Source organism: Phyllobacterium sp. 21LDTY02-6, assembly GCF_023554255.2.
Lineage (GTDB): Bacteria > Pseudomonadota > Alphaproteobacteria > Rhizobiales > Rhizobiaceae > Phyllobacterium.
In genome coordinates this window covers 602,502-657,888 of sequence record NZ_JAMJWD020000002.1, presented here as the reverse complement: position 1 = coordinate 657,888, position 55,387 = coordinate 602,502, and the positions used below count along the sequence as shown (strand labels likewise).

The window sequence follows — 55,387 nt, the reverse complement described above, 5'->3', positions numbered from 1 at the left end:
CCCTATTGGGCCTTTGCCTGGGCCGGTGGCCAGGCTGTTGCGCGCTATGTGATCGATCATCCGGGTACCGTCGCGGACCTCGTCGTCCTCGATTTCGCCTCGGGATCGGGTCTCGTCGGCATCGCTGCCGCCATGGCGGGAGCTGCGAAGACGATTTCCTGCGAGATAGATCGCTTCGCCGGCCAGGCCATCGGCATCAATGCAGCGATCAACGAGGTCGGCCTCGAACTCTGCTCCGAGGATCTGATCGGCCAGGATCATGGCTGGGATGTCATCCTGGCGGGCGACGTATTCTACGAGAAGCCGCTGGCCGACAGGCTCACTCCCTGGTTCGACCGGCTGGCATCGCGTGGCGCGGTGGTGCTGGTGGGCGATCCGGGGCGCTCCTACCTGCCGAAAACGAACCTCGAGGCCCTCGCTACCTACACCGTCGCCGTTACGCGAGCGCTGGAAGATTCGGAGGTGAAGAAGACCACCGTCTGGGCGTTCAGGCCGACCGTCGCCTAGTTGGTGCAATCAGCGCACGACGCGGATGGACGCGCCGCTCGAAAGGTGCGGCAGCAGGCGGTTCATGTCGCGGCGGCTCAGCGCGATGCAGCCCTCGGTCGGCCCGTAGCCCGGCCTTGCCAGATGCAGGAAGATTGCGCTGCCGCGCGAACGCTTGCGCGGGCTGATGTTCCAGTCGAGGACGATGCAGATGTCGTAGAGATCGTCGGCGCGCCACATGGTCTCGTGGCTGACCTTGTAGGGGATGCGCACCAGCCTGTTGTAGTTGCGGTCGCCGCTGACCTCGCACCAGCCATCATTGCGCTTGAGCGGGCGCAAGCGCAGGCCCGTCGCCGCAGCGACCTTCTTGTCCGGGCGCTTGAAACCGTGAAGCAGGCGCATCGTCGACAGCGGCGTAGCCCCGTCTCCCTCGCGCTTCGAAGCGCTGATACCGCCGCGCCCGAGGGCGCAACGCAACACGAGTCCACCCGCGATAAGCTGGCCCTGCGAAGGGTTGCCGGGGCGCCGGCGTACCACGATCGTTGTCAATTTCCGTCCACGCATGCTTGCCTCACAAAACGCATTTTTATGCCAGACTGATGCGCCACATAAGCAATATCAAGTCGATGCCCTTTCTTTCCTGTCCAATTCGACTTAAATTCCAACGGCTTGTTTCCACTTGGCGGAGTTCAAATGACAGCACGTACCATTCTTATCGTTGATGACGATGCCGATCTGCGGTCGATCCTTGTTGAACAGCTGGGCCTCTATGAAGAGTTTCAGATCATCGAAGAAGACAATGCGACCAAGGGCATCCAGGCAGCCAGGAATGGCATCGTCGATCTCCTGATCATGGATGTCGGCCTTCCCGATATGGACGGGCGCGAAGCTGTAAAGGTTCTGCGCAAGGGCGGCTTCAAGGCGCCGGTCATCATGCTGACGGGCCACGACACCGATTCCGACACGATTCTCGGGCTCGAATCCGGCGCCAATGATTATGTGACGAAACCATTCCGGTTCGCCGTCCTGCTGGCGCGTATCAGGGCGCAGCTGCGCCAGCACGAGCAGAGCGAGGACGCGACCTTCGTCGTCGGCCCCTATACGTTCAAGCCGGGACAGAAGATGCTGATCGATGCCAAGGGCGGCAAGATCAGGCTGACCGAGAAGGAAGTCGCGATCATAAAATATCTCTATCGCGCGGGCGGCAAGGTCATCACCCGTGACGTGCTGCTGGAAGAGGTCTGGGGCTATAATTCCGGCGTCACCACCCATACGCTGGAAACGCATGTTTATCGTCTTCGACAGAAAATCGAGCAGGATCCCTCGAATTCGACCATACTGGTCACGGAAAGCGGGGGATACAAGCTCATTCCTTGATGTTGCGGCGGCCAATCTAGGTATATGTCTGTTCTTGCATGGCAATCGAAGATGATATTCGCATTCTGGAGACAGTGGGGCTGTTCGAGACGTTTACGCGCGATCAGCTGCGTCTGCTCGCCTTCGGCACCGAGCGTCTCGTCTTGCGTGAAGGCCGTGAACTCTACCGCGAGGGTCAATCGGCCGACTGCGCCTATGTGATCGATCGCGGCAGTATCTCGCTTTTTCGCGAAGGGTCTTCGGGCCGCGTGATCCTGAAAACGGTCGGACCCGGCGCGGTGCTCGGCGAGATGGCCATCATTGCCCAGACGAAGCGGCTGACCAGCGCCATGGCGGACGCGGAAACCGAGGTAATCCGGCTCAATCGCTCGCTTTTCCGCAGGATATTGGAAGAATATCCCGATCTTGCCGTGTCTCTCTATGAGAAAATCTCACTGGATCTCCAGGAACTGATCGATTCCATCGCCCGCTACGACAACTTGTTCAGCGAAAGCTAGGCTCTCAGTCCAGATCGAACCGCGCGATCACCGGGACATGGTCGGATGGACGCTCCCAGCCCCGCGCTTCCTTCAGCACGGTGATATCGCGCAGGTCGCCTTCCAGGTCGGGCGAGCCCCAGATGTGGTCCAGCCTGCGGCCGCGATCCGCCGCTCTCCAATCCGCGGCGCGATAGCTCCACCACGTATAAATCTTCTCGCTCGGCGGAATGTGATGGCGCATGAGATCGCTCCAGCCGCCGCTTCGGCGCAAATTCTCGAGCCCCTCGGTCTCGACGGGCGTATGGCTGACGACTTTCAGCAATTGCTTGTGCGACCAGACATCCGTCTCCAGCGGAGCGATGTTGAGATCGCCGACCAGCAACGAAGCCGATCCTTCACCGAATTCGGCGCGCATGGCCTTCATCTCGTCGATGAAACCCAGCTTATGGGCGAATTTCGGATTGATCTCGGGATCAGGCTCGTCGCCGCCCGCCGGGACATAGAAATTATGGATGCGTATCCGCTTGCCGCCAGCCTCGACGACGGTGCTGAGATGCCTGCAATCGGCAATGTTGCAGAAGCCGACGCGGGCGGGCTCGGTCAATGGCCGGCGGGAAAGCGTGGCAACACCATGATAGCCCTTCTGGCCGCTGATCTCGATATGGGCATATCCCGCTTCGTGGAAAGCCTCGCGCGGGAACAGATCGTCCGGGCACTTGGTCTCCTGCAGGCACAATATGTCGGGCTGGTGATCCTGCAGGAATTGCAGGACCAAGGGCAGGCGCAGGCGCACCGAATTGATGTTCCAGGTAGCAACGGAAAAGGGCATGAAAAGCGGCTCTTGGGGTGGGACGTGCGGCCGACACTAAACCATGTGCGGCCGTATGAAAACCGCACATGCCATTGTCAAACAGCCGCATGCCCGCAAGCTGTTATTTCCGCTTCATCGCGATGCGCGTGTAGTCGATGGCGAACATGTCCTTGGCGAAGCGCACGCCGGTGCGGACATTGGTGATCATCACCGTCGTATCGCGGCCCTGCGCATCGGTGATCGTCCATTGGCGCAACTCATAGCTGCGCGGGTCGAACATCATCGTGATGGTTGAGTTGCCGAAGATCGATTTGTCGCCGAGGACGATAGTCGTCATGTCCGGCTCTTCCTTGACCGATTTGACCGTATTGCCGGTCAGGTTGATCTGGTCGCTGAGGAGCAGCTTCAGTGGCGTCTTCGACAGCGGGATGACGTCCCACGTGTCGAGCTTGCGATTGTTGATTACGACCGATTCGCCATCAGAGATGACTCGGATCGGCGACGGCTTCTTGTAGTTGAAGCGGATCTTGCCCGGACGCTCTATATAGAACGTACCTTCCGTCTGCTCTCCCCGCGGTCCGAACTGGACGAAATCGCCCGTCAGCGTCTTCACGCTGGAAAACTGATTGGCGATCTGCTGCGCCGCGGCGGGAACAGCCGGCGCGTTCTGTGCGCCAGCGGCGGTGACCAGGAGCCCCATGCCGACGATGGACGCCACGGCCAGGTGGCGAACAAGGCCCCGCGCGGCACGTAACAATCTCTTCGTTCTCATCATGGTTCTGTCTCCTGTACTTGTGCTGACGCTAGCTGGTCAGTTTGTCTTGACTATGGCCAAGAAACGGCAGGTTACGGCATCGGTTCCGCCGCACCCGTAACGTAACGGCCGTCTCGCCGGTCACGCCGTTTCCGCAGGCCCGAACAGCGTGCCATGCAAGGCCCCGCGGTTACGTAACGTCAATAGTCGTCATCCTGTGTCGGCACGAGAATCTCCCGTTTGCCGGCATGGTTGGCGGGACCTACAAGGCCCTCCTCCTCCATGCGCTCGATGATCGACGCGGCCCGATTGTAACCGATCCCCAGACGGCGCTGTATATAGCTCGTCGAGGCCTTCTTGTCCCTCAGGACCACTGCGACGGCCTGGTCGTAGGGGTCGTCCGAATCCTCCAGATTGGAGGTGCCGGCGGGCCCGTTGCCGCCATCCTCGTCCTCGTCTTCCTCGGTGATGGCGTCGAGATATTCCGGCACGCCCTGCAGCTTCAGATGCTGGACGATCTTTTCAACCTCGTCATCGCCGACGAAGGGACCGTGCACGCGCTGGATACGGCCGCCACCGGCCATGTAGAGCATATCGCCCATGCCGAGCAACTGCTCGCCGCCCTGCTCGCCGAGAATGGTGCGCGAGTCGATCTTCGACGTGACCTGGAACGAGATACGCGTCGGGAAATTGGCCTTGATCGTACCGGTGATGACATCGACCGAAGGACGCTGCGTCGCCATGATGACATGAATGCCCGCGGCACGAGCCATCTGGGCCAGGCGCTGGACGGCACCTTCGATGTCCTTGCCCGCCACCATCATGAGGTCGGCCATCTCGTCGATGATCACGACGATATAGGGCATGGGCTTCAGATCGAGCTCCTCCGTCTCGTAGACCGCCTCGCCCGTGGCACGATCAAAACCGGTCTGCACCGTGCGTGCGATTCGCTCGCCCTTCTTCTGCGCCTGCTCCACCCTCTGGTTGAAACCATCAATGTTGCGCACGCCGACCTTGGACATCTTGCGGTAGCGGTCCTCCATCTCCTTGACGGTCCATTTCAGCGCGACGACCGCCTTCTTCGGGTCCGTCACCACCGGCGTGAGCAAATGGGGGATGCCGTCATAAATAGACAGTTCGAGCATCTTCGGATCGATCATGATCAATCGGCACTGTTCCGGCGTCATCCGGTAGAGCAGCGACAGGATCATGGTGTTGATGGCGACGGACTTGCCGGAACCGGTCGTGCCGGCCACGAGAAGGTGGGGCATCTTGGCAAGATCGGCGATCACGGACTCGCCATTGATCGTCTTGCCCAGCGCCAGCGCCAGCTTCGTCTTCGTCTGCTCGAAGTCGCGGCTGGCGAGCAGCTCGCGCAGATAGACCATCTCGCGCGTCTGGTTCGGCAGTTCGATGCCGATGGCATTGCGTCCAGGCACGACGGCGACACGCGCGGCGATGGCGCTCATGGAACGCGCAATATCGTCGGCCAGCGTGATGACGCGCGACGACTTGATTCCAGGCGCCGGCTCAAGCTCGTAAAGGGTCACGACGGGGCCAGGCCGCACGTGAATGATCTCGCCGCGCACGCCGAAATCCTCGAGCACGCCTTCGAGAAGCCGGGCGTTCTGCTCCAGCGCCTCCTTCGAAAGGCTTGGATTGCGCACCACATTCTTCGGCTCGCTGAGGAAATGCAGCGAGGGCATTTCGAAACCTTCCGGCTTGATCAGCGATGTCTGCGCCTCGCGCTGTATGCGCACGCCGGTCTTCGGCGCGGGCGCAGGCGTGGCGATGCGAGCAGTGCCGGCGAATTTGGGCGCAGGACGGAGAGGCGGTTGCTGCGCACCCCAGTCATCCATTTCCCCATCGTCGCTGAAGGCCACCGGATCGAAGCGTTCATCGTCGAAATCATCATTGCCGATGTCGATCGGCGGCGCAGCATCGCGCGCCGTGTCATCATAGAAGCCCGGCTCGCGCCGTTCGGCCGCGCCGCGACCTCGAACCGGTGCCTCGGCGAAGACCTCGTCGGCGCGCATCGCCGGGCGGGCGGCGGCATAAAGGCTGGCGCTGCGGCCGAAGATGCGGCGGAAAAATGCGCGGATGCTGTAGAACCAGTGGGCGAGCGCGCCAATGGCAAGAAAACCGCCGCCTTCGCTTTCCTCATCCTCGTCGTCCTCGTCGAAATCATCGTCGGGAACGACCTGCTTGCTGGTTTTCTTGGCAATGACCGGCTCGCTGCCGCGATAGGTCAGGCCGCTGGCAAAGCCGAAGACCCACAACGCCGGCACTGCCAGCACCGCGACGAGAATCATGGCAAGCCCGCCGCGCGGGAACGATCCCGTGAACAGGGCCGGGATCTTCAAGACGATATCACCGAGCACGCCGCCCAGGCCGATGGGCATGGGCCAGCTTTGAGGAATGGTGAAGCAACCCGCCATGGCAGCCGCCAGAAGCGAGGCGAAGAACCAGGCGACGGCACGGCGCGGCATACGGTCGACGCCGCGGCCGGTCAGGAACAGCAGCCCCCAGATGACGGCGGGCACCAGCGCGGCGACCGTCGACAGGCCGAAGAACTGCATGCCGAGATCGGCAAAGACTGCACCGGGATAGCCCAGCGCATTGCGTGTGGGATTGGACGTGGCATGGCTGAAGCTGGGATCGAGCACGTTCCAGGTCGCCAGGCTGCCGATGGCGAAAGCGACGAAGCACAGGATGGCAATGCCAACGAGAATATTGATCTGCCTGCGGAACAGGTGCGAGAACCCACCACGTTCGTCATTGATGGCATAAGAGGCTGAATATCCCTGACGCATGAAATCCGGTCCCACCTGAAAGCATCGACGCGGCAAGACGAGCCGCAATGTTTGATTCTAACGTTACGGCGCGATGGTTAAGGGGGCATTAACCATGGAACGGAAGCCGCGGACTTCGAGCGGCCGGACAACAAAAAGGGCCCGACGAGCGGGCCCTTTCTGCAGAATGATCGCCAGGATCAGCTGTGATACGCGGCTTCGCCATGTGATGTGAGGTCGAGGCCGATGGATTCGCTTTCGGCGCTTGGACGCAGGCCCACCAACACGTCAACCACCTTGTAGAGGATGAACGAGCCGATACCGCTCCACAGGATGGTCACGCCAACGCTCTTGGCCTGCACCCAGACCTGGCCGCCCATGGTCACGCCATCGGCAAAGCCGGTGCCGCCGAGGGCCGCGCTGGTGAAGATGCCGGTGCCGATGGCACCGATGATGCCGCCAATGCCGTGCACGCCGAAGACGTCGAGACTGTCATCATAGCCGAGCTTCGGCTTTACCACCGCCACCATATAGTAGCAGATCGCGCTTGCGATGGCGCCGAGCACGATGGCGCCGATCGGACCCACAGTACCGGCAGCAGGCGTGACGGCAACGAGGCCGGCAACGACGCCGGACGCCGCGCCGAGCATGGATGCCGTCTTGCGCGCCAGCGCTTCGATGATCACCCAGGCGAGGATCGCACCGGCCGTGGCCGTGAACGTGTTGATCATGGCAAGGGCGGCAGTGCCGTTGGCCTCGAGAGCCGAGCCCGCATTGAAGCCGAACCAGCCGACCCAGAGGATCGAGGCGCCGATCATGGTGAGCGGCATGGAATGCGGCGCCATCATGTCACGGCCGAGACCGGCACGCTTGCCGATGACGAGTGCGCCGACGAGGCCGGCCACGCCCGCATTGATGTGAACGACGGTGCCGCCGGCGAAATCAAGCGCGCCCCAGTTGAAGATGAGACCATTTGCATCCCAGACCATGTGGGCGATCGGGAAATAGACGAGCGAAACCCAAAGGGCGACGAACAGCATCACCGCGGAGAATTTGATACGCTCCGCGAAGGCGCCGACGATGAGCGCCGGCGTGATGCAGGCAAAGGTCATCTGGAAGCAGATGAAGACCAGTTCCGGGATGACAACGCCATCCGAGAACGTAGCGGCCGTCGAATCCGGCGTCACGCCCGACAGGAACACTTTGCCGAGCCCGCCCCAGAAGGCTCCGGTGCCGCCACCGAAGGCGAAGGAATAGCCCCAGAGGACCCAGATCACCATGACCAGGGCGCTGATGCCCGTGCACTGCATGAGCACGGAGAGAACGTTCTTCGCCCGCACCAGGCCGCCATAGAACAGAGCGAGGCCGGGAAGGATCATGAACAGGACGAGGATGGTCGCGACCAACATCCAGGCGGTATCGCCCTTGTTGGCCGTGGCGGCCACGGCAGCGGCAGCATCCGGAGCAGCCGGCGCCGCCTCCTGGGCAATGGCCGCAAGCGAGCCGAACGCGGCGACGGCCAGCGACCCCAGGAGGGTGCTGCGCGCCGCAGATGTCAAACTGGTGGGAATTTTCATTATGCTCTCCTTGAACCCCAAAATGTCTTACAGCGCTTCGGTATCGGTCTCGCCCGTGCGGATACGGACGGCTTGCTCGATGCTGAGAACGAAAATCTTGCCATCGCCGATCTGGCCGGTCTTGGCAGCTGTGGTGATGGCCTCGATGGCGGTGTCGACGAGGTCCGATGCGACCGCGACTTCCACCTTCAGCTTCGGCAGGAAGCTGACTGCGTATTCCGCCCCGCGATATATTTCGGTATGTCCCTTTTGCCGGCCGTAACCCTTCACTTCGGTCACGGTCAGGCCCTGGATGCCGACAGCGGTGAGTGCTTCGCGCACTTCATCCAGCTTGAACGGCTTGATGATGGCCATCACAATTTTCATCTATCTACCCCTGCGCTTTTCGCGGTGATCGCCCGGTGGAATTACCGGACTGCAGCCGACCGCTTGGAAACATCGCCTCGGCTCGCGCCATCGGTGACTATCAGGGATGATTCAAGTTTTGTGCCAGATTCGAATGACCCGGCTAACAGATTGAAACAAAAGAGTGATTTTTTGCGAGAGATGACCTCGCGCACAGAGCCAGTGCACACTGCCTAAAAAATGGGCGAGTTATGGTCGTGGTTTAAGATTTAACCTTGCCGATGCACACGAATTAGGCCTTCCTGTGCCGTGGAGGCGATCAGGGTGCCGTCGCGGCCATAAAGGGCGCCGCGGTTGAAGCCTCGTGCGCCGGAAGTGCTCGGGCTGTCGGCCGTATAGAGCATCCAGTCATCGAACCGGAACGGGCGATGGAACCACATTGCATGATCGAGGCTGGCGACCTGCAGGTCGCGGTCGAATATGGTCCTGCCATGGGCATAAAGCGAGGTATCGAGCAATGTCATGTCGGACAGATAGGCCAGCACGGCCGCCTGGATCGCCCGGTCCTCGGGCACCGGTCCCGTCGCTCGAATCCAGACATTCTGCTCCGGCGGAAGCTTCTCGCGCGATATGTAATGGGTCAACGACAGCGGCTTGATCTCGATCGGCCTGTCCTGCTCCCAATATTGCCGGATGATCTTCGGCGCGTTTTCCAGATATTGCTGCTTCAGGTCCTTGTCGCTTATCAGGCTTTCAGGACCCGGCACATTGAGCGGCTTCGGCTTCTGGTGCTCCAGCCCGTCTTCATCGACCTGGAACGAGGCTTCGAGCGAAAAGATGGCATGGCCGTGCTGGATCGCCACCACGCGGCGGGTGGTGAAACTCGAACCATCCCGGATCCTGTCGACTTCGTAGATGATCGGCACCTTCGGGTCGCCGGCGCGCATGAAATAGCCATGCAGGGAATGGACATGGCGCGCCGGGTCGACCGTCCGCTGCGCCGCGACCAGCGCCTGCCCGATCACTTGTCCGCCGAAGACCCTTTGCCAGCCGACCTGCGGGCTGCGACCTCGAAACAGGTTGTGTTCAAGCGTTTCAAGGTCGAGTATGGACAAAAGCTCTTTCATGGCGTCGGACATGATGGCGCGTCTCCTCTGCGGCGTTCCAACGCTTGCAACAGGAACAGCCGCACAAGTCAAGCGCCATATGGAAGCCAGACCCGGAGACGATAATGGTCAAGAAAAACGCAACAGAGCCGCAGATTTTGGACGTTGTCATCGCGGGTGCCGGCTATGTCGGCATGGCCACGGCCGTCGCCCTGAAATCATCGGCGCCGCACCTCGCCGTCACGGTAATCGACGCTGCTCCAAGCGGCGTCTGGCGCAACGAGACCCGGGCTTCGGCAATCGCCGCTGCCGCTTCGCGCATGCTGCAGCAACTCGGATGCTGGGATGAGATCCTGCCCGAGGCGCAGCCGATCACCGAAATGATCATTACCGATTCGCGCACCTCCGATCCCGTGCGGCCGGTGTTCCTGACCTTTGACGGCGAGATCGATGCCGGAGAACCCTTCGCGCACATGGTCGAGAACCGCGTGCTGAACGAAGCCCTGCGGAAACGCGCCGAGGTTCTGGGCGTGCGCCTGATCGAGGGCGTGCCGGTCCATGGTTTCGAGGAAACGGCGGAAGCGCTCACCGTGCGTTACGGCGACGGCGCGACGCTGTCGGCCCGCCTGCTGGTCGCGGCCGATGGCGTGCGGTCGCGGCTGCGCGACATGGCCGGCATAAAGACCGTCAACTGGGAATATGGCCAGTCCGGCATCGTATGCACCGTATCCCATGAGCGCCCGCACAATGGCCGGGCCGAGGAGCATTTCCTCCCGGCGGGGCCTTTCGCGATCCTTCCCCTCAAGGGAAATCGCTCTTCGCTGGTATGGACCGAGCGCACCGAGGACGCGCGACGCCTTGTCGAGGAGGACGAGTTTCTCTTCGAGTCGGAACTCGAGCAGCGCTTTGGCCTGAAGCTTGGCGAATTGCGCGTGGTCGGCGGCCGCAAGGCGTTCCCACTGGCACTGACTCTGGCGCGCGATTTCGTCAAGCCGCGCTTTGCCCTCGCCGGAGATGCCGCCCATGGCATTCATCCCATCGCCGGACAGGGTCTCAATCTTGGCTTCAAGGATGCGGCGGCGCTTGCCGAGACGATCGTGGAAGCAGACCGTCTCGGCCTGGACATCGGTTCGATGGCGGTGCTGGAAGGATATCAAAGCTGGCGGCGCTTCGACACGGTGCAGATGGGCGTCACCACGGACGTCCTGAACCGGCTGTTTTCGAACGACCACACGCCGGTGCGCGCCCTGCGCGACTTCGGGCTCGGGCTGGTCGAGCGCATGCCGCGCATCAAGAGCTTCTTCATACGCCAGGCCGCCGGCCTTTCGGCCGGCGCGCCCAGGCTGCTTCAGGGCAAGCCTATCTGAGCGCCTTCAGAGCGGACGGGGATAGGCGCGGTAGATCGCATTGATCTCCGATATCACCTGGTCCGACAGGGTCAGATCGGCCGCCGCGATGTCGGTCTTCAACTGTTCCATCGTCGTCGCGCCGATGATGACAGCGGTCATGAACGGACGCGACAGGGCAAAGGCGATCGCCATCTGGGCGATATCGAGGCCATGCCTGGCCGCCAGATCGATATAGGCCTGCACGGCCGGCGCCGAATAATCATTGTTACGCCACAACCCGCCGGGCTGTACCGTGGCGCGGGTGCCAGGAGGGACCTGGCCACCGAGATATTTCCCCGTCAGCACACCGGATGCCAGCGATGAATAGGCCAGCAACCCCACGTCCTCGTGATGGCTGAGCTCCGCCAGGTCGAGATCGAACACCCTCTGGATGAGGCTGTATTCGTTCTGCACCGATGCAACCCGTGGCAGGCCGCCCTGCTCGGCCAGATTCAGCCACTGGCCGATACCCCATGCGGTCTCGTTCGAGAGGCCGACATGGCGAATCTTGCCCTCCCGGACCATGTCGTCCAGGCCTTGCAGCGTATCGGCGATATTGTCCAGCACATCGGCCGTATCCTGATTTTCCGGCGCGTATTTCCATGCGGTGCCGAAATGATAGTGGCCGCGCGAGGCATAATGGACCTGATACAGGTCGATATAATCCGTCTGCAGCCGCTTCAGGCTGCCTTCGACGGCTTCGCGCACCGATTGCCGGTCCGGCCGCCTTCCCTCCCTGATCCAGTTCGTGCCGCCGCCGGAGATCTTCGAGGCGAGAATGAACTTGTCGCGCTTGCCGGTCTTCTTGAACCAGCTGCCGATATAGGTCTCCGTCTTGCCATAGGTGTCGGGGCTGGACGGAATCGCATAGACCTCGGCCGTATCCATGAAGTTGATGCCGGCATCCAGCGCGTAATCGATCTGCTCATGCGCGTCGGCTTCGGTGTTCTGCACACCCCATGTCATGGTGCCCAGGCAAATTTCCGTAACCTCAAGGCCGGTGCGGCCCAATTTTCTCTGTTTCAAGGGGATTTTCCTGTTCTGGTCAGGTGACGTCGAGGCCGAGCCTTTGCTTGAACCTCTTCAGTCGCTGATTGGAGTCGGGCGAAACTGTAACTGCGGCTGCAGCTTCGCCTATCATATCGATCAGATCGGACTTTTCCATATCGTTTAGCCGTCGCCGCAGGAATGGTGCGGTTTTATCGATAACCGTCGGCGCATTGTCAATCTGCTCGCGAGCCAAGCAATGCGACAAGAATATGCATTTGAACAATCTCGCATTAAAAATGCTAATCTCTGAAATGACGGCGGATACTCCGGCAGTCACACATTTTTCGTCAGGACGATCTATCGTCCGCCGAACAATCCCACACGGAAGGAGACGGACCCATGGATAGACAGGCAACGGCAATCTGGAAAGGCGCGCTCAAGGACGGCAAGGGCACGCTGGACACGCAGAGCGGCGCTCTGAAAGGTCTGCCCTACAATTTCAAGGCGCGGTTCGAGGATGAAAGCGGCACCTCCGGCACCAATCCCGAGGAATTGCTGGCTGCCGCCCATGCCGGCTGCTTCGCCATGCAGCTCTCGCACTTTCTCGCAGAAAACGGCACGCCGGCCGAAAATCTCGACGCGAAGGCCGTCGTTTCCGTCAATCCAGCCGCTGGCGGCGGATTCGAGATCACCAGGAGCGCCCTGACGCTGGTCGGCACCGTACCCGGCATCGACAGCGAGACCTTCACGAAACTGGCAAATCAGGCAAAGGCAAGCTGCCCGCTGTCAAAGGCATTGGGCGCCATCGAGGTAACGCTCGACGCCCGCCTCGCCTAGCGGGGCTTTCGCACAACCCTGCGCAGAAATTCATTCACCCAGGCAGCGCCTGGGTGAAGTCCGCGACGGCAGGCGGCGGGGTCAGACCCGGCGCTCCACCATCATCTTCTTGATCTCGGCAATAGCCTTCGCAGGGTTCAGGCCCTTCGGGCAGGTCTGCGCGCAATTCATGATCGTGTGGCAGCGGTAAAGCCGGAACGGATCCTCGAGATTGTCGAGGCGCTCGCCCGTGGCTTCGTCACGCGAGTCGATGAGCCAGCGATAGGCCTGCAAGAGAACGGCCGGGCCGAGATAACGCTCGCCATTCCACCAATAGCTTGGGCAGGAAGTCGAGCAGCAGGCACAAAGAATACATTCATAGAGACCGTCGAGCTTGGCCCTGTCCTCATGGCTCTGCAGCCATTCCTTGGCGGGCTCGGGCGAAACGGTCTTGAGCCACGGTTCGATCGAACGATGCTGGGCATAGAAAGTTGACAGGTCCGGCACCAGGTCCTTCACCACCGGCAGGTGGGGAAGCGGATAGATTTTCACCGCGCCCTTGATCTCATCCATGCCTTTCGTGCAGGCAAGCGTATTCGTCCCGTCGATATTCATCGCGCAGGAGCCGCAAATGCCTTCGCGGCACGACCGGCGCAGCGTCAGCGTCGGATCGATCTTGTTCTTGATCCATAGCAGACCGTCGAGAACCATCGGTCCGCAATCGTCGAGATCGACATAATAGGTGTCGATACGCGGATTCTCCCCGTCATCGGGAGACCAGCGATAGATGCGGTATTCGCGCAGATTGTTTGCGCCTGCCGGACGGTCCCAGGTCTTGCCTGGCCGCATTTTTGAGTTTTTCGGAAGTGCGAGTTCAACCATGGTGCTCTGGTTCCTGGATCAATAGACGCGCGCTTTCGGCGCGATCTTGGCAAGGCTGATACCGCCATCCTCTTCCTTGACCAGTGGGTCAAGGTGGACGGGGCGATAGCCGAGCGAGACGCTGCCCTCGGGGCTGAGCCAGGCAAGGCTGTGCTTGCGCCAGTTCACGTCGTCGCGATTGGGGAAATCCTCGTGGGCATGGGCGCCGCGGCTCTCCTTGCGTGCTTCGGCGGCCACGACCGTCGTCAACGCATTGGCCATCAGATTCTCCAGCTCCAATGTCTCCACCAGGTCCGAATTCCAGATCATCGAGCGGTCCGTCACCTTGACGTCCGGGAGTTCGCCCCAGATCCGGTGCATCCGCTCGACACCCGAGCGCAGCGATTCCGACGTGCGGAACACGGCGGCATCCTCCTGCATGGTCCTTTGCATCTTCTCGCGCAGCGCCGCTGTGGGCGTACCGCCCGAAGCGTGGCGGAGGCGGTCGAAGCGGTCCATGATCTTCGTCACGGACGCCTCGTTGATATCCGGCACCTTGCTGTTGCGATCGATCACCTGGCCCGCACGAATGGCAGCGGCGCGGCCAAAGACGACGAGATCGATGAGCGAATTGGAACCGAGGCGGTTCGCGCCATGGACGGAGGCGCAGCCCGCTTCGCCGACGGCCATGAGGCCGGGCTGGATGCGGTCGGGATCATCCGCCGTCGGGTTCAGCGCTTCGCCCCAGTAATTGGTGGGAATGCCGCCCATATTGTAATGGACAGTCGGAAGCACCGGGATCGGTTCCTTGGTCAGATCGACACCCGCGAAGATCTTCGCGGATTCGGAAATTCCGGGCAGGCGCTCATGCAGGACCGCCGGATCAAGGTGATCCAGATGCAGGAATATGTGGTCCTTGTTCTTGCCAACGCCGCGTCCCTCGCGGATTTCAAGCGTCATGCAGCGTGAAACGACGTCGCGGGAGGCCAGATCCTTCGCCGAAGGAGCATAACGCTCCATGAAGCGCTCGCCCTCCGAATTGACCAGATAGCCACCCTCGCCGCGTGCGCCTTCGGTGATGAGGCAGCCGGCTCCATAGATGCCGGTCGGATGGAACTGTACGAACTCCATGTCCTGCAGCGGCAGGCCGGCGCGAGCCACCATGCCACCGCCGTCGCCGGTGCATGTATGCGCGGACGTCGCCGAGAAATAAGAGCGGCCATAGCCGCCTGTAGCCATGACGACCATCTTCGCGGCAAAGCGGTGGATGGTGCCATCGTCGAGGTTCCAGGCGACGACGCCGGTAATCGTGCCGTCCTCGTCCTGGATCAGGTCGAGCGCGAAATATTCGATGAAGAACTGCGCATTGTTGCGCAGGCTCTGGCCGTAAAGCGTGTGAAGAATGGCATGTCCGGTCCGGTCTGCCGCGGCGCATGTACGCTGCACGGGCGGACCGTCGCCATAGTTCATCATGTGTCCGCCGAAGGGACGCTGATAGATCTTGCCCGCTTCGGTGCGCGAGAACGGCACGCCGTAATGCTCCAGCTCATAGACTGCTGCGGGAGCTTCGCGCGCCAGATATTCCATGGCGTCGGTATCGCCGAGCCAGTCGGAACCCTTGACCGTGTCATACATATGCCACTGCCAGGAATCAGGACCCATATTGCTGAGCGACGCCGCAATGCCGCCCTGCGCGGCGACCGTGTGCGAACGGGTGGGAAACACCTTGGTGATGCAGGCCGTCTTCAAGCCCTGCTCAGCCATGCCGAGCGTGGCGCGGAGGCCAGCTCCGCCGGCACCGACGACAACGACGTCGAACTTGTGGTCGATGAAAGTATAGGCCTTGCCGGCCTTGCTGTCTGTACTTGCCATAATGGCCTTAGCCTCCGAAGCTCAGCTTGAGGATCGCGAATATGCTCACGACCCCGACTGCCAGAGCGAAAAAGGTGTTCAGCATGAGCAACACCACCTTGGTGCCCTCCGCATGAACATAATCCTCGATGATGACCTGCATACCCAGGCGCATGTGGTAGAGCGCAGAGAGAAGAACAAGGAGTAGGGCCAATGCGGTGAAGGGATGTCCGAGGGCCGCTCGCGTTTCCTCATAGCTGGCGCCATGCAGCGAAAGGATCAGCCCTATGAAGAACAGGATCAGCGGAATGTTGGAAACGGCAGTCAGGCGCTGGCGCCAGAAATGCTCCGTCCCCTCCTTGGCGGAACCAAGCCCGCGAACCCTGCCAAGCGGCGTGCGCATATCGCTCATCGCTCAATATCCTTTCAAGCTATTGTGAACGCCACGACCCAGACGAGCACGGTCAGCGCAACCGACAATACCAGCGTGGCCCAGGCCATCCTTGTCGTGGTTTCCTTTTCGAGCCCCCGGCCCGTATCCCAGATCAGGTGGCGAATCCCGCCGATCATGTGATGTATGAGAGCCCAGGTATAACCCAGCAGCACGAGGAGGCCGATCCAGGACGAATAGACGCTGCTGACGATGTCGAACTGCCTTTCGCTGGTCGCCGTTGCGATCAACCACCAGGCGACGAGCAGCGTGCCGACGTAAAGAGCCGATCCGGTGATGCGGTGGACGATGGACATGACCATCGTTGGAATTGGCTTGTATATTTGCAGATGCGGCGACAATGGCCGGTTGGAATGCAAATTGGTCTTGCTCATAGCGTCCCCAATGATGTGCGCGGCGCCTTATGATGGTCCCGGAGGACGGGCAGGCAGACAGGCCTTCGAGGTAATTTAGAAGCGTTTTAATGCGCTTTTTGCACTGCGTCAAAGGCCCTTTGCTCACCCTCATGCGGCGAATTGGCCGCAATAGCAAGTGCTTCCGCTTTATCAAGGGAATTCAATCGTTTAAACGTCGGAAATGGCCGCTGGCGAGCAATAAAAATTGATCGCCGGCGTGGGCAAAAATAGTTGAGTGAGTCTGTCCGGATTGCGCAGCGCAAAGATGGGCCGCCCCATGGCGCGCCCCGATATGCGACCGATCCGGTCGCTTCCCGGGCACGCTGCAGAAGCGCCTATTGATTGCCGAAGCGGATGATGAAGCTCGTCCAGTCGGCGGGCGCCGCGACCTGTTCATAGAGTTTTCTGCCATCCTCGGGCACGCGCGGGGCGTTCAACGACAGCTTGGTCCAGCCGCGTTCCTCGGCCTTGTCGGCCAGTACGTCGATCAGCGCCTTGGCAATGCCCTTGCCGCGATGGTCGTGGTGCACGTAAATGTGGTCGACCTGTCCGGCACGCATGCCGGATACGGGTTCTGGCAGATCGTAGAAGATGACGAAGCCGACGAGAACGCCGTCGAGACGCGCTCCGGCGATTTCCGCTGCCCGGTCGCGCAGAAGATTCTCCGCGTAATAATCGTCCGGACGGCGCGGCGCGCCGCGCTTCAATGCCTGGGCGTAGCTCGCCAGGAGCGGGGCGAATTCATGCGCGTCGTTGAGGTGCAGAAGGGAAATATCGATCGCATGTTCGCTTGCAGCATTCTTGGTCATGTTTTCCGTCCCTTGTTTCTGCCTGCCCTGAGGATTGGTCGATTGTGGTGCGCGCGTCAACCATGGCGGCGGACCAAAATCGATTTGACGACCTGCCGGGCCGGCAGCGATGTACTGATAGATGGTCGATGGTCGCGGTTGCGACGGATCGGGAACGTGGTGGCGAAGTCCATTCCCCGGTGCTATCGGGCCAGCCGCGCCCGGACCGCGCCGCGCCGAAAGCGATTGCGCCCAACCCGGCAGCGCTGTATGCACGCCGCTTTGCAAGGAAAGTTGATCGAATGGCCAGGAATTCAGAGGGTGCCCTCGTTCTATTCTCCGGCGGCCAGGACTCCGCCACCTGTCTCGCCTGGGCGCTCGCAAATTTCGACCGTGTGGAAACAGTCGGTTTCGACTATGGCCAGCGACACAGGATCGAACTGACGGTCCGCGACGATTTTCGCCGAAGCCTTGCCATTCGTTTTCCGCATTGGGCCGCGCGATTGGGCGCCGACCATCGGCTGGACGCCACGGTGATCGGGCAACTGGGCGCGTCGGCGATGACCGATCCGATCGCTATCGAGATGGCCGAGAATGGCCTGCCGAACACTTTCGTGCCCGGCCGCAACCTGCTCTTCTTCACGCTTGCCGCCGCGCTCGCCTATCGTCGCGGGCTGCGGGTGCTTGTCGGCGGCATGTGCGAGACCGACTATTCCGGCTATCCCGACTGCCGCGACGACACCTTGAAGGCGCAGCAGGTCGCCCTGTCGCTCGGGCTCGACCGGCGAATGACGATCGAGACCCCATTGATGTGGCTGGACAAGGCGGAGACATTCGCCATGGCTCGCGACCTGGGCGGCGAGCCGCTGCTGCAACTGATAGTCGAGGAGACGCATAGCTGCTATCTGGGCGAGCGCTCCATACGGCACCAATGGGGCTATGGCTGCGGCACCTGTCCGGCTTGCGATTTGCGGGCGCATGGCTGGCGCAAGTTCAAGGCCGAACCCGCATGACCTACGCCGTGAAGGAAATCTACCTGACCTTGCAAGGCGAAGGTAACCACACCGGCCGCGCGGCGGTTTTCATGCGCTTCGCTGGCTGCAACCTCTGGTCGGGGCTGGAACGCGACCGAAACCGCGCGGTATGCCGTTTTTGCGATACGGACTTCATCGGCATCGACGGCCCCGGCGGCGGCAAGTTCAAGAATGCGGACGCCCTGGCGGATGCGGTAGCGGCGCATTGGCCCAGCGGAGCTACCAGCGGCGTCCCGAGCGTTGCAACGAATGGCAGGCCCTATGTCATCTGCACCGGCGGCGAGCCGCTGCTGCAGCTGGACACGCCATTGATCGATGCGTTTCATGCTCGCGGCTTTGAAGTCGGCATCGAAACCAACGGAACCCTGCCGGCGCCCGCGGGGCTGGACTGGATCTGCGTATCGCCCAAAGCAAGCGCGCCGCTGGTCCAGACATCCGGCAGCGAACTGAAACTCGTCTTTCCGCAAGCCGAGGCCGAGGCGCATCCTTCACGCTTCGTGGGGCTCGCCTTCGACCATTTTTACCTCCAGCCACTTGACGTGACTGGCGATCCGGCCCAAACCGCCGCCCATGTGGCTTCTGCAGCGGCCTATTGCCTCGCACATCCGCTCTGGCGGCTGAGCACGCAGACCCACAAATTGATCGGACTGCCTTGAGGCAGTCCGTGGCGGGCGCCTGTACTGCGCCAGTGCTGAAGAGGAAATCCATGAGAATATTTACCGACTTCACCTTCGAAGCGGCACATCATCTGCCGCATTCCTTTCCCGACGGCCACGTCAACCAGCGCCTGCATGGACATAGTTTCCGTGTACGGGTGACGCTGGAAGGCCGGCCCGATCCGAAAACCGGACTGATTGCCGATCTCGGCGCGGTGTATGCCGCTACGGACGCGGCTCGCGATTCGCTCGATCATCGCTACCTCAACGAAGTGCCGGGGCTGGAGCTTCCGACGCTTGAGACAATCGCCGTCTGGCTATGGCAGCGGCTTGCGCCCGCCATCCCTTTGCTGGCGCAGATCGGCATCTATCGCGACAGTTGCGGCGAAGGCTGCGAATATCAGGGCGAGTTCGAAACCGCCGGAGGCGTGGCATGAACCATTATTCCGAACAGGCGACCATGCTCGGCAAGGATGTCGCCCTTCCCGCCCATCCGGACGAAGCCCTGCTGGATGCGGTTCCCAACCCGCAGGCGGGTACGCTGTTTCTGGCGCGGTTCGCCTGCCCGGAATTCACGTCGCTGTGCCCGGTGACCGGACAGCCGGATTTCGGGCATCTGGTCATCGACTATGCGCCCGGCGAATTCCTGCTCGAGTCAAAATCGCTGAAGCTTTTCCTCGGCAGTTTCCGCAACCATGGCGCATTCCATGAGGATTGCACCGTCGGGATCGGCAAGCGCATCGTCGAGGCCGTCAAACCGCTCTGGCTGCGGATCGGCGGCTATTGGTATCCGCGCGGCGGCATCCCGATCGATGTCTTCTGGCAGTCGGGACCGGTGCCGGAAGGGCTCTGGCTGCCGGACCAGGGGGTTCCGGCCTACCGCGGACGGTGAAACAAGTCGATCTGGCTGCCTGAGCCGCCAGATCGCTTCCACCAGCTCACTTCCAGTTGCGGATATCGACGAAATGGCCCGCAATCGCGGCGGCGGCGGCCATGGCAGGCGACACAAGATGCGTCCGTCCCTTGAAACCTTGCCTGCCCTCGAAATTGCGGTTCGACGTGGAAGCGCAACGTTCGCCCGGTTTCAGGCGGTCGTCATTCATCGCGAGGCACATGGAGCAGCCCGGCTCGCGCCAGTCGAAACCGGCTGCCTTGAAAATCTTGTCGAGACCCTCGGCCTCGGCCTGTTCCTTCACGAGGCCCGAGCCCGGAACGATCATGGCATCGACCGTCTCGCTGACCTTGCGGCCTTCGACCACCTTGGCGACGGCGCGCAGATCCTCGATGCGCCCGTTGGTGCAGGACCCGATGAAAACGCGATCGAGCGCGATGTCGGTGATCGGCGTGCCGGGCTTCAAGCCCATATAATCCAGCGCGCGCCACTTGGAAGTGCGCTTCGTCTCATCGGCGATCTCGTCTGGATTGGGCACGGTGCCCGTGACGGAAACCACGTCCTCGGGCGACGAGCCCCATGAAACGATCGGCGGCAATTCGGCTGCATTGAGCACGACGACCTTGTCGAAATGCGCGCCTTCATCGCTCTTGAGCGTCTTCCAATATTCCACGGCCTGTTCGAATGCCGCGCCCTTCGGCGCCCGTGGCTTGCCCTTCACATAGGCGAATGTCGTCTCGTCCGGTGCGATGAGGCCGGCGCGTGCGCCACCTTCGATCGACATGTTGCAGATCGTCATGCGGCCTTCCATGGAAAGGCTGCGGATGGCTTCACCCGCATATTCGATCACATAGCCGGTGCCGCCTGCGGTGCCGATCTCGCCGATGATTGCCAGAATGATATCCTTGGCCGTCACGCCTTCCGGCAACTGGCCATCGACACGAACGAGCATGTTCTTCGCCTTCGACTGGATCAGCGTCTGCGTCGCCAGCACATGCTCGACTTCCGACGTGCCGATACCATGCGCCAGCGCGCCGAATGCGCCATGGGTCGATGTGTGGCTATCGCCGCAGACGATGGTCATTCCGGGCAGGGTGAAGCCCTGTTCCGGCCCGATAATATGCACGATGCCCTGGCGGATATCCCGCTCGGAATAATATTCGACGCCGAAATCGGCTGCGTTGCGTGCCAGCGCCTCGACCTGGATACGGCTCTCTTCGTTCTTGATCCCGTTGACGCGATCCGGCGAGGTCGGGACGTTGTGGTCGACGACTGCGAGCGTCTTTTCCGGGTGGCGCACCTTGCGGCCCGTCATGCGAAGGCCTTCGAAAGCCTGCGGGCTCGTCACTTCATGGACAAGATGCCGATCGATATAGAGAAGGCACGTGCCGTCATCCTGCCGATCGACCAGATGGTCATCCCAGATCTTGTCATAAAGTGTGCGTGGCGCAGTCATCTTCGATATCCTAGCCTCAAGCAGTCCCGGAAGTGATGAAGAATTCCGTCCGGAAATGCGTATCAAATGATCAGACAGGGCCGCTCCGAACTGGAATGGCTCTATCTTTCCGATTATGTCGTGGACATATGCACTCGAGCTTCAGTTCCGTCAAGAAACAAGCTCCAAAAGTAATAATCCGGCGACAATGCGCCGCTGCATATGCAGTGAGCGCCGGCTATCGGTGGCTGTTGTTCAAGCGTCGCTCCAGCCGCCGCAGCAGCAGGGAAAGGCTGATCGTCAGGAGCAGATAGACATAGGCGACGATGGAATAGGTCTCGAAGAAGCGGAACGAACCGGCGGCATAGACCTTGCCCATCTGCGTGATGTCCACCACGCCGAGCACCGATACGAGGGACGAATCCTTGACCATGGAGATGAAATCATTGCCATAGGGCGGCAGGATGATGCGCAGGGCCTGCGGCGCCACGATCCGGCGGAACCGCTGGTACCGCTTCAGCCCGAGGGCCTTCGCCGCCTCAAGCTGCCCCACCGGCACAGCCTCGATGCCCGCTCGAAATATCTCCGCCAGGAATGCCGCATAGGCAAGCATCAGCGCCGAGACGGCGCGCCAGATGAGCGGTATGTCGCGGACGAGCAGCGGTTCCATCCAGCCTCGCTGCTGCAAGGGCGATGCAGCCAGGTTGACGAGCCATATGAGTGCTGGTGCGCCGACGAAGGCGATGTAGAACAGGAGCACGAGTAGCGGGACGCCGCGTATGATCTCCACATAGAAGCGCGCCGCCTGCCGCAGGACGATGTGTTCCGAAAGACTCATCACCGCCAGCACCAGTCCGAGAGCCGATGCGAGCAGGAATGCGAGGAGCGACACCCATATCGTGATCCACAGCCCCTTGGAAACGATGGCGAAGACCTGCGCATAGAGCGGGCTGACAAGGATGATGCCGGCAAGAGCCAGCGCGATCAGCCCTGCGACGACCAGCCACCAGGGAAAATCCTGCTCTTGGGGTGTTCGTCCGGGCTGGTTCATCGCTTGCCTGGCCCGTCAATGTCCAAGCTTGTAGTCCAGGAACCATTTCTTGTTCAAACGGTCGAATGTTCCATCATTCTTGAGCGCTGCGATCGCCGCATTGACGGGCGTCACGAATTCCGAACCCTTCGGGAATATGAAGCCGAACTCTTCGGCGCCAAGCGGCCCGCCGACGAGTTTCAGCGCACCGCCGGATGCCGCGGCATAGCCGCTGCCCGCGGTGCTGTCGGTCAGCACCATATCGACATCGCCGGTCTTCAGCGCCTCCACCGTCGCTCCGAACGTCTCGAAAAGCTTGATGCGTGGATTCTGCTCATTGCCGTCGAGCACCTCATGCGCGGCCACGTAGAAATTCGTGGTTCCCGGCTGGGCTCCGACCAGCGCATCCTCCGTTGCGGCAAAGCCCTTGGCATCGTCGAACCGCTTCTCGTCGCTCCGCACCAGCATGAATTGTTCCGACCGCATGTAGGGCTCGGAAAAATCCACCTTCTGCTTGCGCTCCTCATTGATGGTGATGCCGGTCATCCCGATCTGGTACTGATTGTCGGCGACGGCCTGGATCATCGCATCCCAGCTGGTGTTCAGATATTCCACCTTGAAATTGAGCCGCTTCGCGATCTCGTTCATCGCGTCATATTCCCAGCCCACCGGCTGTCCCGATTTCGGATCGATGAATTGCAGCGGCGGATAGGCGTTCTCGGTGACCACCGTCACCTGCTTGCCGCCGAGATCAGGCAGCGAGTCCGATTGCGCCGACAGGCACGACACAAACAAGACGACGATCGAATAGAGAAATGATCTGCAAGACATATCGGCCCCCGAACTCTCGTCCTGATGACTTTCCACGTTGGCGCGGACACGTCAATGCCCCCGGCGCATCCGCACAAAAGGCCGAGTTCAACAAAAAAGGCGGCTCGAAAGCCGCCTTTTCAGAGAATGTATCGGGATTACTCGGCAGCAGGTGCCGGAGCCACGGTGGCTTCCGAAACGGTCTCGCTGGTACCGGTCGCCGGAACGGCGGTCTTGCCCTTGCGATTGTCCTTCTTCTCCGCGATGCGGGCAGCCTTGCCCGTCAGGCCGCGCAGATAATACAGCTTCGCACGGCGTACCTTGCCGCGGCGCACGAGTTCGACGCCTTCGACCAGCGGGGAGATCACGGGAAATACGCGCTCTACGCCCTCGCCATAGGAAATCTTGCGAACGGTGAAGTTCTCGTTGATGCCGGCGCCGTTGCGGGCAATACATACGCCCTCATAGGCCTGCACGCGGGTACGCGTACCTTCGGTGACGCGCACGTTTACACGGACCGTGTCGCCCGGCTTGAAATCCGGCAATACGCGCTTGGCTTCGATTTTTTCTCTCTGCTCGAGATCGAGCTGACGAATAATATCCATCGTCTTCATCCTTTTCGTTCTTCTCGAACAGTCAGAGCGCTTTACTCTCGAAACGCAGCAGCATGGCCGTGTTTCTATGCCCGACGGGGCAGAAGCGAATTCACCATTCATTGATTAATGGACCGGGGTGTTTCCCCGTGTTGGCGGGGCAGATACACCATAAAAGCCGCTTTGTCACCTATTCGTGCGATTCTTTTTCAGCCGGGGCGCGCACGGGCCGGCGCATGAATAGCCTCTGCGCCTCGTCAAGTCCACGCTCCAGGTGCTCTGCTCCAGATGCTGCGGCCTGCAGCCGGCATTCATTTCCCGCCCGGCCCCTTCACCCTCTGCCAGAGATCAGGCCGGCGCTCGCGCGTGATGCGTTCCGCCTGCTCATGCCGCCATTTGTCAATCGCTCCGTGGTTGCCGGACAAAAGCACGTCGGGTATGCGCCGCCCCTCCCATTCCTGCGGCCTTGTGTAATGCGGGTGTTCGAGAAGCCCGCTCTCGAAGCTCTCGGTTTCGCCCGAGAGCGAATTGCCCATCACGCCCGGCAGCAGGCGTATGATGGCGTCGAGGACGACGATGGCCGCCGTCTCGCCGCCGGACAATATATAATCGCCGATAGACACCTCCTCGAAGGAGCGAGCCTCGAGCAGGCGTTCATCGACGCCCTCGAACCGGCCGCACAGGAGAACGACACCTGGGCCGGCACCGAGTTCGCGTACGCGTTTCTGGTCGAGTGGCCGTCCGCGAGGGCTCATGAACAATCTCGGTCGCCCATCGTCGGCGACGTGATCGACTGCCCGCGCCACGACGTCGGGCTTCATCACCATGCCGGCCCCACCGCCGGCCGGCGTATCGTCCACCATGCGATGCCTGTCGGTGGCGAAGTCCCTGATCTGCACCGTCTCCAGCGACCATGCGCCATCGTTCAGCGCTTTCCCCGCCAGCGAAACGCCGAGGGGTCCGGGAAACATCTCCGGATAGAGGGTCAGCACCGACGCGCGGAAGACGGGGCGGCCTGTCATGAACGCGGCTTGCCTTCGTCGCCCAATTGCCTCCTGCGCTCTTCATCATCGTCGGCATCGGGCAGGAGACCGGCGGCGACAGGATCGACGATGATGTGCCCCGCAGCGAGATCGACATGCGGCACGGCGGCCTGTGTAAAGGGGATGAGCATCGGGCGTTTGCCTGGAATCGTCAGCTCGATGAGGTCGCCGCCGCCGAAATCGAACATGGCGGAAATCCTGCCATAGCGCTGGCCCTGCGCATCCAGCGCATCGAGGCCGATCAGGTCGGAATGGTAATATTCGTCCTCGTCGAGATCCGCCGGAAGTTGCGAGCGATCGACGAAGAGCTCGGTACCATTCAGGGCTTCAGCCGCATTGCGGTCGTTGATGCCGCGAAAGCGCACCACCACGACCGTTTTCGCAGGCCTTATGTCGAGTATCTCGAAGGCGCGTCCCGTCGCATCATAGAGCGGACCGTAGTCGGCGATGGCGAGGGCATCTTCCGTGAAGGTTTTCACCCGCAATTCGCCGCGCGTGCCATGCGCCGCGCCGATGATTGCCAATTGTACAGGATCATTCAGTTTCTTCATCTGCCGTCTCTTTGTTTCCCTGTGGGATAGAACAAACCACGCGCAAAACCAAGGCGAAACGACTCCGTAACGACTCGCGTGACATCATGGACGCTCAAAAGGAAAACACCGACATGGGTACCCAATCGCAGGCTGGGGAATTTCTCGTATCCGCGCGCGCCGATCTGATCGATGCCCGCGAGGAGTGGCTCAAATCGCTGAAGAATACGCGCCGGCTGGCCGCCAATACACTGGAAGCCTATGAGCGGGACACGCGGCAATTCTTCATGTTCCTCACTGGCCATCTCGGCGAGCCGCCTTCGCTGCGCGATGTCTCGTCCCTGCGCATCGCCGACCTGCGCTCCTATCTCGCCCGCCGCCGCAATGATGGCGCCGGTCCGCGCACATTGGGGCGTGGATTGGCGGGCATCAGGTCGTTCCTGCGCCACTTGGAGAAGAAGGGCATGGCCAACGCGGCCGCTTCGATCGCCATGCGCGCGCCGCGGCAGCCGAAATCCCTGCCGAAGCCGCTTTCGGCCATCGATGCGCGCCGGGTCGTCGAACAGCACGAGCAATTGAGCGAGGAACCATGGATTGCGGCGCGCAATGCCGCCGTCTTCACCCTGCTCTATGGCTGCGGCTTGCGCATTTCGGAGGCGCTGGGGCTGGACGGCGCCGCGCTGACGGCCCCGGACGAACGCTCCATTCCGATCGCCGGCAAGGGCGGCAAGACCAGGATGGTACCGCTCCTGCCGATCGTCCACCGCGCCGTCGCCGAATACCGCCGGCTCTGCCCCTACCATCTGGAAGCGGGCAAGCCGCTTTTCCGCGGCAGCCGCGGCGGTCCCTTGCAGCCGGCCATCATCCAGCGGGAAATGCAGAAGATGCGCGGCGCGCTCGGTCTGCCGGACACGGCGACGCCGCACGCCCTGCGCCACTCCTTCGCCACCCATCTGCTCGGCAGGGGCGGCGATCTGCGGACTATCCAGGAGCTTCTTGGCCATGCCAGCCTTTCGACCACCCAGGTCTATACGGGCGTCGATACCGACAGGCTGCTCGAAATCTATGAGAAGGCGCATCCACGAGCATGACGCAGCCCGCCAGTTCCCCCATCGACCGCATCGCGGATGTTGCCCTGCGGCTTCTCGCTTATCTAGGCTGGCTGGTGTTCTTCTGCTGGCTTGCTGTCGCAATTCCCGTCGCCCGGGCCCGGGCTGCGGATTGCACCGGCAAGGATCTGCTGGCCGAGATGGCGACGAGCGATCCCGCCGGGCTCGAGGCCCTTCGCAGGGAAGCGGCCACGATCGCCAACGGCAAAGGCATCTTCTGGAAGATCGAAAAACCCGGCATCGCAGCCTCCTATCTTTACGGAACCATGCATCTGACGGATCCACGGGTTCTGGCGCTTCCTGCCGCCGCGCTGGATGCCTACACCAAGGCCGACACGGTCGTGATCGAAACGGATGAAATCGTCGATCCGAAAGCGCCCTTGCGCCTGATGGCCGAGGAGCCGGACCTTATGATGCTGCCGGCGGGGAGCACATTGGAAAGACTGCTGCCACAGGATCAACTGGAGGCCGTCAGGGCTGGCCTGGCCAAACGCGGCATGCCGCTCGGCAGTGTCAACAGGATGCAGCCATGGGTATTGACCAGCGTCCTTGCGCTTCCGGCATGCGAGCTGGCCCGGAAGAAAGGCGGCGCCGCCTTTCTCGATCTCCAGCTGGCGCAGGACGCTTTGAGCCGCGGGCAAAAGCTGGCCGGGCTCGAGACCATGAAGGACCAGTTGCAGGTCATGGCCGCGCTCCCCGTGCGGTTTCACGTCGGCAGCCTCGTCGAGCTCATCGCCCTCGGGCCCAGAATCGATGATCTCTTTGAAACGATGACGATCCTCTACATGCGAGGCGATACAGGCATGATCATGCCGCTGATGCGCTCCGTATCCCGCGAAGGGGCTCTGGACGACGCGGATTATGCCGATTTTGAACAAAGGCTGATCACGACGCGCAACGCGACCATGGTGGAACGCGCAATGCCGATCATTGACCGCGGAAATGCCTTCATCGCAATCGGCGCCTTGCACCTGCCGGGAGAAAAGGGGCTGATCGCGCTTCTGCAGCAACGAAACTACCAGGTTACGCCGCAGTAGCAGCGCTGCGGACATGGGAAGACTGGAACTTTGCCCGCCAGCAACCGTTGTCCCCCAAGATCGCAAGCATGGAGGACATCAAATGACGTACGATCCCAACTTGCAGAACAGGCCTTTGAATTCGGACCCGGCGGACCCCGCCAATCCGAATGCACCGGTCACGCCGACAAGGAGCAGCGGCGGCACCTATCTGATCGCCGGTATCCTGATCGCTGCGCTGGTCATAGCGGGCTATTACTTCATGAGCGGCAGTTCCGAAATGAACGCCCCTGCTCCGACGGCACCTGCAACCGACACGGCTCCGGCTACGCCGCCGGCCTCGACGTCGCCAGCAGACCCGGCGCCGGCTCCTTCGACACCGGCACCAGCTCAATAGACTTGAGGCCCGACCTGCTCGGGCCCTCTGCTACATATGTATAGGCTTCGCGAAAGTAGCCAACGCGGCTTCGCGTACCGCCTCGGACATTGTCGGATGCGCATGGGTGGTGCGCGCCAGATCTTCGGATGAACCACCGAATTCCATGAGCACCGTGGCCTCGTGGATCATTTCACCGGCACCATAGCCAAGAATGTGAACGCCCAGCACGCGGTCGCTGGCCTTGTCGGCCAGGATCTTGACGAAGCCGTCGGTATGGAGCATGGCCCGCGCGCGTCCATTGGCAGTGAAGGGGAACTTGCCGACCTTGTACTCCACGCCTGCGGCCTTCAACTCCTCCTCGGTCTTGCCGACCGATGCCACTTCCGGTTGGGTGTAGACGACGCTCGGGATGGCGTCGTAATTGACATGTCCGGCCTGCCCCGCGAGAATTTCAGCGACCGCGATACCCTCGTCTTCGGCCTTGTGCGCCAGCATCGCGCCCTTCACGACATCGCCGATCGCGTAGATGCCCGGAACATTGGTCTGCCAATGATCGTCGATCGCAACACGGCCGCGATCGTCGACCTCGACGCCAGCTTCCTTCAGCCCGGCCCCCTCCGTATAAGGCTTGCGGCCGGTCGACACGAGCACCACGTCGGCTTCGATCGTTTCGGCGTCTCCGCCCTTTACCGGCTCGAACGTCACCGTCGCACCCTTGTCCGACTTCTTGACGCCCGTGACCTTCGCGCCGAGCTTGAACGCCAATCCCTGCTTTTCCAGCATGCGCTGGAACTGCTTGGAGACTTCGCCATCCATCGGCCCGAGGATCTTGTCCAGGAATTCGACGACAGTCACCTTCGCGCCGAGGCGCGCCCAGACGGAACCGAGTTCCAGTCCGATGACGCCGCCACCGACGACGACGAGATTTTCCGGGACCGCGGAAAGCTCCAGCGCGCCGGTGGACGAGATGATCGTCTTTTCATCAAAGGCAACCTCGACGCCCGGGATGCCGGCGACATCCGAACCCGTCGCGATGACGATATTCTTGGTTTCGATTTCCTCGACCTTGCCGTCCTCGGAGGTCACCGCGACCTTTCCGGCCGCCAGCACCTTGCCGGTGCCGCGGAACGTATCGATCTTGTTCTTCTTGAACAGGAAGGCCACGCCGTTGACATTGGCTTCCACGGTTGCGTCCTTGTGGCCGAGCATGGCCTTGAGGTTGAGCTTCGGCGTGCCGACTTCGACGCCGAGCGCCGCATGGGAATGGCCCGCCTCGTGAAACACTTCGGAAGCGTGGAGCAGCGCCTTTGAGGGGATGCAGCCGATATTGAGGCAAGTGCCACCGAATGTGGCGCGCTTTTCGACAACGGCTGTCTTCAACCCGAGCTGCGCTGCCTTGATAGCGCAAACATAGCCGCCGGGGCCGGATCCGATAACGACGACGTCATATGCCATGTTTCATTCCTTTGTTCTCATTCGTTTTCACTGTTCGGCCCGCATTCCTTGAACCGGTAGACATCCGGCGGCATGGCTCCGAGCGGTTTGTCGAGCTTGAAGTCGAAACCGGCTGCCGTTCCCGCAAGATCCGGCAGGAGCACGGCCTGCGCCGCGGGTTCCGCCGCACGCGGCAGCAGCTCGGCATCGGCGCCTTCCTTCAAACCGTAGATAACGCCTTGCCAGACCGTGCAGGCGGCAAGCTCGGCGCCTGTTGCATCGCCGGAAGGGCAGTCATACATCAATGCGGCCTGCGGGCGGGACGCGGCGCCCTCGCGCATGACGACCCCGCTCAGCTGCAGCTGGCTCTCGCCGTCCTTCAGGAAGAACTCGCTCGCCAGGTTTTCCGCACTGTCGCCCGCCTGCCGCTGGAATGTCAGGGTGTAGCGATCATCCGCATCCGCATAGATCGCGCGGTCCTGGGTGCAGGCAGCAAAAGAAGGACCGGACAGCATCGTGCCGATAGCAATGATTGCGGCAGCTGCTGGACCCGGTCCCTTCATCGATCATGGCCCTTAAAGATCGAGCACCAGGCGCTCGGGATCCTCCAGGCTTTCCTTCACCCGCACGAGGAAGGTGACGGCTTCCTTGCCGTCGACAATGCGGTGATCATAGCTCAGCGCCAGGTACATCATCGGGCGGATGACGATCTGGCCGCCAACGACGACCGGGCGCTCCTGGATCTTGTGCATGCCGAGGATGCCCGACTGCGGTGCATTGAGGATCGGCGACGACATCAGCGACCCATAGACGCCGCCATTCGAAATCGTGAACGTCCCGCCCTGCATGTCGGCCATGGAAAGCGCGCCATCGCGCGCCGCCTTGCCGAGACGGCCGATTTCCTTCTCGATCTCGGCGATGGACATCTGGTCCGCATTGCGCACGACCGGGACGACGAGGCCCTTGTCGGTGCCGACTGCAACGCCGACATGCGCGAAGTTCTTGTAGATGATGTCCGTGCCATCGATCTCGGCATTGACCGCCGGGATTTCCTTCAGCGCATGCGTAACCGCCTTGGTGAAGAAGCCCATGAAGCCGAGCTTTACGCCATGTTTCTTCTCGAAAATGTCCTTGTAGCGACTGCGTAGATCCATGACCGCCGACATGTCCACCTCATTATAGGTGGTCAGCATGGCAGCGCTGTTCTGCGCGTCCTTGAGCCGCCGCGCGATCGTCTGGCGCAGGCGGGTCATCTTCACCCGCTCCTCGCGGCCTGCATCTTCTTCCGAAGACGCCGGACGGGCCACGGCCTTCGGCGCTTCGGCGGCAGGCTGGGACGTGATGCCCTTGGACACGGCGTCGAGCACGTCGCCCTTGAGCACCTGTCCGCGCTTGCCCGAACCTTCGACCTGGGAGGCGGCAATGCCTTTTTCGGCCAGGATCTTCGAGGCGGCGGGCGAAGCCGGCATGTCGCCGCCCTTGCGCTCGCTTATCTCCGGCTCCCCGGCGACATCGGCGGTCTTTTTCTCCGCTTCCTTGGACGAGCCTGCCGAAGCCGGGCCGCTCGCCTGCGCCGTGGCGTCGGGCTTTGCTTCTTCCTGCCTGGGAGCTTCCTTGGCGGCCGGCGCACCGGCGCCCTCGCCGATCATTCCGAGCAGCGCGCCCACTTCGACCGTATCGCCTTCCTTGGCCGCAATTTCCGCCAGCGAGCCTGCGGCAGCTGCCGGAACTTCGATCGTCACCTTGTCGGTCTCGAGTTCCACCAGCGGCTCATCGACCGCGATAGCATCGCCGACCTTCTTGAACCATTTGCCAATGGTCGCCTCGGAAACGGATTCGCCCAGCGTGGGGACGCGGATTTCGGTTGCCATTTTATCGCTCTTCCGTTGATCTTCTTGACTGATTAGGAACCCAAAGCATCTTCGAGGAATGCTTCGAGTTGTGCAAGGTGTTTGGACATCAGGCCCGTCGCCGTCGATGCGGCCGCCGGGCGTCCGGTGTAACGGACCCGCTGATGCTTGGCGTCGATATGAGCGAGCACCCATTCCAGGTAGGGGTCGATGAACGCCCAGGCGCCCATGTTCTTCGGCTCTTCCTGGCACCAGACCATCTCCGCATTGCGGAAGCGGGACAGTTCGGTGATCAGGGCCTTGGCCGGGAATGGATAGAGCTGCTCGACGCGCAGCAGGTAGACATCGTCGATGCCGCGCTTCTCGCGCTCTTCGTAGAGGTCGTAATAGACCTTGCCCGAGCAGAGAACGACACGGCGGATCTTCGAATCCTTCTGCAGCTTTATCGGCTGGTCCTTCAGAAGCTGGGCATCGTCCCAAAGCAGGCGATGGAACGACGAATCGCCCGTGAAATCGCCAATGGAGGATACAGCCCGCTTGTGGCGGAGCAGTGATTTCGGCGTCATCAGGATCAGCGGCTTGCGGAAGTCGCGCTTCATCTGCCGGCGCAGGATATGGAAATAGTTCGCAGGCGTCGTGCAGTTCGCCACCTGCATATTGTCTTCCGCGCAAAGCTGGAGATAGCGCTCGAGGCGAGCCGACGAATGCTCCGGCCCCTGGCCCTCATAGCCGTGCGGCAGGAGGCAGACCAGACCGGACATGCGCAGCCATTTGCGTTCGCCGGACGAGATGAACTGGTCGAACACGACCTGCGCGCCATTGGCGAAATCGCCGAACTGGGCTTCCCACAGCGTGAGCGCACGCGGGTCCGACAGCGAGTAGCCATATTCGAAGCCGAGAACCGCCTCTTCCGAAAGCATCGAATTGACGACTTCGTAGAGCGCCTGGCCCTTCTGGAGGTTGTTGAGCGGAATATAGCGCTGCTCGGATTCCTGGTCGTAGAGCACCGAATGCCGCTGGCTGAACGTTCCGCGCTCCACATCCTGGCCGGACAGGCGCACCGGATGCCCCTCGCTGACCAGCGAACCGAAGGCAAGCGCCTCGGCCATGGCCCAATCGAAGCCTTCGCCGCTATCGATCATCTTGGCGCGGTTGTCCTGGAAGCGCTGTATCGTGCGGTGCACGTTGAAGCCCGCGGGAACCTCGGCGAGCTTCTTGCCGATCTCCTTGACAGTCTTCAGCGGCAGCCCGGTCTTGCCCCGGCGCTGCTCGTCGGCATTGTCCGCCGTGCGCAGACCGCTCCAGGCACCATCCAGCCAGTCGGCCTTGTTGGGCTTGTAATGCTGGCCCGCTTCGAATTCCTGCTCGAGGCTCTCGCGCCAGGTAGCGCGTACCTTCTCGATTTCCGCCTCGGTGATCAGGCCTTCCTCGATCAGCTTGGACGAATAGAGCTGGACCGTCGTCTTCTGGCCGCGAATGGTCTTGTACATCAACGGCTGCGTGAACGCCGGCTCGTCGCCCTCATTATGGCCGAAGCGGCGATAGCAGAACATGTCGATGACCACGGGCTTGTGGAACGTCATCCGGTATTCCGTGGCGATCTTGGCGACATAGACCACGGCTTCCGGATCATCGCCATTGACGTGGAAGATCGGCGCCTCGATCATCTTCGCGACATCGGACGGATACGGCGACGAACGCGAGAACCGCGGGTTCGTGGTGAAGCCGATCTGGTTGTTGATGATGAAATGTACCGTGCCGGCGACACGATGGCCGCGCAGGCCCGAAAGACCGAGACACTCGGCGACCACGCCCTGGCCGGCGAAGGCTGCATCGCCATGCAGCAGCAGCGGCATGATCTTGGCGCGCTCGGAAAGCGGCAGCACCTCGTCACGCTGGCGGCCGGCAAGCAGATCTTGCTTGGCGCGGGCCTTGCCCATGACGACCGGATTGACGATCTCGAGATGCGAAGGGTTGGCGGTCAGCGACAGATGCACCTTGTTGCCGTCGAACTCGCGATCCGACGAAGCGCCGAGATGGTACTTGACGTCGCCGGAGCCCTCCACGTCGTCAGGGGCGTAGGAGCCGCCCTTGAACTCATGGAAGATCGCCCGGTGCGGCTTGCCCATGAACTGGCTGAGCACATTGAGGCGGCCGCGATGGGCCATGCCGAGGACAATTTCCTTCAGGCCCATCGATCCGCCGCGCTTGACGATCTGCTCGAGCGCCGGAATGAGCGATTCCGCGCCATCGAGGCCGAAGCGCTTGGTGCCCTTGTACTTCACGTCGATGAACTGCTCGAAGCCTTCCGCCTCGATCAGCTTCGACAGGATCGCCTTCTTGCCCTCGGCGGTGAAGGCCACGCCCTTGTCCGGGCCTTCGATCCGCTCCTGGATCCAGGATTTCTCGACCGGATCGGAAATATGCATGAACTCGACGCCGATGGTCGAGCAATAGGTGCGCTTCAATATGTCGAGCATCTGCGGGATGGTCGCATATTCGAGGCCGAGCACGTTGTCGATGAAGATCTTGCGGTCGTAATCCGCCGGCGAGAAGCCATAGCTCTCCGGTGACAGCTCGTTATAGTCTTCCTTGACCTCCGCCAGGCCAAGCGGATCGAGCTTGGCGTGCAGATGGCCGCGCATGCGGTAGGCGCGTATCATCATGATGGCGCGCACGGAATCGCGAGCGGCATGGATGATATCGGAATCGGTGACGGCAGCAGCTGGCGCGGTGGCGCCGTTCGTCGCAGCCGCGCCATTGGCTTTCGCCTTGAGCTTGTCGGTAATGTGCTTCTCGACTTCGCCCCAATTGCCGTCGAGGGCGGAAACGAGTTCGCCATTGCCGGCGATCGGCCAGTTCGACTTCTCCCAGGAAGCGCCCTTGGCGTTCTTGATGACGTCGTCCTTGCTGTCGTTCAGGTTTGCGAAGAAATCGCGCCATTCCGCATCGACCGACGATGGGTCCTGCTCATATTGCGCGTGAAGTTCCTCGATATAGTGGGCGTTGCCGCCATATAGAAATGATGTGAGGGCAAATAGATCGTTGGCCTGTTCTTGCCGTGCCATATTTGTGACCGGAGTACTCGCTCCGTCTCCCTTGATATGAGCGCACCGCCACTCCGGCGTCGCTCGGGTTGAGGCCGCTCTGGCCCCGTGGATCGTGAGGGGCGCCTGTCGCCCCGTCACACTTCTCGTCTGTCAGGGCTTGCGCCCGTCGTCTCAGCCCTTGAGGACTTCGACCAGTGTCTTGCCAAGCTGCGCCGGCGAAGGTGATACGCGGATGCCCGCAGCCTCCATGGCCGCGATCTTGTCTTCCGCGCCGCCCTTGCCGCCGGAAATGACGGCGCCGGCATGGCCCATGGTGCGGCCGGGAGGCGCCGTGCGGCCAGCGATGAAGCCTGCCATCGGCTTCTTGCGGCCGCGCTTCGCCTCGTCGGCGAGGAACTGCGCCGCTTCTTCTTCGGCCGAGCCGCCGATCTCGCCGATCATGATGATCGACTTGGTTTCGTCGTCGGCGAGGAACATTTCGAGCACGTCGATAAATTCCGTACCCTTCACCGGATCGCCGCCGATACCGACGGCAGTCGTCTGGCCAAGGCCTTCATTCGTCGTCTGGAACACAGCTTCATAGGTAAGCGTCCCCGAGCGGGATACAACACCCACGGAACCCTTCTTGAAGATATTGCCCGGCATGATGCCGATCTTGCATTCCTCCGGCGTCAGGACGCCCGGGCAGTTCGGCCCGATCAGGCGGGAGCTCGAACGGTCGAGACGCGCCTTGACGCGAACCATGTCCAGCACCGGGATGCCCTCGGTGATGCAGATGATCAGCGGGATTTCCGCTTCGATCGCCTCGATGATCGCTTCGGCGGCGCCTGCCGGCGGCACATAGATGACGGAGGCATTGGCGCCAGTCCGGTCCTTGCCTTCGGCAACCGTCGCGAAGATCGGAAGCTGGGCGCCGGAGCCGGTCGGCAACTGCCCTTCCCACGTCTCGCCACCCTTTTTCGGATGGATGCCGCCGACCATCTGCGTGCCGTAATAGGCAAGCGCCTGTTCGGTGTGGAAAGTTCCGGTCTTGCCCGTAAGGCCCTGAACGAGAACTTTGGTGTCTTTGTTGACGAGAATAGACATGCCTTAGCTTCCCTTCACTGCCTTGACGATCTTCTGGGCGGCGTCATCGAGATCATCGGCGGAAACGACGTTGAGGCCGCTCTCATTGATGATCTTCTTTCCGAGTTCCGCATTGGTGCCCTCGAGGCGCACCACCAGCGGAACCTTCAGGCCCACTTCCTTGACGGCCGCGATCACGCCTTCGGCGATCACGTCGCATTTCATGATGCCGCCGAAAATATTGATCAGGATGCCTTCGACGGCAGGGTCTGCCGTGATGATCTTGAAGGCCGCCGTCACCTTCTCCTTGCTGGCGCCGCCGCCAACGTCGAGGAAGTTCGCAGGCTCGGCGCCATAGAGCTTGATGATGTCCATGGTCGCCATGGCAAGTCCGGCGCCATTGACCATGCAGCCGATATTGCCGTCGAGCGCGACATAAGCGAGATCGTATTTGGAAGCTTCGATCTCCTTGTCGTCCTCCTCGGTCGTGTCGCGCAGTTCGACGACGTCCGGGTGGCGGAACAGCGCATTGCCGTCGAACGATACTTTCGCATCGAGGACGCGCAGGCGGCCATTGGTCATCACGATGAGCGGATTGACCTCGAGCAGGCTCATGTCCTTCTCGGTGAAGGCCTTGTAGAGGATCGGGAACAGCGTTTCGCCGTCCGTGCGCGCTTCGCCGGTCAGCCCGTAGGCGTCGCAGATCTTGGCGGCATCCTCTGCCGTCACGCCCTTTTCGGGATCGATGGCAACGGTGACGATCTTCTCCGGCGTATCGTGGGCGACAGCCTCGATATCCATGCCGCCTTCGGTCGAAACCACGAAGGAAGGCCTGCCGACCGCGCGGTCGACGAGGATCGACAGATAGAGTTCACGATCGATATCGGCGCCGTCCTCGATGTAGAGGCGGTTGACCTGCTTCCCGGCCGGGCCGGTCTGCTTGGTCACCAATGTATTGCCGAGCATTTCCCTGGCATTGGCGACGACATCCTCCACGGACTTCGCGAGACGTACGCCACCCTTGGCATCCGGGCCGAGTTCCTTGAACTTGCCCTTGCCGCGGCCACCAGCATGAATCTGGCTCTTGACGACATAGAGCGGCCCGGGAAGGGTCTTGGCCCATTCTTCCGCCTGCTCGACCGAGTAGACGGCAACGCCATTGGCAATCGGCGCACCGAAGGTGTGCAGCAGACGCTTGGCCTGATATTCGTGAATGTTCATATGGTAGTTCCTCTACGAATAATCCGAAGCGGATTGGCGCCGGATCGTTTCAGAATTGTCCCTGGCAGAATTACTTGAGGTTCGGCGCGATATTGACGCATGCTTCGCAGAGCCCGGCGACCGACGCCACGGAGGCCTCGAACTGCTTCTGCTCCGTCTTGTTCAGGTCGATCTCGATGACGCGCTCGACACCGCCTGCACCGATGACCACCGGCACGCCGACATACATGTCCTTGACGCCATACTGGCCGGACAGATGCGCGGCGACAGGAAGAACGCGCTTCTTGTCCTTCAGATAGGCCTCGGCCATCTGGATCGCCGAAGAAGCCGGCGCGTAAAAGGCGGAGCCGGTCTTGAGCAGGCCGACGATCTCCGCGCCGCCATCACGCGTGCGCTGGATGATCTGGTCGAGCTTTTCCTGGCTCGTCCAGCCCATCTTGACGAGATCCGGCAGCGGAATGCCGGCAACCGTGGAATAGCGGGCCAGCGGCACCATCGAATCGCCATGGCCGCCGAGAACGAATGCCGTGACGTCTTCCACCGAGACCTTGAACTCATCGGCGAGGAAATAGCGGAACCGCGCGCTGTCGAGCACGCCGGCCATGCCGACGACCATGTTCTTGGGCAGGCCGGAGAACTTCTGCAGGGCCCATACCATGGCGTCCAGCGGATTGGTGATGCAGATGACGAAGGCGTTCGGCGCATATTTCTTGATGCCGGCGCCGACCTGTTCCATGACCTTCAGGTTGATGCCGAGAAGGTCGTCGCGGCTCATGCCCGGCTTGCGGGGTACGCCGGCCGTCACGATGACGACATCCGCGCCTTCGATGGCGGAATATTCATTGGCGCCGACAAGCTTGGCGTCGAAATCATCAACCGGCGAAGACTGGGCAATGTCCAGCCCCTTACCCTGAGGCACACCTTCTGCGATATCGAACAGGACAATGTCACCGAGCTCCTTGAGCCCGATCAGATGTGCGAGCGTGCCACCGATCATACCTGAACCGATGAGGGCGATTTTGTTACGTGCCATTCTGATTGCTTCCTTGATCTGAAGTCTTGACGGACGCCAAAGGACGGTATCAAGAATGCCATAGGCAACTTGTCACCATATGCCCCTGCGTTGGGACGTTCGAATATGCCTCTTTCAAAAATAACTCAACCGAAAATTTTCAGCCCAATTATTTCAATCGTTTAGATTTGATGGGATTTACGTAAACGTAAGAGATTTTTACGTTTCCACGACAAAACTCAGCTTCATTCTGGGCCTGAACCATGTCAGCTTTATGAAGAAATGCCGGATTTGCGGCCGTGTGTTCCGCCCTTGTTTTTGCCGTCGGGCTCGTGCGCGATACCAGTTGGCGCCACCGTCGGCAGAGGCTTCAACCGGGCTGCTGCTCCGCCCCGGCCGCACCCTGCAGGTACTCCTCGCTCTGCATTTCGAACAGGCGGGAGGCAGTGCGATCGAATTCGAACGCCTCGGTACCGCTTTTTGCGCTGTAGAGCTTGTCGGGTGCCTCGGCGGCGGTGATGACCACATGCACATGCTGGTCATAGAGGATATCGACGAGGATGATGAACCGCTTGGCCTCGTTGCGGCGCGCATGATCGAGCACCGGCACGCCATCGACGAAGATCGTCTTGTAGCGCTCGACGATCGCCGCATAATCGCTGGCCCCGAGCGGCTTGGAGCAGAGATCGGCGAAGGAAAAGCGCGCCGCGCCGCGCACCGCACGTGGTATCGTCACGGTCCGGCCCTTGACGGTGACGTGATCCTCCGCGACTTCCGCACCTTCTGCCACGGCATTCCACGCCTTTTCCATCTGCCGGGAAGTCTCGTCGTTCAGGGGATGCAGATAGACCGGCATGCGATTGAGCTTCTCGAGCCTGTAGTCGGTGCGGGCATCGAGATCGACCACATCGACGTGCTGCTTGAGAATATCCACGAAAGGAAGAAACAACTGGCGGTTCAGGCCGTCGCGATAGAGATTGTCCGGCTGGACGTTGGATGTCGCGACCAGCACCACGCCCCGTTCGAACAGCGCGCGGAACAGGCGCGAGAGGATCATCGCATCGGCTATATCCGTCACCGTGAATTCATCGAAGCACAGCACCCAGGCCTGGTTGGCGAGTGCGTCTGCGACGGGAGGAATCGGATCGTCCTGCTTGGTCTCGCCGTTTTTGAGCGCCTGCCGATGGGCATTGATGCGCTCATGGACATCGGCCATGAAATCGAGGAAATGCGCCCGCCGCTTGCGCTTCACCGGCACGAGTTCATGGAACATGTCCATGAGCATGGTCTTGCCGCGGCCGACTTCGCCATGGACGTAAAGCCCCTTGATGGTCTCGTGGCGGGGCGAACGGCGGCTGAACAACCAGCCGAGCGCGCTGGATTTCGTCGCCACCCGCCGGGTCGCGACATCGGAAATGAGCTTGTCGAACCGTGCCGCCAGCGCCCTTTGCGCAGGATCGGCGGTGATGTCCCCCGCTTGCGCAAGCGCGTCGTAGCGCTCGCGCACGGAAGGATAAAGCTTCAGATTGTCATGCGACATGCTGGTAGCACCTCAGGCGTGCGGTCTGCCCGGAATCTAACGAAACGGGCGCTCCGGCCCCTGCCGCCAAAGTGAGGCGTATTTCAATTCCACCGCACTAGCGCGAAAGGCTCAGATTCTGGCCGCCCGACGTCTGCCCGTCGAAGCGGGATCCGCCGGAGGAGTAGAGCCGCGCCACGGTGCCGCCGGCTGCATCGTAAAGTACGAGCTGCTTGCCGCTGACCGACCAGGAGGAGAGATTGGCAAGTTCGCCCGGGCAACGCAGCGGACCGGCGCGATAGCCCTGGCCGAATTTCGTCTGCGGCGTGGCGATCTTGCAGCTCTGGCCACCCATCGAGGCGTTCCAGACGCCGGCAACGCTGCTGGCGGTGATGTCCGGCGCATTTTCCGGCGGCAAGGCTGCGACCTGCGTGCCAGGCTGGGCGCCGCCAGGTGCTGCCGCGGCGCCGGTCGTCGGCGCGGTCGGAAACTGGCCAGGAGGCGGAAGTTGGCTCTGGCTGACCGAACCGGATGGCGCCGGCTGCAAGGGCGCCGGGGCTGACGGCATGCCCTGCGAATCGTCCACCCGCGAGCTCTGGCATCCCGCCAGAACGACGCCAACGGCTGCGATCGCAAGCAAATTGACTTTTAAAGTCCCCATAACCTCAGTTCTCCATCTGCATAGTCTTAAAGTCTGGAACGTGATTCCGGTCGATCCGGCCGATACAATGCGATCCAAGCGAATTTCTCAACCCGGGCGGGCGGAGAAAGCGGTCGTTTGCAGGCCTTGGGGCCATTAGAACCGCGATAAACGGCGCTACCATGGCAATATCGTCACAGTCGCAGCCGGCAAATCGCGCATCGGCCCCCTTCTCGTTAACGACAATAAACCCGTCAAGGTGAATAAAGTATTAGTGACCGCCCGGCAGCACGCGACTGCCGTTTCCAGCCATGAGCGCCGTTGACTTGCAGCCACAGAGGTATATTTGTTGAATATGACACTCATGAATAAATCTCCCCAACGCATCCGCCATGAAACCCGCCTGCGCATATTGGAAGTGGTCTCGGTTCGGCCGGTGACCCCGCTCATGCTTCGCATCACGCTCGGCGGCGATGATCTCGAAGGCTTTGCCAGTCCCGGCCATGGCGACCATATCAAGGTGTTCTTCCCTCAGGCCGGTGAGGACATCATCGTTCCGGTCCTCGGCCCGGAAGGACTGGCTTTCCCGGCAGGCGCCCCTCGCCCGGAGATGCGGGATTATACGCCGCGCTACCATGATCCGCGGCGGCGGACATTGGACGTCGATTTCGTGCTTCACGGCGACGGACCCGCCTCCACCTGGGCAGCACAGGCAAGGGTCGGACAAAAGATCGTGATTGGCGGGCCGCGCGGGTCGCTCATCGTACCCGACGATTTCGACTGGTATCTGCTGGCGGGCGACGAAACGGCGCTTCCGGCGATCGGCCGGCGGCTGGAGGAACTGCCATCGACGGCGCGGGCGATCGCCTTTATCGAAGTGGCCGGCAAGGACGAGGAGCAGGTCATCCGGTCCAGCGCATCGGTCGACATCCATTGGCTGCACCGCGACGGGCAGCAGCCCGGCAATAACGGCTTGCTGCTCGACGCGATCAAGGCGGCCGAGTTTCCCGATGGCGATTGCTATGCGTTCATTGCCGGCGAAAGCAGCATGTCGAAAGCCGTAAGGGCGCATCTCGTGAGCGAGCGCAGCTTCAAGGACGAATGGATCAAGGCGGCCGGATACTGGCTGCGCGGCGTTGCCGATGCGCATGAGCCGCATTGATCGGCCTGCCTGGTCCTCGGGACTGGCAATTTCGCAGCTTTTCCGCCATATAGTGCCCGAAAGCCCTACAAAGCAGGATCCGGCACGATGGCAATGCGCGCAGCCTTTGCGAAAATGAACGGTCTCGGCAACGAAATCATCGTTGCCGATATGCGCGGTCGCGCCGATCGTATCACGCCGCGCGCTGCAATCGCGCTGAATGGCGATCCGGCGACGAAGTTCGATCAGATCATGGCGATATACGGTTCTCGCACGGCCGGAACCGACGCCTATGTCGAGATCATCAATTCCGATGGCACGATGGCCCAGGCCTGCGGCAATGGCATGCGTTGCGTGGTGCAGGTTCTTGCAACCGAGACGGAACGGCGCGAATTCACCTTTGAGACGATCGCCGGGATCTTGACCGCGCGCGAGCACGCCGACGGGCAGATCTCGGTCGATATGGGGATGCCCCGCTTCGACTGGCAGGAAATACCGCTGGCTGAACCCTTTGATGATACGCGCAGCATCGAATTGCAGATCGGGCCGATAGATGCCCCGGTCCTTCACTCCCCCTCGGCAGTCAGCATGGGCAACCCGCATGCGATATTCTGGGTCGAGGACGACGTCTGGACCTATGATCTGGAGAAATTCGGTCCCCTGCTCGAAAACCACCCGGTCTTTCCGGAGCGCGCCAACATCTCGATCGCGCATGTAACGAGCCGCAATGCCATAACCCTGCGCACCTGGGAGCGCGGCGCCGGACTGACGCGCGCCTGCGGCTCCGCGGCTTGCGCCGCGGCGGTAGCGGCCGCCAGATCCGACAGGACGGAGCGCGCCGTCACGGTCACCGTCCCCGGCGGGCCGCTTATCATCGAATGGTTGGAGGACGACCATGTCCTGATGACCGGGCCGGCCGAATGGGAGTTTGCCGGTGAATTCGATCCCGAAACCGGAGCCTGGCAGCGCGATGGCGCCGCTCTGGGAGCGGCGTAATGGCAGTCGACGTCGTCACATTCGGGTGCAGGCTGAACACCTATGAATCGGAGGTCATGAAGCGCGAAGCCGACGCCGCCGGCCTTGGCGCGCTGAAGGATGGCGCCATCATCTTCAACACATGCGCTGTCACGAGCGAGGCCGTCCGCCAGGCTCGGCAGGCCATACGCAAGGCCAGGCGCGACAATCCCGAGGCACGCATCATCGTCACCGGCTGCGCCGCGCAGACCGAGGCCGACGATTTTGCCGCCATGGACGAAGTCGATCTCGTTCTTGGCAATGAAGAGAAGCTGAAATCCAATTCCTATCGGATGCTGCCGGATTTCGGCGTCAACCAGTTCGAAAAGGTCCGCGTCAACGACATCATGGAGGTGCGCGAGACCGCATCGCACATGGTGGACGCCATCGAGGGCCGCGCGCGTGCCTTCGTCCAGGTGCAGAATGGCTGCGACCATCGCTGCACGTTCTGCATCATCCCCTATGGCCGCGGAAATTCGCGCTCGGTGCCCATGGGCGGCGTGGTCGATCAGGTCAAGCGGCTGGTCGGCAATGGCTATCGCGAGGTCGTGCTGACGGGCGTGGACATGACCAGCTACGGGCCCGACCTTCCGGGCTCCCTGCGGCTGGGAAAACTGGTGAAGACGGTGCTGAAGGAAGTGCCCGATCTCGAACGGCTGCGGCTTTCCTCCATCGACTCGATCGAGACCGACGAAGACCTCATGGAGGCCATCGCCAATGAGCATCGGCTGATGCCGCATCTGCATCTGTCGCTGCAATCCGGCGACAACATGATATTGAAGCGGATGAAACGGCGTCATCTTCGCGAGGATTCGATCGAATTCTGCCATGCGGTACGGGCATTGCGTCCCGACATCGTATTCGGCGCCGATATCATTGCGGGCTTCCCGACCGAGACGGATGAAATGTTCGAGAACTCCATCCGCATCGTCGAGGAATGCGGCCTCACCCACCTGCACGTATTCCCCTTCAGTCCGCGCAAGGGCACGCCTGCGGCCCGTATGCCGCAAGTCGACCGCCGGGCCGTGAAGGAGCGTGCAGCGCGCCTGCGGGCGGCCGGGGACAGGGCCTATGCGAACCATCTCGACACATTGGTGGGGACCAGGCAGAAGATACTTGTCGAACGCGAAGGCATTGGCCGCACGGCGGGTTTCACTCTCGCAGGCATCGGTACGGGTGCCGCGGGAACGATCGTCGAACGGCTTGTGACCGGCCATGATGGCGACAAACTTCTGACCGCTGCCCAAGACCTTCGCGCAGCATAATAACGAGAAAAAACGGCATTCATGGCTCTCGGTTTCATCAAGAAGATATTCTCTTTCGGCAAGAAAGAGGTCGAAGAAATCCCCGAAGAGGCGGTGCTCGCCGAACGGGAGCCCGAGGCCGGCTCCACGCCGGTCGAAAGCCTGGAGCCGCAGCCCGACGCGGTGGCCGTCGAGCCTGAGCCGGAGGCTTCGCCCGAGGCGATCGCTCCCGAACCCGAGCCAGAGCCGGACGAACCGGAGATCCTGCCGGAATCGCAGCCTGTCGTCGAGGAGCCGATTGAGCTTCCCGAGCCCGAGGATAGCGAACCCGTTGCGGCAGAAGCGAAGCACGAAGCGGATTCGGTACCGGAACGCGCGCCCAAACCCGCCATTGTCCCGGAATCGCCAGCGCCGCCGGTAGAAACAGCCGCGCCGGAACCGGACATCCCGGCCAGCGCAGCGGACGAAGAGTCCCGCCAGCCCCAGGCCCAGCCCGAACAGGACGAGCAACCGGCACGCCTTGAAGAGGCGGTGCCCGAGCCACCCGCGCCAGAGCCAGAGCCCGTCGAACAGCCTCCGCTGCCGGAACCGGTAAAGCCCGTCTCGCCCAAGGCAACAGGATCGCCCAAGGTAACGGTGGCCAAGACCGTCGAGGCCAAGCGCGAAGAAGAACCGGCGCCCGCACCGGCGGAAAAGCGGCTCTCCTGGTTCGAACGCCTGCGCAAGGGCCTGTCGCGCTCCTCGCAGCAGCTTGGCGACTCCATTGGCGGGATATTCACGCGGCGCAAGCTCGATGAGGACACGCTGCAGGACCTCGAAGATGTCCTGATCCAGGCCGATCTCGGCATGGAGACGGCGATCCGCATCACCGGCGCCCTGAGTGCGACACGCTACGGCAAGGATATCGGCACCGACGAGGTGCGCACGATCATGGCGAGTGAAATCGAAAAGGTGCTGGCGCCGGTGGCACAGCCGCTCGAGCTTGATCTCTCGCACAAGCCGCACGTCATCCTTGTCGTCGGTGTCAACGGTACGGGCAAGACCACGACGATCGGCAAGCTTGCGGCGAAACTGACCGCGGGCGGGCTCAATGTCATGCTGGCGGCAGGCGACACGTTCCGCGCGGCCGCCATCGAGCAATTGCATATCTGGGGCCAGCGCACCGGCTCGCCCGTCGTTTCATCGAAGCTCGGCGCGGATGCGGCCGGCCTGGCATTCGACGCCTGGCAGCAGGCGAAGGAAGCGGGCAGCGACGTACTCATCATCGATACCGCCGGCCGCCTGCAGAACCGGGCGGAACTGATGGACGAACTGGCAAAGATCGTGCGCGTGCTCGGCAAGCATGATCCGGAAGCGCCGCATACGGTGCTGCAGACGCTCGATGCCACCACCGGCCAGAACGCGCTGAACCAGGTCGAGATCTTCCGCAATGTCGCCGGCGTCAACGGCCTGGTCATGACCAAGCTCGACGGCACCGCCAGGGGCGGCATCCTGGTTGCCATTTCCGCGAAGCATAAATTGCCCGTATATTTCATTGGCGTTGGCGAACAGGTCGATGATCTCGAGCCTTTCGCGGCGCAGGATTTCGCCAAGGCCATTGCAGGAGTTGCATGATGGAAGAATCGGTATTCGAACGCGATCCGTCCGATCCCGCACACAAGCAGATCAATCCGCTGGTGAAGCTGGTGCTGGAACTCGGCCCGCTGATGGTCTTCTTCTTTGCCAATGCCCGCGGCGAATGGCTGATAGAGCGCGTTCCCGCCCTTGCCGCCATCGGCGGACCCATTTTCCTGGCAACCGCAGCCTTCATGGCGGCGACCGCCATAGCCTTGCTGGCATCATGGATTCTCATCCGCAGCCTGCCGATCATGCCGCTCGTCTCCGGCATCGTGGTGCTGGTTTTCGGCGCGCTGACGCTCTGGCTTCACAATGAGACATTCATCAAGATGAAGCCGACGATCGTGAACACGCTTTTCGGCGTCATTCTCCTGGGCGGGCTCTATTTCGGCAAGGCGCTGCTCGGCTATGTCTTCGATAGCGCCTTCAAGCTCGATGCCGAAGGCTGGCGCAAGCTCACCATGCGCTGGGGCGTGTTCTTCCTCTTCCTCGCGATCCTGAACGAGGTTGTCTGGCGCAGCTTTTCGACCGATTTCTGGGTGGCGTTCAAGGTCTGGGGCACCATGCCGATCACGCTCCTGTTCACATTCGCGCAAATGCCGCTGATCATGAAACACGCGGCGGATCAGCCGGCAACGGGCGACAAGGCCGGCTGATAACTCAATTGGCCTTCAGCGCCGCCTCGATGGCCGGCATGAGTTCGGCCGCAATGCTCCGTTCGGTGAACGGCCCGACATGCTTGTAGAGTATGGTGCCGTCTGGCCCGACGAGGAAAGTCTCCGGGACGCCGTAGACGCCCCATTCTATTGCGGCGCGGCCATCCGTATCGGCTCCCACCGCAGCGAAGGGGTTGCCCAGTTCTCCAAGGAAACTCGCGGCGTTCTCCGCCTTGTCCTTGTAGTTAAGTCCAATGAGCGTGATCCGCTCGTCGCCTGCGAGCCGCATCAGGAACGGATGCTCCGCCCGGCAGGGCACGCACCATGAACCGAAGACGTTGACCAAGGTGATCTTGCCCTTGAAGGCGGCGGGATCGATACCGGGCAGCGGCGATCCGTTCTTCGTCAACCCCGGAACCGGCGCCAGCGACACATTGGGTGCGGGTTTGCCGATCAAGGCGGACGGAATGACCGATTCATCCCGGCCCGACGCGAGCTGCAATGCGAAGATCGCGGCAAGAAGCCCAAAGATGATGAGTGGGAGCAAGGAGACGAAAAGCCTGCGCCGCCGTGCGGGCACTTGCACTGATTGCTGCTCGGTCACGATTTCTTGTCCGCCTTGGATTCGGAGCGACGGCGCACGCCGCGCGACTCCAGATCGCGCATGGCGCGCTTCTGGATGCGCTGGTCGAGCACTATCCAGCCAACAAGCCCGGCTAGCGCCAGGGCAGCGGCGGCATAGGAGGCGGCGACGAAAGCTGTATGGCTGTCCATCATTCTGCCCGCCCCCGTTCGGCACCGCGCGCGGCGATCCGGCGCATGGCGGTGATGCGGCGGCGCCAGATCTCGTTGCGCATCGCCATCACATGCAGCGTGAAGAAAAGCAGGGTGAAGCCGAGCGCCATCACCAGCAGGGGCCGCAGCATCGAACCATCGATCGTCGAGCCGCCCGCCCGCAGGACCGAGGCGGGCTGATGCAGCGTGTTCCACCAGTCCACCGAGAACTTGATGATCGGGATATTGATGAACCCGACGAGCGTGATGATGGCTGTCGCCCGCGCCGCCTTGGCTGCGTCGTCCATGGCCCGGTTGAGTGCGATGATGCCGAGATACATCAGGAACAGGACGAAGACCGAGGTCAGCCGCGCATCCCAGACCCACCATGTTCCCCACATCGGCTTGCCCCAGAGCGAGCCGGTGATGAGAGCAAGCGCGGTGAAGACGGCGCCGATCGGCGCGGCCGCCTTGGCGGATACATCGGCGAGCGGATGCCGCCACACCAGCGTTCCAAGCGCGGCCAGCGTCATGATCGTGTAGCACATCATCGACAGCCAGGCGAAAGGCACGTGGATGAACATTATCTTGACCGTCGATCCCTGCTGGTAGTCGTCCGGTGCCTGAAACGACATCCAAAGCCCGGCCACAAGCGCGAGTGTGGACAGGCCCGCCAGCCATGGCAACAATCTTCCCGCCAGGTCGAGGAACCTGGTCGGGTTTGCAATGTCTACCCATCTTCCCGATCGAGACGCCGCACTATTCATGCTTCTTCCTTGTCCGTGCCCAGCGGATTTCAACAATGGCGCTTCCCTATGGATCGCTCCCCGACCGACAATACGCCAATTGCGCGGCTTGCGGTCAATAGGGCATGGTGCCTCAATCAGCGGAACCCCGCAGCGCCGCGGCTGACGCTATCGGTCCCAATACTGCGAAGAACAACGTGATTGCGGCAAGGATGAGGAAGGGCGGCAGAAATGCCGCCGACGCATCCATGGCACCATAGGCGGCCGATACGCCGAAGATCAGCACCGGAATCGTCAGCGGCAATATGATGATGGATACGAGCAGACCGCCGCGCGGCAGGGCGACGGCAACGGCAGCGCCAACGGCGCCGATGAAAGTGATTGCCGGCGTCCCCACCAGGAGCGTAAGGGTCGTCGCTCCGATGGCTTTTGGCTCCATGTTCATGAAAAGCCCGAGCAGCGGCGCTGCGAGCACGAGCGGCAGCACGCTGACGAACCAATGGGCGAGACACTTCACCAGGACCGTCACCGGCAACAGATGACGGTCCGCCATGATGAGCAGGTCGAGCGAGCCGTCGTCGCGGTCGGCCTGGAACAGCCTGTCGAGCCCGAGCAGACTGGCGAGCAAGGCGCCGATCCACAGCATCGCGCCGCCGATGCGCGCCAGAAGCTTCAGGTCCGGGCCGACCGCGAATGGCACGATGGCGATGACGGCCAGGAAGAACAGGACGGCCACCAGCGCACCGCCACCGGCGCGCAGGCCCAACCGGACATCGCGAACAAAGAGCGCCATCATGATGCGTGCTGCTCCGCGCCAAGCCTGATCTCGCGCGATTTGCCAAGCTGCAAGGGTAGATGAGTCGCGGCGACGATAAGACCGCCATCGCCAAGGTGATCGCGCATCAACTGGCCGAAGCGCTGTTCCGACTGGCTGTCGAGACTGGAGGTCGGCTCGTCGAGCAACCAGAGCGGGCGATGGACCACGAGGAGCCGGGCGATGCTGGCGCGCCGCTTCTGCCCGGCGGAAAGATAGCTGAAGGGGAGATCATCGATCCCGGCCAGGCCGACCGCATCCAGTGCGTCGTCGATCGATCGCCGCCCTCTCCCCGGTCCAGCGCCGCCGAATTGCCGCCAGAATTCGAGATTCTCCCGCAGCGTCAGCGCCGGCTTCATGGCATTGAGGTGCCCGATATAATGCGCGGCATCGGCTATCGACCCGTATTCGTCGCCCAGCGCCTCCATTTGCAGACTGCCCTCGGACGGCGGCAACAGGCCGGCGATGATTCGCAGCAGCGTCGATTTGCCGGAGCCGTTCAGCCCTGTCACCAACAACGCCTCGCCCGCCGCAACGGAGAAACCAAGACCGGAAAACAGCACCTCGCCATTCCGCTCACCCCCGAGATTTTCGGCGACCAATCGCATCAACAACCCGCTTTTCCGCGCTCCGCGGCCATGCAGGATCATTTCGCCGCAGGGCCGCATTTTTGCCCTTTGCCGGTCTGGCACAAATTGAGGAAAAACTCTATATAGCTCTCAACCATGCCAGCGGTCGGCGTGGAAACAATTTTGGCCGATCTCGGCGCAGATGCCTTCAGGCTTCTGCCGCGGGACGGACAGCGGAAATGACTGCACCCGCACCTTTGGCGCGTCCTTGACACGCAGCGGAAGGCGTTCGTCCCGGGTTAGGCCGCAGCATAAGGACGAACGAGAAATGTCTCAGATCGACAGTTTCAATTGCCGTAAAACCCTTGTCGTGGGGGACAAGGAATATGTTTATTTCAGTTTGACCGAAGCCGAGAAGAATGGCCTCGAAGGCGTCTCGGCCCTGCCGTTTTCCATGAAGGTCCTGCTCGAGAACCTGCTTCGCTTCGAAGACAATCGCTCGGTCTTCAAGAAGGACATCGAGAACGTTGCGAAGTGGCTGGTCGACCGCGGCCGCGCCGGCGCAGAAATCGCCTATCGCCCGGCGCGCGTGCTCATGCAGGACTTCACCGGCGTTCCGGCTGTCGTGGATCTTGCAGCGATGCGCGACGCCATGGTCAATCTCGGCGGCGACCCCGAAAAGATCAATCCGCTGGTGCCTGTCGATCTCGTCATCGACCATTCGGTCATCGTCGACGAATTCGGCAATCCCCAGGCGTTCAAGCGCAATGTCGACCTCGAATATGAGCGCAATGGCGAGCGCTATCGCTTCCTGAAATGGGGCCAGCAGGCGTTCAAGAACTTCCGCGTCGTGCCTCCGGGCACCGGCATCTGCCACCAGGTCAATCTGGAATATCTGGCGCAGGGCGTCTGGACCAAGGAAGAGGACGGCGTCACCTACGCCTATCCCGATACTTGCGTCGGCACCGATTCGCACACGACGATGGTCAATGGCCTTGGCGTCCTCGGCTGGGGCGTCGGCGGCATCGAGGCCGAAGCCTCCATGCTGGGCCAGCCAGTCTCCATGCTGCTTCCCGAAGTCATCGGCTTCCGCCTGACCGGCAAGGTGAAGGAGGGCGTGACCGCAACCGACCTCGTCCTGACCGTCGTGCAGATGCTGCGCAAGAAGGGTGTCGTCGGCAAGTTCGTCGAGTTCTTCGGACCCGGCCTTGAAAGCATGACGCTCGCCGACCGGGCGACGATCGGCAATATGGGCCCGGAATATGGCGCAACCTGCGGCTTCTTCCCGATCGACAGCGAAACCATCAACTACATGAATATTTCCGGCCGCGACGAGGAGCGTCTTGCCCTCGTGGAAGCCTATTCCCGCGCCCAGGGCATGTGGCGCGAGCCCGGCTCGCCTGATCCGGTATTCACCGACACGCTGGAACTCGATCTTGGCACGGTCGTTCCGTCGATGGCCGGCCCGAAGCGTCCGGAAGGCCGTATCGCGCTGGAAGGCATCGCCTCGGGTTTCCGTGAATCGCTACAGAAGGAATACAAGAAGACCGAGCAGCTCGATGCACGCTACGCCGTCGAAGGCGAGAATTTCGATCTCGGCCATGGCGATGTCGCCATTGCCGCCATTACCTCCTGCACCAATACGTCCAATCCGAGCGTGCTGATCGCGGCCGGCCTTCTCGCCCGCAACGCCGCGGCGCGCGGCTTGAAGTCGAAGCCTTGGGTGAAGACGTCGCTCGCGCCCGGTTCGCAGGTCGTTGCCGCCTATCTGGAGAATGCCGGCCTGCAGAAGGAGCTCGACAAGCTTGGCTTCAATCTGGTCGGCTTCGGTTGCACCACCTGCATCGGCAATTCCGGACCGCTTCCGGGGCCGATCTCCAAGACGATCAATGAAAAGGGCCTGATTGCCGCTGCCGTTCTCTCCGGCAACCGCAATTTCGAAGGTCGCGTTTCCCCGGATGTGCAGGCCAACTACCTTGCATCCCCGCCGCTCGTCGTTGCCTATGCGCTGGCGGGCACGGTGACGAAGGACCTGACCACCGAGCCGCTGGGCGAAGATCCGAACGGCCAGCCGGTCTATCTCAAGGATATCTGGCCTTCCTCGCACGAAATCCAGGAATTCATCACCAAGAACGTCACGCGCACGCTGTTTGCGTCGAAATATGCGGATGTGTTCAAGGGTGACGAGAACTGGCAGAACGTCAATGTGCCGGCAGGGCAGACCTATGCCTGGGACGACAATTCGACCTATGTGCAGAACCCGCCTTACTTCGTCGGCATGGGCAAGACGCCTGGAACCGTCAACGATATCAAGGGCGCCCGCATTTTGGGTCTCTTCGGCGACAAGATAACGACCGATCACATCTCCCCGGCGGGTTCGATCAAGGCGGCTTCTCCTGCCGGTCAGTACCTGACCGAGCATGGCGTGGCGCCGGTGGACTTCAACCAGTATGGCACGAGGCGCGGCAATCATGAGGTGATGATGCGCGGCACCTTCGCCAATATCCGCATCCGCAATCACATGCTCGGCGAGAATGGCCGCGAGGGCGGCTACACGATCCACTATCCGTCGAAGGAAGAAATGCCGATCTACGACGCCGCGATGGATTATCGCCGCGAGAACGTTCCGCTGGTGATCTTCGCCGGTGTGGAATATGGCAACGGCTCCTCACGCGACTGGGCGGCGAAGGGCACCAACCTGCTCGGCGTCCGCGCCGTGATCGCGCAGTCGTTCGAGCGTATCCATCGTTCGAACCTCGTCGGCATGGGCATCGTTCCCTTCGTCCTCGAGGATGGCACCAGCTGGCAGTCCCTGGGGCTCAAGGGCGACGAGATGGTTTCCATCGAAGGCCTCGCCTCCATCCAGCCGCGCCAGAAGACCGTTGCCACGGTCACCTTTGCCGATGGTACGGTGAAAGAGGTTCCGCTGATCTGCCGCATCGATACGATCGATGAGCTGGAATATCTGAAGAATGGCGGCATTCTTCAATATGTCCTGCGCGATCTGGCCGCCTGACGCTACAAAACAAGCCTTGATATGGAAGGGTCGCCGGGTTACCGGCGGCCCTTTTCCATTGCCCGTCCCATTCGTTTCGACAGGCTCATTTCCCACTGACCGCGCAATGGCATATTCGTGAACAAATTCACCTCAAAGTGACTTCCCCTTGATGCACGCGGCTCTTATCAATCTTCTGGCAATAAATGACTGCCAGATTTGCATTTTTGAGAGAAAGCATGCCGCCTTGCCTCTGCGCATCACGTCAATCCTGGTCCTGATCGGCTCGCCACTTCTGGCTGCTGCGGTCTATGTGCTGCCGGTCTGCGCGCAGGACAGCGGGAAGCGGCCGGACGGCGTGGTCGAACTCTATACGTCGCAGGGTTGCGGCTCGTGCCCGCCGGCCGATGCAGTCCTCAAGGAACTGGCGCGCGAAGGCAATGTCGTCGCCCTCGCCTTTCATGTCGATTACTGGGATTACCGCGGCTGGACGGATACGCTCGCCCTGCCGGAGAACACCGAACGGCAGAACGAGTATCGCCAGACGCTCGGTCTCAATGGCGTTTATACGCCGCAAGCCATCCTGAACGGTCGCGAGCACATCAACGGGCAGGATGGTGACAAGATCCGTCGCCGCATTGCCGAAATGAAGCAGAATACCTCGGGGCTGACGGTCCCGGTCACACTGTCGAAGACGCCGAAGAAGCGCCTGCTCATCGATATCGGCCAGGGGGCCGTCACGCCGAACCCGGTGCGGGTCCTGCTCGCCTATTTCGACAAGGAGAGCGTGGTTTCCATTCCCGATGGCGAGAATACCGGCCGGCAGGTGAGCTACGCCAACAGCGTCCGCGCCATGGAAACTGTCGGCATGTGGGACGGAAACGCCCAGAAGATCGAGATTCCCTGGAGCGAGATCGCCAGCAAGAAGGCGTCGGGCTGCGCCGTCCTGCTGCAGGAAGTGCTGGGGGAAGACAAGCCGGGGCCGATCATCGGCGCGTCGATCCTGGTCAAGCCCTGACCAAACAAAAACAGGCCGGATGAATCCGGCCTGAGCTATTGGGGCATGTTGCCAGCGCAAACTGGTCGAGGCCGGTCCATGGGCGGGGGCTTGGGGTAATGAACCGGCAAGATCAGCTGCACATCGGCAACATGCGAGCGATCGTCGTTTTGGAATCGGGCGCGAGTGCGTTTTTCGGATGGCGAAAATGTGACGGACCATCACCATTCTCTTCAGCACGTATTGCTTCGTGAAAGATTCAGCTGTCGGAGACACTGATAAAACCGGGTGAGTACCGACAACAAAGCTTGAAAAACGTCGCCGATGAGGCCACCCTATTGTCATCCAGGTGTCACACGAGAGATCCGAAGGTGCATGATTGATGGATAGCAGCGCGGGCGGCGGCGAATCGCAACAGGCGAAACTGATACCCCTCAACCGCCAGAGCGACCTTCCCGTCACGTTCAACCGCCGCGAACTGGACCAGATCCTGCGGGTCTATGGCTTCATGGTGTCAGCCGGCGAATGGCGCGACTATGCGATCGACCATCTGAGCGACCGCGCAATATTCTCCATTTTCCGGCGTACCAGCGAAATGCCGATGTTCCGCATCGAGAAGAATCCCAGGCTGACACGCAAACAGGGCGCCTATAGCGTCATCGCGGCAAGCGGCCATATCCTCAAGCGCGGCCATGAACTCGATCGCGTGCTGCGCATATTCGACAAGAGCCTGAGTATCGTCAGGAGCTGATCATTGCAGAGGCGGCTTGTCCGGCAGGGACTCCGAGCCGCCATTCATCTCCAGCTGCATCAGCACCGTATCGAGCCAGCGACCATGTTTGAACCCCGAGGCGCGGATCGTGCCCGAATGTTCGAAGCCGAGCTTGCTATGGAGCCTTACCGAGGCGGATCCGGGATGTCCGTCACCGATCACGGCGATGAACTGGCGGAAGCCGAGGGCGGTGCAATCGGCTATCAGGCGCTCGAGCAGGACTTTCCCCAGCCCCTTTCCCTTCGCCTCCGGCGCGATATAGATCGAATCCTCCACCGTCCACCAATAGGCTGGCCGGGCGCGGAAATAGCTCGCATAGGCATAGCCGATGACAGCGTCGCCCTGCACCGCCACGACATAGGGAAAGCCGCTGCTGGTGATCGCATGGAACCGCGACGTCATTTCGTCGAGGCTCGGCGGATCGATCTCGTAGGTGGCAGTGCCGTTCAGCACCGCGTCACGGTAGATGTCGGTGATTGCACTGAGGTCGGCAGGCTGGGCCGGGCGGATGGTGATATCGGACATGATGTTGGCTTGCACTTGGAGAACAGTCTGGTTTTTCATGCACTGCTTTGCAATCAAGTCAAAGGATTTTCCGTGCGGGTAACAAAAAAGGGCGGCTCGAAAGCCGCCCTTTTCGCATCGATTCAATCAGCCGCTATTCCCGATTGCCGAGGAACTGGAGCAGGAACATGAACATGTTGACGAAGTCGAGATAGAGCCGAAGCGCACCCATGATCGCCTTGCGGCCATAGGAATCGGCATCGTCGCCTTCGAAGTACATTTCCTTGATCTGCTGCGTGTCATAGGCAGTCAGGCCGGCGAAGACCAGAACGCCAATCGCCGAGATCGCGAACTGCAGCGCGCTGGACTGAAGGAAGATATTGACCACCGAAGCAAGGATGATGCCGATGACGCCCATGAACAGGAACGAGCCGAAACCTGAAAGATCGCGCTTCGTGGTGTAGCCATAGAGCGAGAGGGCACCGAAGGATGCCGCGGTGATGAAGAACGTCTGGACGATGCTTCCGGTGGTGAACACCAGGAAGACCGATGACAGCGAAGCGCCGACGAGTGCTGCATATACCCAGAATGTGGCCTGCGCTGCCGCGACGCTCATCGACTGGATACGGAAGCTCAGGAAGAACACCGCAGCCAGGGGAGCGAGCATGACGACCCATTTCAGCGGCGAAACGAAGAATGTCACGCCGAAGCTGGTCAGCATCTTGCCGTTGCCCAGTGTCGCTGCCGCGAGACTTGGATCGTTGGTCGTCGTCATGTAGACGAGCGCCAATGCGGCGAGGCCGGTCACGGCAAGACCGACCGCCATCAGATTGTAGACTTTCAACATGTAGCTGCGAAGACCCTGGTCGATCTCCGCGTCCACACGCACTCCGGCCGTCGTACGAGCCTGGATGTTGCGATAGTCAGCCATGGTTTTTCCTCATTTGCTACGTCCCGTCGTGGTGTCGGGAACGATTCCCGGGCGCCGCTGGCGGGACCCCAGCATGCCTATCGGAATTATGGTGATTCAATTGGTCTTGCACAAGTAGCGATCCACTCAACAAAGCGTGCCAGGGCCTGAATCCGGCGAAATGCGCCGATTATTGCGAAGATTTAACCGAGTAACGCCGCCAAATCAGAGATTGCGCAATATTGGCGCCACCTTCTGGCCCAATATCCTCCAGGTGCCGGCGAGGCCGAAACCGACGGTGAGCACCAGCGCGACGACCACGGTCAGTACCGCGACCTGCGGCTGGAACCAGGCCGGCATGGTCATGACCCTGACGACCACGTACCAGGCGGCGACGCCGCCGGCGACCAGCGCGAAGACGGCAGTTGCAAGGCCGAGCATGACATATTCGAGGGTGAAGGCCTTCACGAGCGTGCGCCGGGTAGCGCCAAGGGTCTTGAGCACCACGGCATCATGCACCCGTGCCCGATTGCCTGCCGCCAGCGCGCCGCCCAGCACCAGGATGGAAGCGATCAGCGCTACAGATGCGGCCGCCCGGATGGCGACGGCCAGCTGTCCCACCAGTTCATTGGCGATGGTGATCGCATCCTTCACCCGAACCGACGTTACGGCGGGGTAGGCGCGCGTTACGTCACGCATCAATGCCGCTTCGGAACTCGTCGAGGCCGATGGATCGGTGAGTGTCGCCAGCCATGCGTGCGGCGCGCCGGCGAACGTGTTGGGCGAGAACACCATGACGAAATTGATGGCGAGCGACTCCCATTGCAGCTGCCGCAGATTGGCTATGCGCGCCGTTACGTTACGCCCAAGGACATTGACCGTGACGGTGTCGCCGATCTTCAAACCGAGATTGGTCGCTTCCTCGGCCGAGAACGAAACCAGCGGCTCGCCCTTGTAGTCTTCCGGCCACCATTGGCCCTCGGTCAGCGTGGAGTTTTCCGGGACTGTGCGCGCATGGGTGATACCGCGGTCGCCGCGCAGGACCCAGG

General features: G+C 61.5%; 55 protein-coding genes and 1 pseudogene (2 of these 56 only partly in view). 20 read left to right on the top strand and 36 right to left on the bottom strand.

The window, feature by feature from the left end:
* Positions 1-507, top strand: the 3' portion of a protein-coding gene (locus M8997_RS09500; RefSeq protein ID WP_250016622.1) for a methyltransferase. The gene continues 174 nt to the left of window position 1, outside the view; the window shows 507 of its 681 coding nt (coding positions 175-681); its start codon lies off the left edge, out of view; the stop codon is at positions 505-507.
* 9 nt (positions 508-516) lie between these two features.
* Here the strand turns inward: M8997_RS09500 and M8997_RS09495 are convergent, their stop codons facing one another.
* Positions 517-1,050 (bottom strand): L,D-transpeptidase, encoded by a 534-nt coding sequence (locus M8997_RS09495; RefSeq protein WP_250016618.1) that lies wholly within the window; start codon positions 1,048-1,050, stop codon positions 517-519.
* Between the two features lie 129 nt (positions 1,051-1,179).
* On the opposite strand from M8997_RS09495, the gene M8997_RS09490 reads away from it, so the two are divergent.
* Both M8997_RS09490 and M8997_RS09485 read left to right on the top strand, forming a co-directional pair.
* Positions 1,180-1,863 (top strand): response regulator transcription factor, encoded by a 684-nt coding sequence (locus tag M8997_RS09490; RefSeq protein ID WP_250016615.1) that lies wholly within the window; start codon positions 1,180-1,182, stop codon positions 1,861-1,863.
* A gap of 38 nt (positions 1,864-1,901) precedes the next feature.
* Positions 1,902-2,360, top strand: a complete 459-nt coding sequence (locus tag M8997_RS09485; protein WP_250016595.1) for a cyclic nucleotide-binding domain-containing protein — start codon at positions 1,902-1,904, stop codon at positions 2,358-2,360.
* 4 nt (positions 2,361-2,364) lie between these two features.
* On the opposite strand, the gene M8997_RS09480 is transcribed toward M8997_RS09485, so the two are convergent.
* The 6 genes from M8997_RS09480 to tesB all read right to left on the bottom strand — a co-directional run bounded on the left by M8997_RS09480 (position 2,365) and on the right by tesB (position 9,760).
* Positions 2,365-3,171, bottom strand: a complete 807-nt coding sequence (locus M8997_RS09480) for an exodeoxyribonuclease III (protein WP_250016579.1) — start codon at positions 3,169-3,171, stop codon at positions 2,365-2,367.
* 103 nt (positions 3,172-3,274) lie between these two features.
* A complete protein-coding gene (locus M8997_RS09475; protein WP_250016577.1) occupies positions 3,275-3,928 on the bottom strand; it encodes an outer membrane lipoprotein carrier protein LolA in 654 nt (217 codons plus the stop codon).
* Positions 3,929-4,107: 179 nt separating this feature from the next.
* Positions 4,108-6,720, bottom strand: coding sequence for a DNA translocase FtsK (locus M8997_RS09470; protein WP_250016574.1), 2,613 nt, complete (start codon positions 6,718-6,720; stop codon positions 4,108-4,110).
* A gap of 179 nt (positions 6,721-6,899) precedes the next feature.
* A complete protein-coding gene (locus M8997_RS09465) occupies positions 6,900-8,276 on the bottom strand; it encodes an ammonium transporter (RefSeq protein WP_250016572.1) in 1,377 nt (458 codons plus the stop codon).
* Positions 8,277-8,303: 27 nt separating this feature from the next.
* The gene (locus M8997_RS09460) at positions 8,304-8,642 is read right to left on the bottom strand and encodes a P-II family nitrogen regulator (RefSeq protein ID WP_250016555.1); all 339 of its coding nucleotides are present in this window, start codon (positions 8,640-8,642) and stop codon (positions 8,304-8,306) included.
* Between the two features lie 248 nt (positions 8,643-8,890).
* On the bottom strand, positions 8,891-9,760 hold the full coding sequence (gene tesB, locus M8997_RS09455) for an acyl-CoA thioesterase II (RefSeq protein ID WP_250016552.1): 870 nt from the start codon (positions 9,758-9,760) through the stop codon (positions 8,891-8,893).
* Positions 9,761-9,852: 92 nt separating this feature from the next.
* Between tesB and M8997_RS09450 the strand changes: the two genes are divergently transcribed.
* Positions 9,853-11,094: a ubiquinone biosynthesis hydroxylase gene (locus M8997_RS09450; protein WP_250016548.1), complete on the top strand. Its 1,242-nt coding sequence runs from the start codon at positions 9,853-9,855 to the stop codon at positions 11,092-11,094.
* Positions 11,095-11,100: 6 nt separating this feature from the next.
* Here the strand turns inward: M8997_RS09450 and M8997_RS09445 are convergent, their stop codons facing one another.
* Positions 11,101-12,141 carry an aldo/keto reductase gene (locus tag M8997_RS09445; protein ID WP_250016533.1) on the bottom strand — a complete coding sequence of 347 codons (1,041 nt, stop codon included), beginning with the start codon at positions 12,139-12,141 and terminating at the stop codon, positions 11,101-11,103.
* 363 nt (positions 12,142-12,504) lie between these two features.
* On the opposite strand from M8997_RS09445, the gene M8997_RS09440 reads away from it, so the two are divergent.
* Positions 12,505-12,942 (top strand): OsmC family protein, encoded by a 438-nt coding sequence (locus M8997_RS09440; RefSeq protein ID WP_250016530.1) that lies wholly within the window; start codon positions 12,505-12,507, stop codon positions 12,940-12,942.
* Positions 12,943-13,023: 81 nt separating this feature from the next.
* On the opposite strand, the gene M8997_RS09435 is transcribed toward M8997_RS09440, so the two are convergent.
* The 5 genes from M8997_RS09435 to M8997_RS09415 form a co-directional block, all read right to left on the bottom strand.
* Positions 13,024-13,803 (bottom strand): succinate dehydrogenase iron-sulfur subunit, encoded by a 780-nt coding sequence (locus M8997_RS09435; RefSeq protein ID WP_250016526.1) that lies wholly within the window; start codon positions 13,801-13,803, stop codon positions 13,024-13,026.
* An 18-nt stretch (positions 13,804-13,821) separates the two neighbouring features.
* Positions 13,822-15,654 carry a succinate dehydrogenase flavoprotein subunit gene (gene sdhA, locus M8997_RS09430; RefSeq protein WP_250016523.1) on the bottom strand — a complete coding sequence of 611 codons (1,833 nt, stop codon included), beginning with the start codon at positions 15,652-15,654 and terminating at the stop codon, positions 13,822-13,824.
* A 7-nt stretch (positions 15,655-15,661) separates the two neighbouring features.
* Entirely contained in the window at positions 15,662-16,045 is a 384-nt protein-coding gene (gene sdhD / locus M8997_RS09425; protein WP_250016520.1) for a succinate dehydrogenase, hydrophobic membrane anchor protein, read from the bottom strand.
* A 14-nt stretch (positions 16,046-16,059) separates the two neighbouring features.
* The gene (sdhC, locus tag M8997_RS09420; RefSeq protein ID WP_250016517.1) at positions 16,060-16,458 is read right to left on the bottom strand and encodes a succinate dehydrogenase, cytochrome b556 subunit; all 399 of its coding nucleotides are present in this window, start codon (positions 16,456-16,458) and stop codon (positions 16,060-16,062) included.
* 356 nt (positions 16,459-16,814) lie between these two features.
* Positions 16,815-17,288: a GNAT family N-acetyltransferase gene (locus M8997_RS09415; RefSeq protein WP_250016514.1), complete on the bottom strand. Its 474-nt coding sequence runs from the start codon at positions 17,286-17,288 to the stop codon at positions 16,815-16,817.
* Between the two features lie 281 nt (positions 17,289-17,569).
* On the opposite strand from M8997_RS09415, the gene queC reads away from it, so the two are divergent.
* Genes queC through queF form a run of 4 tightly spaced genes read left to right on the top strand, consistent with a single transcriptional unit; the run spans position 17,570 to position 19,849 of the window.
* Positions 17,570-18,280 carry a 7-cyano-7-deazaguanine synthase QueC gene (queC, locus tag M8997_RS09410; RefSeq protein ID WP_250016511.1) on the top strand — a complete coding sequence of 237 codons (711 nt, stop codon included), beginning with the start codon at positions 17,570-17,572 and terminating at the stop codon, positions 18,278-18,280.
* Positions 18,277-18,957, top strand: coding sequence for a 7-carboxy-7-deazaguanine synthase (gene queE / locus M8997_RS09405; RefSeq protein WP_250016495.1), 681 nt, complete (start codon positions 18,277-18,279; stop codon positions 18,955-18,957). The genes queC and queE overlap by 4 nt, the downstream gene beginning before the upstream one ends.
* Before the next feature lie 50 nt (positions 18,958-19,007).
* Positions 19,008-19,394 (top strand): 6-carboxytetrahydropterin synthase, encoded by a 387-nt coding sequence (locus M8997_RS09400; protein ID WP_250016493.1) that lies wholly within the window; start codon positions 19,008-19,010, stop codon positions 19,392-19,394.
* The gene (gene queF / locus M8997_RS09395) at positions 19,391-19,849 is read left to right on the top strand and encodes a preQ(1) synthase (protein WP_250016491.1); all 459 of its coding nucleotides are present in this window, start codon (positions 19,391-19,393) and stop codon (positions 19,847-19,849) included. The genes M8997_RS09400 and queF overlap by 4 nt, the downstream gene beginning before the upstream one ends.
* Positions 19,850-19,895: 46 nt before the next feature.
* Here queF and leuC read toward each other — a convergent pair whose 3' ends face one another.
* From leuC to rimM, 6 genes and pseudogenes are all read right to left on the bottom strand, one after another.
* The gene (leuC, locus tag M8997_RS09390) at positions 19,896-21,305 is read right to left on the bottom strand and encodes a 3-isopropylmalate dehydratase large subunit (protein WP_250016487.1); all 1,410 of its coding nucleotides are present in this window, start codon (positions 21,303-21,305) and stop codon (positions 19,896-19,898) included.
* Positions 21,306-21,522: 217 nt separating this feature from the next.
* The gene (locus M8997_RS09385) at positions 21,523-22,335 is read right to left on the bottom strand and encodes an amino acid ABC transporter permease (protein WP_250016485.1); all 813 of its coding nucleotides are present in this window, start codon (positions 22,333-22,335) and stop codon (positions 21,523-21,525) included.
* Positions 22,336-22,350: 15 nt separating this feature from the next.
* A pseudogene (locus M8997_RS09380) lies at positions 22,351-23,079 on the bottom strand (transporter substrate-binding domain-containing protein); the annotation flags it as partial.
* A 203-nt stretch (positions 23,080-23,282) separates the two neighbouring features.
* Positions 23,283-23,729 (bottom strand): 50S ribosomal protein L19, encoded by a 447-nt coding sequence (gene rplS / locus M8997_RS09375; protein ID WP_250016481.1) that lies wholly within the window; start codon positions 23,727-23,729, stop codon positions 23,283-23,285.
* Between the two features lie 299 nt (positions 23,730-24,028).
* Positions 24,029-24,739, bottom strand: coding sequence for a tRNA (guanosine(37)-N1)-methyltransferase TrmD (gene trmD, locus M8997_RS09370; RefSeq protein WP_250016479.1), 711 nt, complete (start codon positions 24,737-24,739; stop codon positions 24,029-24,031).
* A complete protein-coding gene (gene rimM, locus M8997_RS09365) occupies positions 24,736-25,311 on the bottom strand; it encodes a ribosome maturation factor RimM (RefSeq protein WP_250016477.1) in 576 nt (191 codons plus the stop codon). Before rimM ends, trmD begins: the two co-directional genes overlap by 4 nt.
* Before the next feature lie 113 nt (positions 25,312-25,424).
* Here rimM and M8997_RS09360 point away from each other — a divergent pair, with 113 nt between their 5' ends.
* The 3 genes from M8997_RS09360 to M8997_RS09350 all read left to right on the top strand — a co-directional run bounded on the left by M8997_RS09360 (position 25,425) and on the right by M8997_RS09350 (position 27,812).
* The gene (locus tag M8997_RS09360) at positions 25,425-26,381 is read left to right on the top strand and encodes a tyrosine recombinase XerC (protein WP_250016475.1); all 957 of its coding nucleotides are present in this window, start codon (positions 25,425-25,427) and stop codon (positions 26,379-26,381) included.
* Complete coding sequence (locus M8997_RS09355; protein ID WP_250016472.1) at positions 26,378-27,436, top strand: TraB/GumN family protein; 1,059 nt, start codon at positions 26,378-26,380, stop codon at positions 27,434-27,436. Before M8997_RS09360 ends, M8997_RS09355 begins: the two co-directional genes overlap by 4 nt.
* A gap of 82 nt (positions 27,437-27,518) precedes the next feature.
* Positions 27,519-27,812 (top strand): hypothetical protein, encoded by a 294-nt coding sequence (locus M8997_RS09350; protein WP_250016470.1) that lies wholly within the window; start codon positions 27,519-27,521, stop codon positions 27,810-27,812.
* Positions 27,813-27,842: 30 nt separating this feature from the next.
* On the opposite strand, the gene lpdA is transcribed toward M8997_RS09350, so the two are convergent.
* The 9 genes from lpdA to M8997_RS09305 form a co-directional block, all read right to left on the bottom strand.
* Positions 27,843-29,249 (bottom strand): dihydrolipoyl dehydrogenase, encoded by a 1,407-nt coding sequence (lpdA, locus tag M8997_RS09345; RefSeq protein WP_250016456.1) that lies wholly within the window; start codon positions 29,247-29,249, stop codon positions 27,843-27,845.
* Positions 29,250-29,266: 17 nt separating this feature from the next.
* Entirely contained in the window at positions 29,267-29,791 is a 525-nt protein-coding gene (locus M8997_RS09340) for a hypothetical protein (protein WP_250016453.1), read from the bottom strand.
* Between the two features lie 12 nt (positions 29,792-29,803).
* Positions 29,804-31,099 carry a 2-oxoglutarate dehydrogenase complex dihydrolipoyllysine-residue succinyltransferase gene (gene odhB / locus M8997_RS09335; protein ID WP_250016450.1) on the bottom strand — a complete coding sequence of 432 codons (1,296 nt, stop codon included), beginning with the start codon at positions 31,097-31,099 and terminating at the stop codon, positions 29,804-29,806.
* A 32-nt stretch (positions 31,100-31,131) separates the two neighbouring features.
* Positions 31,132-34,146 (bottom strand): 2-oxoglutarate dehydrogenase E1 component, encoded by a 3,015-nt coding sequence (locus M8997_RS09330; protein ID WP_250016448.1) that lies wholly within the window; start codon positions 34,144-34,146, stop codon positions 31,132-31,134.
* A 153-nt stretch (positions 34,147-34,299) separates the two neighbouring features.
* Positions 34,300-35,214 carry a succinate--CoA ligase subunit alpha gene (gene sucD, locus M8997_RS09325; RefSeq protein WP_250016446.1) on the bottom strand — a complete coding sequence of 305 codons (915 nt, stop codon included), beginning with the start codon at positions 35,212-35,214 and terminating at the stop codon, positions 34,300-34,302.
* 3 nt (positions 35,215-35,217) lie between these two features.
* On the bottom strand, positions 35,218-36,414 hold the full coding sequence (gene sucC / locus M8997_RS09320; RefSeq protein ID WP_250016443.1) for an ADP-forming succinate--CoA ligase subunit beta: 1,197 nt from the start codon (positions 36,412-36,414) through the stop codon (positions 35,218-35,220).
* Positions 36,415-36,484: 70 nt separating this feature from the next.
* Entirely contained in the window at positions 36,485-37,447 is a 963-nt protein-coding gene (gene mdh, locus M8997_RS09315) for a malate dehydrogenase (RefSeq protein ID WP_250016441.1), read from the bottom strand.
* Between the two features lie 349 nt (positions 37,448-37,796).
* On the bottom strand, positions 37,797-38,966 hold the full coding sequence (zapE, locus tag M8997_RS09310; protein ID WP_250016438.1) for a cell division protein ZapE: 1,170 nt from the start codon (positions 38,964-38,966) through the stop codon (positions 37,797-37,799).
* A 97-nt stretch (positions 38,967-39,063) separates the two neighbouring features.
* On the bottom strand, positions 39,064-39,606 hold the full coding sequence (locus tag M8997_RS09305; protein WP_250016434.1) for a protease inhibitor Inh/omp19 family protein: 543 nt from the start codon (positions 39,604-39,606) through the stop codon (positions 39,064-39,066).
* A 343-nt stretch (positions 39,607-39,949) separates the two neighbouring features.
* On the opposite strand from M8997_RS09305, the gene M8997_RS09300 reads away from it, so the two are divergent.
* The 5 genes from M8997_RS09300 to M8997_RS09280 all read left to right on the top strand — a co-directional run bounded on the left by M8997_RS09300 (position 39,950) and on the right by M8997_RS09280 (position 45,257).
* Complete coding sequence (locus M8997_RS09300; RefSeq protein ID WP_250016432.1) at positions 39,950-40,747, top strand: siderophore-interacting protein; 798 nt, start codon at positions 39,950-39,952, stop codon at positions 40,745-40,747.
* Between the two features lie 87 nt (positions 40,748-40,834).
* Positions 40,835-41,722 (top strand): diaminopimelate epimerase, encoded by an 888-nt coding sequence (gene dapF / locus M8997_RS09295; RefSeq protein WP_250016430.1) that lies wholly within the window; start codon positions 40,835-40,837, stop codon positions 41,720-41,722.
* Positions 41,722-43,005 carry a tRNA (N(6)-L-threonylcarbamoyladenosine(37)-C(2))-methylthiotransferase MtaB gene (gene mtaB, locus M8997_RS09290; RefSeq protein WP_250016417.1) on the top strand — a complete coding sequence of 428 codons (1,284 nt, stop codon included), beginning with the start codon at positions 41,722-41,724 and terminating at the stop codon, positions 43,003-43,005. Before dapF ends, mtaB begins: the two co-directional genes overlap by 1 nt.
* Positions 43,006-43,026: 21 nt before the next feature.
* Entirely contained in the window at positions 43,027-44,598 is a 1,572-nt protein-coding gene (gene ftsY, locus M8997_RS09285; RefSeq protein WP_250016414.1) for a signal recognition particle-docking protein FtsY, read from the top strand.
* Positions 44,598-45,257, top strand: coding sequence for a septation protein A (locus M8997_RS09280; RefSeq protein WP_250016411.1), 660 nt, complete (start codon positions 44,598-44,600; stop codon positions 45,255-45,257). The genes ftsY and M8997_RS09280 overlap by 1 nt, the downstream gene beginning before the upstream one ends.
* Positions 45,258-45,261: 4 nt before the next feature.
* Here M8997_RS09280 and M8997_RS09275 read toward each other — a convergent pair whose 3' ends face one another.
* The 5 genes from M8997_RS09275 to ccmA form a co-directional block, all read right to left on the bottom strand.
* Positions 45,262-45,861, bottom strand: coding sequence for a DsbE family thiol:disulfide interchange protein (locus M8997_RS09275; protein ID WP_250016409.1), 600 nt, complete (start codon positions 45,859-45,861; stop codon positions 45,262-45,264).
* Positions 45,858-46,031, bottom strand: coding sequence for a heme exporter protein CcmD (gene ccmD, locus M8997_RS09270; protein WP_250016407.1), 174 nt, complete (start codon positions 46,029-46,031; stop codon positions 45,858-45,860). The genes M8997_RS09275 and ccmD overlap by 4 nt, the downstream gene beginning before the upstream one ends.
* Positions 46,031-46,798 (bottom strand): heme ABC transporter permease, encoded by a 768-nt coding sequence (locus tag M8997_RS09265; protein ID WP_250016404.1) that lies wholly within the window; start codon positions 46,796-46,798, stop codon positions 46,031-46,033. Before M8997_RS09265 ends, ccmD begins: the two co-directional genes overlap by 1 nt.
* Before the next feature lie 112 nt (positions 46,799-46,910).
* A complete protein-coding gene (ccmB, locus tag M8997_RS09260; RefSeq protein WP_250016402.1) occupies positions 46,911-47,573 on the bottom strand; it encodes a heme exporter protein CcmB in 663 nt (220 codons plus the stop codon).
* Positions 47,570-48,199, bottom strand: coding sequence for a heme ABC exporter ATP-binding protein CcmA (ccmA, locus tag M8997_RS09255; protein ID WP_250017204.1), 630 nt, complete (start codon positions 48,197-48,199; stop codon positions 47,570-47,572). Before ccmA ends, ccmB begins: the two co-directional genes overlap by 4 nt.
* Before the next feature lie 289 nt (positions 48,200-48,488).
* Here ccmA and acnA point away from each other — a divergent pair, with 289 nt between their 5' ends.
* The 3 genes from acnA (at position 48,489) to M8997_RS09240 (ending at position 52,903) form a co-directional block, all read left to right on the top strand.
* On the top strand, positions 48,489-51,176 hold the full coding sequence (gene acnA, locus M8997_RS09250; protein WP_250016400.1) for an aconitate hydratase AcnA: 2,688 nt from the start codon (positions 48,489-48,491) through the stop codon (positions 51,174-51,176).
* Positions 51,177-51,402: 226 nt separating this feature from the next.
* Positions 51,403-52,173, top strand: a complete 771-nt coding sequence (locus M8997_RS09245) for a thioredoxin family protein (protein ID WP_250016398.1) — start codon at positions 51,403-51,405, stop codon at positions 52,171-52,173.
* Positions 52,174-52,534: 361 nt separating this feature from the next.
* Positions 52,535-52,903, top strand: coding sequence for a DUF2794 domain-containing protein (locus tag M8997_RS09240; RefSeq protein ID WP_250016396.1), 369 nt, complete (start codon positions 52,535-52,537; stop codon positions 52,901-52,903).
* On the opposite strand, the gene M8997_RS09235 is transcribed toward M8997_RS09240, so the two are convergent.
* The 3 genes from M8997_RS09235 to M8997_RS09225 form a co-directional block, all read right to left on the bottom strand.
* Positions 52,904-53,449 carry a GNAT family N-acetyltransferase gene (locus tag M8997_RS09235; RefSeq protein ID WP_250016393.1) on the bottom strand — a complete coding sequence of 182 codons (546 nt, stop codon included), beginning with the start codon at positions 53,447-53,449 and terminating at the stop codon, positions 52,904-52,906.
* A 133-nt stretch (positions 53,450-53,582) separates the two neighbouring features.
* Positions 53,583-54,359 carry a Bax inhibitor-1/YccA family protein gene (locus tag M8997_RS09230; RefSeq protein ID WP_250016390.1) on the bottom strand — a complete coding sequence of 259 codons (777 nt, stop codon included), beginning with the start codon at positions 54,357-54,359 and terminating at the stop codon, positions 53,583-53,585.
* A 204-nt stretch (positions 54,360-54,563) separates the two neighbouring features.
* Positions 54,564-55,387 carry the end of an ABC transporter permease gene (locus M8997_RS09225; RefSeq protein ID WP_250016388.1) on the bottom strand. The gene runs 1,741 nt beyond the window's last position, so the window shows 824 of its 2,565 coding nt (coding positions 1,742-2,565); its start codon lies off the right edge, out of view; its stop codon occupies positions 54,564-54,566.

Bases quoted from the DNA above. Each gene is read 5' to 3' on its own strand.
- leuC (WP_250016487.1), bottom strand. From the start codon at position 21,305: ATGACTGCGCCACGCACACTTTATGACAAGATCTGGGATGACCATCTG.
- sdhA (WP_250016523.1), bottom strand. From the start codon at position 15,654: ATGGCAAGTACAGACAGCAAGGCCGGCAAGGCCTATACTTTCATCGAC.
- tesB (WP_250016552.1), bottom strand. From the start codon at position 9,760: ATGTCCGACGCCATGAAAGAGCTTTTGTCCATACTCGACCTTGAAACG.
- zapE (WP_250016438.1), bottom strand. From the start codon at position 38,966: ATGTCGCATGACAATCTGAAGCTTTATCCTTCCGTGCGCGAGCGCTAC.
- lpdA (WP_250016456.1), bottom strand. From the start codon at position 29,249: ATGGCATATGACGTCGTCGTTATCGGATCCGGCCCCGGCGGCTATGTT.
- M8997_RS09400 (WP_250016493.1), top strand. From the start codon at position 19,008: ATGAGAATATTTACCGACTTCACCTTCGAAGCGGCACATCATCTGCCG.
- M8997_RS09470 (WP_250016574.1), bottom strand. From the start codon at position 6,720: ATGCGTCAGGGATATTCAGCCTCTTATGCCATCAATGACGAACGTGGT.
- M8997_RS09435 (WP_250016526.1), bottom strand. From the start codon at position 13,803: ATGGTTGAACTCGCACTTCCGAAAAACTCAAAAATGCGGCCAGGCAAG.
- M8997_RS09240 (WP_250016396.1), top strand. From the start codon at position 52,535: ATGGATAGCAGCGCGGGCGGCGGCGAATCGCAACAGGCGAAACTGATA.
- acnA (WP_250016400.1), top strand. From the start codon at position 48,489: ATGTCTCAGATCGACAGTTTCAATTGCCGTAAAACCCTTGTCGTGGGG.
- sucC (WP_250016443.1), bottom strand. From the start codon at position 36,414: ATGAACATTCACGAATATCAGGCCAAGCGTCTGCTGCACACCTTCGGT.
- odhB (WP_250016450.1), bottom strand. From the start codon at position 31,099: ATGGCAACCGAAATCCGCGTCCCCACGCTGGGCGAATCCGTTTCCGAG.
- M8997_RS09485 (WP_250016595.1), top strand. From the start codon at position 1,902: ATGGCAATCGAAGATGATATTCGCATTCTGGAGACAGTGGGGCTGTTC.
- queE (WP_250016495.1), top strand. From the start codon at position 18,277: ATGACCTACGCCGTGAAGGAAATCTACCTGACCTTGCAAGGCGAAGGT.
- trmD (WP_250016479.1), bottom strand. From the start codon at position 24,739: ATGACAGGCCGCCCCGTCTTCCGCGCGTCGGTGCTGACCCTCTATCCG.
- M8997_RS09490 (WP_250016615.1), top strand. From the start codon at position 1,180: ATGACAGCACGTACCATTCTTATCGTTGATGACGATGCCGATCTGCGG.
- M8997_RS09440 (WP_250016530.1), top strand. From the start codon at position 12,505: ATGGATAGACAGGCAACGGCAATCTGGAAAGGCGCGCTCAAGGACGGC.
- M8997_RS09280 (WP_250016411.1), top strand. From the start codon at position 44,598: ATGGAAGAATCGGTATTCGAACGCGATCCGTCCGATCCCGCACACAAG.
- ccmD (WP_250016407.1), bottom strand. From the start codon at position 46,031: ATGGACAGCCATACAGCTTTCGTCGCCGCCTCCTATGCCGCCGCTGCC.
- mtaB (WP_250016417.1), top strand. From the start codon at position 41,722: ATGGCAGTCGACGTCGTCACATTCGGGTGCAGGCTGAACACCTATGAA.
- M8997_RS09355 (WP_250016472.1), top strand. From the start codon at position 26,378: ATGACGCAGCCCGCCAGTTCCCCCATCGACCGCATCGCGGATGTTGCC.
- M8997_RS09265 (WP_250016404.1), bottom strand. From the start codon at position 46,798: ATGAATAGTGCGGCGTCTCGATCGGGAAGATGGGTAGACATTGCAAAC.
- M8997_RS09475 (WP_250016577.1), bottom strand. From the start codon at position 3,928: ATGATGAGAACGAAGAGATTGTTACGTGCCGCGCGGGGCCTTGTTCGC.
- M8997_RS09385 (WP_250016485.1), bottom strand. From the start codon at position 22,335: ATGAACCAGCCCGGACGAACACCCCAAGAGCAGGATTTTCCCTGGTGG.
- M8997_RS09460 (WP_250016555.1), bottom strand. From the start codon at position 8,642: ATGAAAATTGTGATGGCCATCATCAAGCCGTTCAAGCTGGATGAAGTG.
- mdh (WP_250016441.1), bottom strand. From the start codon at position 37,447: ATGGCACGTAACAAAATCGCCCTCATCGGTTCAGGTATGATCGGTGGC.
- M8997_RS09350 (WP_250016470.1), top strand. From the start codon at position 27,519: ATGACGTACGATCCCAACTTGCAGAACAGGCCTTTGAATTCGGACCCG.
- M8997_RS09465 (WP_250016572.1), bottom strand. From the start codon at position 8,276: ATGAAAATTCCCACCAGTTTGACATCTGCGGCGCGCAGCACCCTCCTG.
- M8997_RS09480 (WP_250016579.1), bottom strand. From the start codon at position 3,171: ATGCCCTTTTCCGTTGCTACCTGGAACATCAATTCGGTGCGCCTGCGC.
- M8997_RS09415 (WP_250016514.1), bottom strand. From the start codon at position 17,288: ATGACCAAGAATGCTGCAAGCGAACATGCGATCGATATTTCCCTTCTG.
- ccmB (WP_250016402.1), bottom strand. From the start codon at position 47,573: ATGATGGCGCTCTTTGTTCGCGATGTCCGGTTGGGCCTGCGCGCCGGT.
- M8997_RS09495 (WP_250016618.1), bottom strand. From the start codon at position 1,050: ATGCGTGGACGGAAATTGACAACGATCGTGGTACGCCGGCGCCCCGGC.
- M8997_RS09360 (WP_250016475.1), top strand. From the start codon at position 25,425: ATGGGTACCCAATCGCAGGCTGGGGAATTTCTCGTATCCGCGCGCGCC.
- queF (WP_250016491.1), top strand. From the start codon at position 19,391: ATGAACCATTATTCCGAACAGGCGACCATGCTCGGCAAGGATGTCGCC.
- M8997_RS09305 (WP_250016434.1), bottom strand. From the start codon at position 39,606: ATGGGGACTTTAAAAGTCAATTTGCTTGCGATCGCAGCCGTTGGCGTC.
- sucD (WP_250016446.1), bottom strand. From the start codon at position 35,214: ATGTCTATTCTCGTCAACAAAGACACCAAAGTTCTCGTTCAGGGCCTT.
- rimM (WP_250016477.1), bottom strand. From the start codon at position 25,311: ATGAAGAAACTGAATGATCCTGTACAATTGGCAATCATCGGCGCGGCG.
- M8997_RS09330 (WP_250016448.1), bottom strand. From the start codon at position 34,146: ATGGCACGGCAAGAACAGGCCAACGATCTATTTGCCCTCACATCATTT.
- M8997_RS09450 (WP_250016548.1), top strand. From the start codon at position 9,853: ATGGTCAAGAAAAACGCAACAGAGCCGCAGATTTTGGACGTTGTCATC.
- rplS (WP_250016481.1), bottom strand. From the start codon at position 23,729: ATGGATATTATTCGTCAGCTCGATCTCGAGCAGAGAGAAAAAATCGAA.
- M8997_RS09340 (WP_250016453.1), bottom strand. From the start codon at position 29,791: ATGAAGGGACCGGGTCCAGCAGCTGCCGCAATCATTGCTATCGGCACG.
- sdhD (WP_250016520.1), bottom strand. From the start codon at position 16,045: ATGAGCGATATGCGCACGCCGCTTGGCAGGGTTCGCGGGCTTGGTTCC.
- sdhC (WP_250016517.1), bottom strand. From the start codon at position 16,458: ATGAGCAAGACCAATTTGCATTCCAACCGGCCATTGTCGCCGCATCTG.
- queC (WP_250016511.1), top strand. From the start codon at position 17,570: ATGGCCAGGAATTCAGAGGGTGCCCTCGTTCTATTCTCCGGCGGCCAG.
- ftsY (WP_250016414.1), top strand. From the start codon at position 43,027: ATGGCTCTCGGTTTCATCAAGAAGATATTCTCTTTCGGCAAGAAAGAG.
- ccmA (WP_250017204.1), bottom strand. From the start codon at position 48,199: ATGCGATTGGTCGCCGAAAATCTCGGGGGTGAGCGGAATGGCGAGGTG.
- M8997_RS09300 (WP_250016432.1), top strand. From the start codon at position 39,950: ATGAATAAATCTCCCCAACGCATCCGCCATGAAACCCGCCTGCGCATA.
- dapF (WP_250016430.1), top strand. From the start codon at position 40,835: ATGGCAATGCGCGCAGCCTTTGCGAAAATGAACGGTCTCGGCAACGAA.
- M8997_RS09235 (WP_250016393.1), bottom strand. From the start codon at position 53,449: ATGTCCGATATCACCATCCGCCCGGCCCAGCCTGCCGACCTCAGTGCA.
- M8997_RS09230 (WP_250016390.1), bottom strand. From the start codon at position 54,359: ATGGCTGACTATCGCAACATCCAGGCTCGTACGACGGCCGGAGTGCGT.